This is a genomic window from Pasteurella testudinis DSM 23072 (genome assembly GCF_900176075.1).
GTDB lineage: Bacteria > Pseudomonadota > Gammaproteobacteria > Enterobacterales > Pasteurellaceae > Chelonobacter > Chelonobacter testudinis.
The window spans coordinates 1-44,304 of sequence record NZ_FWWV01000011.1 but is presented as its reverse complement, the minus strand read 5'-3'; the positions used below and the strand labels follow the sequence as shown (position 1 = coordinate 44,304).

38 protein-coding genes, 1 rRNA gene and 1 pseudogene are annotated in these 44,304 nt (G+C 47.1%); 21 read left to right on the top strand and 19 right to left on the bottom strand.

Translation table 11 applies throughout. The features are described 5' to 3' along the window. Positions 1-111 (bottom strand): annotated as a pseudogene (locus B8880_RS05830) (IS200/IS605 family transposase); the annotation flags it as partial. 298 nt (positions 112-409) lie between these two features. Here B8880_RS05830 and B8880_RS05825 point away from each other — a divergent pair. The 4 genes from B8880_RS05825 to B8880_RS05815 are packed head-to-tail and all read left to right on the top strand — an operon-like array spanning position 410 to position 4,018. After that, the gene (locus tag B8880_RS05825; RefSeq protein ID WP_159460726.1) at positions 410-1,831 is read left to right on the top strand and encodes a host cell division inhibitor Icd-like protein; all 1,422 of its coding nucleotides are present in this window, start codon (positions 410-412) and stop codon (positions 1,829-1,831) included. Next, on the top strand, positions 1,824-2,042 hold the full coding sequence (locus tag B8880_RS05820; RefSeq protein WP_084256686.1) for a hypothetical protein: 219 nt from the start codon (positions 1,824-1,826) through the stop codon (positions 2,040-2,042). The genes B8880_RS05825 and B8880_RS05820 overlap by 8 nt, the downstream gene beginning before the upstream one ends. Continuing rightward, positions 2,035-2,187, top strand: a complete 153-nt coding sequence (locus B8880_RS14385) for a hypothetical protein (protein WP_159460725.1) — start codon at positions 2,035-2,037, stop codon at positions 2,185-2,187. The genes B8880_RS05820 and B8880_RS14385 overlap by 8 nt, the downstream gene beginning before the upstream one ends. A 40-nt stretch (positions 2,188-2,227) precedes the next feature. Continuing rightward, positions 2,228-4,018, top strand: a complete 1,791-nt coding sequence (locus B8880_RS05815; RefSeq protein ID WP_159460724.1) for a DNA primase family protein — start codon at positions 2,228-2,230, stop codon at positions 4,016-4,018. A gap of 423 nt (positions 4,019-4,441) precedes the next feature. Here B8880_RS05815 and metF read toward each other — a convergent pair whose 3' ends face one another. The 4 genes from metF to ompA (B8880_RS05795) all read right to left on the bottom strand — a co-directional run bounded on the left by metF (position 4,442) and on the right by ompA (B8880_RS05795) (position 9,107). After that, positions 4,442-5,332, bottom strand: a complete 891-nt coding sequence (gene metF, locus B8880_RS05810) for a methylenetetrahydrofolate reductase (RefSeq protein ID WP_084256684.1) — start codon at positions 5,330-5,332, stop codon at positions 4,442-4,444. Positions 5,333-5,455: 123 nt separating this feature from the next. Then, on the bottom strand, positions 5,456-6,529 hold the full coding sequence (locus B8880_RS05805; RefSeq protein ID WP_084256683.1) for an AI-2E family transporter: 1,074 nt from the start codon (positions 6,527-6,529) through the stop codon (positions 5,456-5,458). Between the two features lie 140 nt (positions 6,530-6,669). Further along, positions 6,670-7,710, bottom strand: coding sequence for a porin OmpA (gene ompA, locus B8880_RS05800; RefSeq protein WP_084256682.1), 1,041 nt, complete (start codon positions 7,708-7,710; stop codon positions 6,670-6,672). A gap of 350 nt (positions 7,711-8,060) precedes the next feature. Further along, complete coding sequence (gene ompA, locus B8880_RS05795) at positions 8,061-9,107, bottom strand: porin OmpA (protein ID WP_084256681.1); 1,047 nt, start codon at positions 9,105-9,107, stop codon at positions 8,061-8,063. A gap of 385 nt (positions 9,108-9,492) precedes the next feature. Here ompA (B8880_RS05795) and ydiJ point away from each other — a divergent pair, with 385 nt between their 5' ends. Genes ydiJ through hemH form a run of 3 tightly spaced genes read left to right on the top strand, consistent with a single transcriptional unit; the run spans position 9,493 to position 14,011 of the window. Then, positions 9,493-12,564, top strand: a complete 3,072-nt coding sequence (gene ydiJ / locus B8880_RS05790) for a D-2-hydroxyglutarate dehydrogenase YdiJ (protein WP_084256680.1) — start codon at positions 9,493-9,495, stop codon at positions 12,562-12,564. Between the two features lie 24 nt (positions 12,565-12,588). Further along, positions 12,589-13,026 (top strand): PaaI family thioesterase, encoded by a 438-nt coding sequence (locus tag B8880_RS05785; RefSeq protein WP_084256679.1) that lies wholly within the window; start codon positions 12,589-12,591, stop codon positions 13,024-13,026. 22 nt (positions 13,027-13,048) lie between these two features. Then, a complete protein-coding gene (hemH, locus tag B8880_RS05780) occupies positions 13,049-14,011 on the top strand; it encodes a ferrochelatase (RefSeq protein ID WP_084256678.1) in 963 nt (320 codons plus the stop codon). A 154-nt stretch (positions 14,012-14,165) separates the two neighbouring features. On the opposite strand, the gene ftsH is transcribed toward hemH, so the two are convergent. Together ftsH and rlmE are read right to left on the bottom strand one after the other, a co-directional pair. After that, a complete protein-coding gene (gene ftsH, locus B8880_RS05775) occupies positions 14,166-16,121 on the bottom strand; it encodes an ATP-dependent zinc metalloprotease FtsH (protein ID WP_084256677.1) in 1,956 nt (651 codons plus the stop codon). Between the two features lie 60 nt (positions 16,122-16,181). Next, a complete protein-coding gene (gene rlmE, locus B8880_RS05770) occupies positions 16,182-16,811 on the bottom strand; it encodes a 23S rRNA (uridine(2552)-2'-O)-methyltransferase RlmE (RefSeq protein WP_084256676.1) in 630 nt (209 codons plus the stop codon). Positions 16,812-16,953: 142 nt separating this feature from the next. On the opposite strand from rlmE, the gene yhbY reads away from it, so the two are divergent. Continuing rightward, on the top strand, positions 16,954-17,253 hold the full coding sequence (yhbY, locus tag B8880_RS05765; protein WP_084256675.1) for a ribosome assembly RNA-binding protein YhbY: 300 nt from the start codon (positions 16,954-16,956) through the stop codon (positions 17,251-17,253). Positions 17,254-17,311: 58 nt separating this feature from the next. Here the strand turns inward: yhbY and greA are convergent, their stop codons facing one another. Then, on the bottom strand, positions 17,312-17,791 hold the full coding sequence (gene greA / locus B8880_RS05760) for a transcription elongation factor GreA (protein ID WP_084256674.1): 480 nt from the start codon (positions 17,789-17,791) through the stop codon (positions 17,312-17,314). Positions 17,792-18,021: 230 nt separating this feature from the next. Between greA and dacB the strand changes: the two genes are divergently transcribed. Next, entirely contained in the window at positions 18,022-19,479 is a 1,458-nt protein-coding gene (gene dacB / locus B8880_RS05755) for a serine-type D-Ala-D-Ala carboxypeptidase (protein WP_418889028.1), read from the top strand. Between the two features lie 27 nt (positions 19,480-19,506). After that, on the top strand, positions 19,507-20,004 hold the full coding sequence (gene tpx, locus B8880_RS05750) for a thiol peroxidase (RefSeq protein ID WP_084256672.1): 498 nt from the start codon (positions 19,507-19,509) through the stop codon (positions 20,002-20,004). Between the two features lie 52 nt (positions 20,005-20,056). On the opposite strand, the gene rnd is transcribed toward tpx, so the two are convergent. The 9 genes from rnd to B8880_RS05705 all read right to left on the bottom strand — a co-directional run bounded on the left by rnd (position 20,057) and on the right by B8880_RS05705 (position 29,430). Then, positions 20,057-21,187, bottom strand: coding sequence for a ribonuclease D (gene rnd, locus B8880_RS05745; protein ID WP_084256671.1), 1,131 nt, complete (start codon positions 21,185-21,187; stop codon positions 20,057-20,059). A 138-nt stretch (positions 21,188-21,325) separates the two neighbouring features. Further along, positions 21,326-21,601, bottom strand: coding sequence for a type II toxin-antitoxin system RelE/ParE family toxin (locus tag B8880_RS05740; protein ID WP_084256670.1), 276 nt, complete (start codon positions 21,599-21,601; stop codon positions 21,326-21,328). After that, positions 21,594-21,887: a type II toxin-antitoxin system RelB/DinJ family antitoxin gene (locus tag B8880_RS05735; protein ID WP_084256669.1), complete on the bottom strand. Its 294-nt coding sequence runs from the start codon at positions 21,885-21,887 to the stop codon at positions 21,594-21,596. The genes B8880_RS05740 and B8880_RS05735 overlap by 8 nt, the downstream gene beginning before the upstream one ends. 97 nt (positions 21,888-21,984) lie before the next feature. After that, a complete protein-coding gene (gene fadD / locus B8880_RS05730; protein ID WP_084256668.1) occupies positions 21,985-23,670 on the bottom strand; it encodes a long-chain-fatty-acid--CoA ligase FadD in 1,686 nt (561 codons plus the stop codon). 45 nt (positions 23,671-23,715) lie between these two features. Further along, positions 23,716-24,264, bottom strand: coding sequence for a Slp family lipoprotein (locus tag B8880_RS05725; protein ID WP_084256667.1), 549 nt, complete (start codon positions 24,262-24,264; stop codon positions 23,716-23,718). A gap of 38 nt (positions 24,265-24,302) precedes the next feature. Then, positions 24,303-25,025, bottom strand: coding sequence for a tRNA (adenosine(37)-N6)-threonylcarbamoyltransferase complex dimerization subunit type 1 TsaB (gene tsaB / locus B8880_RS05720; protein ID WP_084256666.1), 723 nt, complete (start codon positions 25,023-25,025; stop codon positions 24,303-24,305). 13 nt (positions 25,026-25,038) lie between these two features. Beyond that, positions 25,039-26,958, bottom strand: a complete 1,920-nt coding sequence (gene yoaA / locus B8880_RS05715) for a DNA repair helicase YoaA (RefSeq protein WP_084256665.1) — start codon at positions 26,956-26,958, stop codon at positions 25,039-25,041. Between the two features lie 9 nt (positions 26,959-26,967). Further along, positions 26,968-28,341 (bottom strand): DNA repair protein RadA, encoded by a 1,374-nt coding sequence (gene radA, locus B8880_RS05710; RefSeq protein WP_084256664.1) that lies wholly within the window; start codon positions 28,339-28,341, stop codon positions 26,968-26,970. A gap of 18 nt (positions 28,342-28,359) precedes the next feature. After that, positions 28,360-29,430 carry a CYTH domain-containing protein gene (locus tag B8880_RS05705; RefSeq protein WP_084256663.1) on the bottom strand — a complete coding sequence of 357 codons (1,071 nt, stop codon included), beginning with the start codon at positions 29,428-29,430 and terminating at the stop codon, positions 28,360-28,362. 276 nt (positions 29,431-29,706) lie between these two features. Between B8880_RS05705 and B8880_RS05700 the strand changes: the two genes are divergently transcribed. The 6 genes from B8880_RS05700 (at position 29,707) to B8880_RS05675 (ending at position 34,438) form a co-directional block, all read left to right on the top strand. Then, entirely contained in the window at positions 29,707-30,387 is a 681-nt protein-coding gene (locus B8880_RS05700; RefSeq protein ID WP_084256662.1) for a TIGR00153 family protein, read from the top strand. 36 nt (positions 30,388-30,423) lie between these two features. Beyond that, entirely contained in the window at positions 30,424-31,686 is a 1,263-nt protein-coding gene (locus tag B8880_RS05695) for an inorganic phosphate transporter (RefSeq protein WP_084256661.1), read from the top strand. 138 nt (positions 31,687-31,824) lie between these two features. Beyond that, positions 31,825-32,439: a TIGR04211 family SH3 domain-containing protein gene (locus tag B8880_RS05690; protein WP_084256660.1), complete on the top strand. Its 615-nt coding sequence runs from the start codon at positions 31,825-31,827 to the stop codon at positions 32,437-32,439. A 23-nt stretch (positions 32,440-32,462) separates the two neighbouring features. After that, entirely contained in the window at positions 32,463-33,740 is a 1,278-nt protein-coding gene (locus tag B8880_RS05685) for a multifunctional CCA addition/repair protein (protein ID WP_084256659.1), read from the top strand. 126 nt (positions 33,741-33,866) lie between these two features. Next, a complete protein-coding gene (locus B8880_RS05680; RefSeq protein ID WP_084256658.1) occupies positions 33,867-34,112 on the top strand; it encodes a hypothetical protein in 246 nt (81 codons plus the stop codon). Continuing rightward, complete coding sequence (locus tag B8880_RS05675; RefSeq protein ID WP_084256657.1) at positions 34,103-34,438, top strand: type II toxin-antitoxin system RelE/ParE family toxin; 336 nt, start codon at positions 34,103-34,105, stop codon at positions 34,436-34,438. Before B8880_RS05680 ends, B8880_RS05675 begins: the two co-directional genes overlap by 10 nt. Here B8880_RS05675 and B8880_RS05670 read toward each other — a convergent pair. After that, positions 34,435-35,328: an endonuclease/exonuclease/phosphatase family protein gene (locus B8880_RS05670; RefSeq protein ID WP_084256656.1), complete on the bottom strand. Its 894-nt coding sequence runs from the start codon at positions 35,326-35,328 to the stop codon at positions 34,435-34,437. The two genes, B8880_RS05675 and B8880_RS05670, sit on opposite strands and share 4 nt — an antisense overlap. Positions 35,329-35,458: 130 nt before the next feature. Between B8880_RS05670 and B8880_RS05665 the strand changes: the two genes are divergently transcribed. The 5 genes from B8880_RS05665 to tilS all read left to right on the top strand — a co-directional run bounded on the left by B8880_RS05665 (position 35,459) and on the right by tilS (position 43,716). Further along, complete coding sequence (locus tag B8880_RS05665) at positions 35,459-36,811, top strand: cation:proton antiporter (protein WP_084256655.1); 1,353 nt, start codon at positions 35,459-35,461, stop codon at positions 36,809-36,811. A gap of 30 nt (positions 36,812-36,841) precedes the next feature. Then, positions 36,842-40,339, top strand: coding sequence for a DNA polymerase III subunit alpha (gene dnaE / locus B8880_RS05660; protein WP_084256654.1), 3,498 nt, complete (start codon positions 36,842-36,844; stop codon positions 40,337-40,339). 94 nt (positions 40,340-40,433) lie between these two features. Continuing rightward, positions 40,434-41,387: an acetyl-CoA carboxylase carboxyl transferase subunit alpha gene (accA, locus tag B8880_RS05655; protein WP_084256653.1), complete on the top strand. Its 954-nt coding sequence runs from the start codon at positions 40,434-40,436 to the stop codon at positions 41,385-41,387. A gap of 88 nt (positions 41,388-41,475) precedes the next feature. Continuing rightward, a complete protein-coding gene (gene pdxY, locus B8880_RS05650) occupies positions 41,476-42,339 on the top strand; it encodes a pyridoxal kinase PdxY (RefSeq protein WP_084256652.1) in 864 nt (287 codons plus the stop codon). Between the two features lie 63 nt (positions 42,340-42,402). Next, positions 42,403-43,716, top strand: a complete 1,314-nt coding sequence (tilS, locus tag B8880_RS05645) for a tRNA lysidine(34) synthetase TilS (RefSeq protein ID WP_084256651.1) — start codon at positions 42,403-42,405, stop codon at positions 43,714-43,716. A gap of 370 nt (positions 43,717-44,086) precedes the next feature. On the opposite strand, the gene rrf is transcribed toward tilS, so the two are convergent. Beyond that, a 5S ribosomal RNA gene (gene rrf / locus B8880_RS05640) occupies positions 44,087-44,202 on the bottom strand. Between the last annotated feature and the right edge of the window lie 102 nt (positions 44,203-44,304).

Below are 44,304 nucleotides of genomic sequence, written 5' to 3'. Positions count from 1 at the left end.
TAATTTCCCATAAATCGCTTTTCGTCTGAATTTAGGGGTAAAGACTATGTGATACTTACAGTTCCATCTTGTGTGTGATAAACTCGAATCGTCATTGGATTTATTTGCCATTGGCATATCCTCCTATATTTTGAATTTTGGTTATCAGCCTTATTCATTATATCGGAGGATTTTTTCTTTTCATCGCTTAAGCTCTTTGATTCCATACGCATAGCGTATGGTTTTTATAGGCAGTCTTCGTCTGCCTATAATAAAAAAGGCTGGAATCATTCCAGCCTAATCTAGATGACTATAAGCATATGCCTAAACTTATAATCATATTCACAACTACGAGCAAGATCACAGTAACGCACTCAGTACCCTACTGATACTTAAACCCACATTTAGAAAAATTTAGAGAAAACCAAACATGAATTTAAGTCATAAATATTTTAATCAATATGAAAATTATTGCAATAGTTTTCTTTTGGTGGGGGTGTCCAAATTTGGGCATACTCCCTTGAGCCGTTGGAATCTCCTGAAATATCAGGAAATCACTGTACAGAGCCGAATTTTCGGCTTTGCTTTAAAATCAACCCCTTACCCTTTCGGCTCAATGCCGCGCGCGGAGAGTTCTTTGCGCAAAATTCGTTTAATCCACGTTGCTAAAGCGGTATCGCCATCACTTTTAGCTTGTTCTTCCAATTGCTGGCGAAATTCATCAGTAAGCCGTATTTGGTACTGTTGTGATTTATTTTCTTTTTTGGTTGACATTGTAATTACTCCGAATTATGATGATATTCAATGTAATTACAGTATAACGATAATTGCTAAAACAAACAAGGCTCCGATAGTGTTCTCAGCACTAAAAGAGCCTCTAACCAACCATCTTACCGAGGATAAGACTATGGCTAAGCCAAATTATACCCGAAAAACCATTAGCGCCCAAACGTTGGCGGCAGTATCAGCCAACGGCGGACACCCTACCAATATTCAAAAACGTGACCCAAATCACTTTACAACCCACCGCACTTTAGGGTATTTTGTTCCCGCAGTCGCAAAATCGGCTGCCGAGCCTGAGAACTCGAATAGATACAAGGCGCATGACACGCCTAATAATGCGTGTTTTTTTATGCGTGAAAGTCGCACACCCAAAATAGATCCGTCTTGTGATTTATTCTCTATGGTAGCGTGCGATGGGAAAGGTTTCGCCCTTTGCTGCTTTCCTTGTGTCGCAGTTTCTCAGCCCGTCGCACGTTACCGCCCAAGCCTGAGAACTTCAGCGGTAACTTCTAAATTTACACAAGGAGTTACAGCCATGATCTATTTATTTATCGGTATTAATCGCACCGACACCACAAATCAACTTCACCGTTTACGCCTATCCGCCACCAGTGAACAGCAGGCACGCGCCAAATTAGCCCGTGATTATGTCTTGTTCTTCGCCGGACAGATTAACCCAAACCGCACTTTAACCGCTGGTGGATTGACAGCCGCCAAGAATGCCGTTAGTATTTCCAGCACTACAACTACACACGGCGGAAACCGCAGCCGTAACTCATGCGGTATTTTTTTACCTCAAATTCATTTCAATGAGGCGTTAAGCCTATCTGAAAATACCGAATTTGCGGTAAGGGAGACACGTCGAAATAAGGCGGATTTTATCCGCACGAATAAGGCGGGCAACCTACCGTTAGTAGTTGTAGTTGATCCCTTATCGCACCCCACTAAGGGCGGTAAGTCTTTACTAAAAAAACTAACGGAAAAAACCATCATGAAAACCCAACCAAACACCGCCACACATGCGCCTATTGCCCTTTCTGCTGACGTTCAGGGGGTGGTTTATGCGTAATATCACATTTGACTGGAATGAATTTGACGATTTAACCATAGCGCTAAATCAAATTACCGCTTTGCTGAATTTAGCGGCTTTAGGATTATCAGTAGAATATCCATTTCAAGCCAACGCCATTTCAGCTATTGAAAATTCCCTGAATCGTGTTTGTGAAGAGTTATACCAAAAACAACAGGGCGCAATGCGTGTGGGGGTACAACATGGCTAATATCTCATTCGATAAACAAGACTGGATTAACCAGAACTTAACACAGGCAAAAGCGATCACCGTGTTACTTCAAGACTATCATCAACAATGCGGCGATTACGTTTGTCTTGCTGATCATTTGATTTGTGATGTGTTTGGACGGTAGAAACGCTAATCAGCAACGCACAAAAAGGAATGGAGGGGTGATGTCTAACTTAACTAAGGCGCGGTATTTCAATTCACAAGATCGAAATTACCGAGATGAATTAATTGTTATTGCCGGGGGGCTGGCTTATGCCAAGCCCTCACGGGAAAAGATTTCACAATGGCGGAAACTGTCTAAAGATGATATTCCCGTCCTTGTCGGTACTAGGGAATTAAAGAAACTGCCGAATGTGGCAATTGTACCGGAAGATCAAGAGATCGCCTCGATTCATCAAGCAGGCACATTAGAGGCTAGTGAGATTGAGGGGATCATTGCCAGTATTGCGAAGCATAGCAAAGTCAAAACCCTGAACTTTTATGATTCAGCACTCCAACGGCAAGATTTAAGCGAAAAACTGGCTAAAGTGCGAGCTGGTGAAGACGATGTAAATAAGCAGGTGGTTGAATCGCTTCTTGATACTGAAATTGATCTTCATCATGCCAGCGATGACGACAAAGTTAAAGCGTTCCTAGGGTGGCATGATTCCCCGCTAAGACGTGACATTACCCTAGGAAAAACTTACCAATACACGGGCGCAGTATGGGAAGAAGTTGCCCAAGAGCGGTTAGAGCGCAAAACCTTGTCTTTTTACCGTGAAAACAAATCAGACTATAAGATCAACACGCTACGAAAATTAGCGGAATTGATTACGTTAAGCATTGATGAAATGCCGATAGAAAGCATGGATTATATCGGCTTCACGAATGGCGCACTGAATAAAAAGACTGGTGAATTCATCGCGCACAATCCTGATTTGGGATTGCGTATGATTGATAATTTCCCTTGTAATATCACCAGCAAGGCAACACCGCACTTTAATGACTGGTTAAATTTTGCCACCAGCGGCAGCCAAGAAAAGAAATCCGCTATTTTAGCTGGCTTGTACATGATTCTAACCAATCAACACCACTGGGGGCTATTTCTTGAAGTAACCGGCGTTGGTGGTGCCGGGAAATCATTGCTAGGGGAAATTGCCGCCACGTTAAGCGGCCGCGGTAACAGCGTGATCATGGCAATCAAAGATTTTGACAAGCCTGAAACACGATCGTTATTTATCGGAAAGTCTTTTGCGTACTCACCCGATCAAAAAGACTATAGCGGCAGCGCAGACGGTTTAAAAGCGTTCACCGGCGGCGATGTGATGACGGTTAAATTGTTGTATAAAGATCCGTTTGATTATAAACCAACGGCTAACTATATGATGATCACCAATAACCCGATTTTATTCACTGACAGAAACGGCGGTATCGCACGCCGCCGAGTGATTATTTTCTTTGATAAGCCAATTCCCGAAAGTAAAAAAGATGTGAATTTTATAGATAAAATCAAAGGTGAAATTTATGGCATTGTTCACTTGCTACTAAACCGTTTTCAGGATAACCCGGAAGAAGCCCGCAAGATATTAGAAGCGTTTCGAAGCCATTCGGACGGACTTAATATCAAGCAGAAAGCTAATCATTTGATTGATTTTGCCTCAGCCTTTAAGGTGGTGCCGGTAAATGAAAATGATACACCAAGAGACAAGAACGCCAAAATCAGCGGACTTTATTGGGGCAGTGGCACCAGCAAACGCAACGCCGACACCGCACTTTATCAAGCTTATCTGAAATATTGCGATTGTCAGAATTATAGCCAGCGCTTAAGCCTGTTATCATTCAAGCAAGCACTGCCTGACGCATTGAAAGAAGCCGGGCAAAAAGCCACGCTAGAAGAGCGCAAAAAAGACAATGCGCAGCTCACTAATATTTACTGGAAAGACCGCCACGCCACGTTTGAGGAGTGGGAGGGATAACATAACCAACGATACAGAAAGGGCGTAACCGCCCTTTTTTGTTGCCGTAAAAAAGTAGTAGCTGTTTTCAAAACAAAAACGAGGTACTTTTCATCTAATCAGTCAACTACTGACAACAAAAACATTTAATATCAATAAGTTAAAATCATATCGATCTAAAATAGTAGATAAGTAGCTAACCCCCCACAAAAATTTTATTTTTTTATTTCGATTTTTTATTTTTCTGTGATTTTTATTTTTAGTAATACAGTTAGTAATACGATCAAAAACTGAATTGATGACCCCCCCAATATTGAAGCGGTTTGCAGCGATCAATTCAGATGTCGCCAGCAACAAAAAACCTCGATAATGGAATTTATTATCGAGGTTTTTTATTGCGGTTTTATTGCGGTGTAGTAATTTCCAATCTGTCGCAAAATGGCATTATTCGGCGATATTTGGCCGCACGCCTAATGTATGGCAGATCGCATAAGTCAATTCAGAACGGTTAAGAGTATAGAAATGGAAATCTTTTACCCCTTCTCTGGACAAAATTTTAACCATATCCATTGCTATGCTGGCGCCGACCAAATTTCGCGTAGTTTGATCATTTTCCAGACCGTCATACATTTTTACCATCCAGCTCGGAATTTTAACGTTGGTGATGGTCGCCATTTTTTGCAGCTGCTTGAAATTGGATACCGGTAAAATGCCCGGCACAATTTCCACATCAATCCCTACCGCCGCGCAGCGATCACGAAAACGCAAATAACTGTCGATATCAAAGAAAAATTGGGTGATTGCACGGCTGGCTCCAGCCTCAATTTTACGTTTCAAATGAAGCAAATCGGACTGGGCTGATTTGGCTTCCGGATGAACTTCAGGGTAGGCGGCAACAGAAATATCAAAATCCGCAACGCTGCGCAGCAATTCCACCAGATCAGAAGCATAAAACGGTTTTTTAACATAGCCCTGCGGTTCATCACCACGCAAGGCAACGATATTTCGAATACCGCTCTGCCAATAATCTTTCGCGATGACTTTCAACTCTTCCGGTGTCGCGTCAATTCCGGTCAAGTGCGGTGCGGCTTCTAAGCCGGTTTGTTGTTTAATCGCTTTGACAATACTGTGCGTGCGCTCACGTTCACCGGAGTTTGCGCCGTAAGTGACGGAAACAAATTTAGGTTTTAGATCTTTTAAGCGTTCGATGGAATCCCAAAGCAAGGTTTCCATTGTTTGATTTTTCGGTGGAAAAAACTCGAACGATACATTTAAATTTCCGCTTAAATCTGCCACACTTTGGTTTAGGGCATCAATCTCTTTTGCGTAACTCATACTGACCTCATTGTCAAACTGGATGTTTAGACGTCTAAATTAGTCAGTATTGCTACTATAGTCAAATCCGTTATTTTCACATTTAATATGAATTAAATTCATACCGCACTTTTATCCCTGCGGTTATTTTTCAGCACTCCCTAATAAGTATGCCAGCCGTTCGGTCGCCGGACTGGCTTCCAACGCGATCTTGGTCGCCATGGTCAAAGGAACGGAAAGAAACATGCCGACGGTTCCCAGTAACCAGCCCCAGAAAATAAGCGAAATAAATACGACCAAGGTTGATAGTCCCAAATGTTTCCCCATTACTCGCGGCTCTACAATATTACCGAATACCGTATTGACCAGAAAATAAGCCACAATAACGCCTACGCCTTCCGCAAAACCGTTTAAAAGAAACGCCTGTATAACTACCGGAACCGCGGCAATGATAGAACCGATATTCGGGATATAATTTAGCATGAAAGCCACGCTAGCCCATAAAACGGCATATTGAATATTTAATAATTTCAATACAATATAAATTGAAGCACCGGTAAAAATGCTCACCAATGTTTTGATTGACAAATAACGAATCACACTGTCGATAACCCGATAAATCTCGCTTTTTAGCTGAATTTGTTCGCCTTGAGGTTGCTCGCTGACTAAATAAGTCAATTTTTTTTTGGCTAATGGAATTTCAAGCAACATAAAAACCACGATCAAAAATAAAATAAAAATATTACTCAACATTCCCGACAGCTGGCCTAACATATTGCTCATAAAGTTCATTAACGTATTGGGATCCAAACTTTCCAAGATTTTCTTTTGCGGCAATAACAGCGAAATATTATATTGGTCAGCCAGTTTGGTTAACCAGACCACTTTTTCTGACAATAAAACTTTATATTGCGGCATAGAAGCGGTAAATTCACTGACTGAAGCTCCGACCAATGTCGCGAATACACTAAAAAGGGTAAAGATAAAACAGAGCAATAATGTGATCGCTAACCATTGCGGAATTCGATATTGCATCATCTTACCGACGAGAGGTGAGCAAACAATTGCAATAAACAACGCCAAGAGTAACGGCGTCAGTATCTCGCCTGCTGCTTTAACACCGGCTAAAATGATAATAAGGCAGGCACTGATCACCACCAGATCGCGCAGTATACTCTCTTTGAATGTCGCTTTTGGTAACGTCTTTTGGGGCTTCATCTCATCGTATCCTTGTCATTTCGGATTATCCACTAATCGAGAATTGTACAGTATTTTGTTGCCGACGCTCAATTTATTCGATTCAAGGCATTAAAAAACCCGCACTTGGCGGGTTTTAGAAAATCAGCTAATGCTTTAAATTACATAGCAACAGATTTAGCACCTTGAACCGCAACTTCTACGCGACGATCTGGGGCTAAACAAGCGATTAACGCTTTACGGCCGTTAACTGCATCACAGTTAGAACCGGTCACCGGATTTGCTTTACCGTAACCCACTGCAGTTACGTTAGCTTGATCAACGCCTTTAGAAACCAAGTAGTTTGCTACGGTTTCAGCACGTTTCTCAGATAATTTTTGGTTGTAAGCATCTGAACCGATACGGTCGGTGTAACCCGCTACGTTGTAGTTAGGGTTTGCCAAACCGGAGTTGCTCACTTCAGCAGTCATACCGTCTAACGCTTCAGAACCACCGGCTTTTAAGCTGGATTTGTTGAAGTCAAACAATACGTCTGAGCTGAATGCGAATTTTTTGGTTACGATTTCAGGTGCTGCAGCAACGCCTTGACCGAAACGGTAAGACAGACCGGCTGTTACAGAACCGATATCCGGACGATAGTCTGCACGAGAACCATCTGCATATTTCAATTTACCGACGTTATTTAACCATTGATATTCTACACGCAACGCCAAAGAAGGCAGAATTGCATACTCAACACCACCGGCAAAGACTGCTGATGTTTTTAAGCTATGCTCACGCCCTAAAGCAGACGCATCTCCGTAAGTTTTATAATCAGAACGCACTAATGCAGCACCTACTCGTGCATATACGTCTAAATCAGACAATACTGGGTAGCTTGCTTTTAAGCTTAAATGAGTACCGTGATTAGTGTGCTTAGCAATAGTTTTACCATTATTTCTTAATTTAGCACGGCCAAAATCATCGTAACCTAACTCAACTGCGAAGTTGTCAGTGATTTGGTAACCACCGAACACTCCGTAAGTTACAGAATTACGGTGTGTTCCTATAACACCTGGAACTTCAAATTGTTCTAATCCGTCATGAAAAGACGCCCAACCAGCTTTCGCACCGGCATAGAAAGTGTTAGCCTGTGGCGCTGCTTGTGCTACGGATGCTAATGCCAAGCCAGAGATAGCTAATGCAATTGCAGTTTTTTTCATTTTGATGATCCTCTATTTGTTTTCATCTATGATATAAACTTCGCTATAGCACGCATCACTCAGCTTCAATTGAAGTAAATAATGCGGCTATTGAAATCTATATATAAGTTTTGATTCGCACCTAAATAAGCTGAATCGTCCTATACTCTTTTATAATAATTCATCCACTAAGTGAATTGAGTATTTGCAAATTATCCTAGTAGTTTTAAATAAAATCAACACTTCTTACAAAAAATAGCTCACTTTTTAATCATTTAAGCCAAATTAACCGCTTTTTTAGCGGGGATACCCGATATTTCGCCATAAAAAACCCGAGAATCCTCGGGTTTTTATCAGGCTAAAACGGGTTATTACATAGTAACTGTTTTAGCACCTTGGACGGATACTTCTACACGACGATCTGGAGCCAAACATGCGATCAGTGCTTTACGGCCTTTAACTGTATCACAGTTAGAACCGGTCACCGGATTTGCTTTACCGTAACCCACTGCAGTTACGTTTGTTTGCTCAACGCCTTTAGAAACCAAGTAGTTTGCTACGGTTTCAGCACGTTTCTCAGACAATTTTTGGTTGTAAGCATCTGAACCGATACGGTCGGTGTAACCTGCTACATTGTAGTTAGGGTTTGCCAAACCGGATTGAGCCACATCAGATTGCATACCGTCTAACGCTTCAGAACCACCGGCTTTTAAGCTGGATTTGTTGAAGTCAAACAATACGTCTGAGCTGAATGCAAATTTTTTGGTTACGACTTCAGGTGCTGCAGCAACGCCTTGACCGAAACGGTAAGACAGACCGGCTGTTACAGAACCGATGTCCGGACGGTAGTCATCGCTAAAGGTATTCGATTTTTTACCCACGTTGTTCAGCCATTGGTATTCAACACGCAATGCCAATGAAGGAATGATTGCATATTCCAAACCACCGGCAAATACAGCGGAAGCACGCAAGTCGTGGCCACGAGTACCGTTAAGACCGAATGCACTTGGATAAGTTTTATAGTCAGAACGCACTAACGCAGTACCCACACGCGCATAAACATCTAAGTCTGCCAATACTGGATAGCTGGCTTTTAATGTTAAATGAGCACCATGCGCAGTGTGTTTAGCTGTTGTATCGCCTTTATATTTCAGTTTAGCTCGACCAAAATCATCATAACCTAACTCAATCGCTAAGTTATCCGTGATTTGGTAACCACCGAATACGCCATAAGTCACAAAGTTACGTTGGTAACCTGTACCAAAACCATCCAATTTCTCGAATTGAGTCAAACCGTCATGGAAAGATGCCCAACCAGCTTTCGCACCGGTATAGAAAGTATTCGCTTGTGGCGCAGCTTGGGCTACTGAAGCCAAAGCAAAACCGGTGATCGCTAACGCAATTGCAGTTTTTTTCATTTCAAAATTCCTCTTCATTTAGTTGAGTTTCGACCGATTGATATATTAATTAAAGTAATCGGTTAAATCCGAATAGACCGAGTAAAATAAAAATTCATCTATTCCTATACTCAAATACTACTCTGAGTATGCGCCTATTATTATAGTCAATTGTGTTAAAATCAACCTAATTAGACAAATAACACCCATTTTTGTGTGATTTTTAATCATTTTAACCAAAAAATAAACAATTCAATGACATTAACAACATCATTTCCAATGGTTCAATTGAGAAATTTTTTTAAATTTTAGTGTTTTCCATGCACTTTTTTCATGATTTAAATATGCTATATTAACATTCAAATATCGTCGTATTATTGATCACTCAAATTTCGGATACTCTATCATGCTACCGCGTTTGCACACCGTTCCCCAATTAAATAAAACCACCGTTGATTATCTGGCTGCTTTGCGACTGCAACATTTTGAAGGCGATATCGAATCTGCTTACGCTTCACGGCTAAGTTTGGCAACGGATAACAGCGTATACCAGCAATTGCCACAGGCGATTTTGTTTCCGAAAACCGTTGCCGATGTGGTACGGCTGACCAAATTGGCACAACAAGACGCCTTTGCCGCCCTCACGTTTACCCCGCGCGGCGGTGGTACCGGCACCAACGGGCAAGCCTTGAACAACAATATTATCGTTGATCTTTCACGCCATATGAATCAAATTTTGGAGATTAACGTGGAAGAACGCTGGGTTCGCGTACAATCCGGCGTGGTAAAAGATCAGTTGAACCGATACTTGAAACCATTCGGCTTGTTTTTTGCACCGGAGCTTTCCACCAGCAACCGCGCCACTATCGGCGGCATGATCAACACCGACGCCTCAGGACAAGGATCACTGCAATACGGCAAAACCTCCGATCATGTTCTGGCGTTAAAATCGGTATTAGTGAACGGCCAAATACTGGAAACCGACTCGATTTCAAGCGCCGAACTTGAACAAGGCGAGATAACAAGCTCTCCTCAAACTTACCATTTACAACAGGAAATTTATCAACGCTGCAAACAGAATCGCGATACCATTTTATCGCAACTGCCGCAGCTCAACCGTTTTTTAACCGGTTATGATTTAAAGAATGTGTTTAACGAAGATCTGAGCCGATTTAATCTGAGTCGCATCTTAACCGGTTCGGAGGGATCGTTGGCATTTATTTGCGAGGCCAAACTTAATCTGCTGCCGATTCCCAAATACCGCACTTTGATCAACATTAAATATAACTCGTTCGATTCCGCTCTGCGCAATGCGCCGCTGATGCTGCAAGCCAATGCGCTATCGGTCGAAACCATTGATTCGAATGTGCTGAATTTGGCCAAGCAGGATATTATCTGGCATTCGGTCAGTGACTTGCTAGCGGAAGACGAGAACGCCCCGATTCTGGGTTTGAACATCGTCGAATTTGCCGGCAATCAAGAACGTGGGATTGAGAAACGCCTGACCGCACTTTGCCAATTATTGGATCAGCGTATCGCAAACCGGCAAGACGGCATTATCGGTTATCAAATCTGTCACGACCTGCCGTCTATCCTGAAAATTTACGCCATGCGCAAAAAATCCGTCGGCTTGCTCGGCAATGCCAAAGGAGCTGCCAAACCGATTCCGTTTGTCGAAGATACCTGCGTGCCGCCGCAACATTTGGCGGATTACATCGCTGAATTCAGGGCATTGCTCGATCAACACGGCTTGCAATACGGCATGTTCGGACACGTCGACGCCGGCGTGTTGCACGTTCGTCCGGCACTGGATTTATGCGATCCCGAACAAGTCAAGCTGTTCAAGACCCTTTCCGATCAGGTGGTTGAGCTCACTGCGAAATACGGCGGTTTGATCTGGGGCGAACACGGCAAAGGTATGCGGTCTGCCTACGGCGAGCGTTTTTTCGGCGAAAAATTGTGGCGGGAACTGCGCTATATCAAACGGTTATTTGACCCGCACAATCGGCTGAATCCGGGCAAAATCTGTACGCCGTTGGATTCCAACGCCGAGCTGTATCCGATTACCGCCACCATGCGTGCCGATTTTGACCGCCAAATTCCCGTACGTTTACGCGAGGACTATAAGGGGGCGATGACCTGCAACGGCAACGGCTTATGCTTTAATTTTGATGTGCACAGCACCATGTGTCCGTCGATGAAAGTCAGCGCCGACCGCACTTTTTCCCCGAAAGGCCGCGCGGCGTTGGTACGCGAATGGCTGCGTTTGCTCAGCGAACAAAATGTCACGCCCGAACAGTTGGATTTCCGCCAATCGCACACCGTGAAACTCACCGATTTGGTTGAAAAAGTGCGCAACAGCTGGCGCAAAAAACACGGCGAATACGATTTTTCCCATGAAGTCAAACGCGCGATGGACACCTGCCTTGCCTGCAAAGCCTGCGCCAGCCAGTGCCCGATTAAAATTGACGTGCCGACGTTCCGCGCGCAATTCAACCATTTTTATCACAGCCGCTATTTGCGCCCGCTGAAAGATTATGTGGTTTCAAACGTAGAATATGCTGCGCCGCTGATGGCAAAAGCGCCGCGTTTTTTCAATTTTTTCACCGAAGCCAAAATCAGTGGTTATCTAGCGGAGAAAATCATCGGTATGGTCGATCTGCCGAGTTTAAGCAGCCCGTCATTACAGCGGCAACTGGTCGAAATCGGCTATCAGGGCTACTCCTTAGAGCAGCTGGAAACGCTGTCGGCGGCGGATAAAAACAAGATGTTGCTGATTGTGCAAGATCCGTTCACCTCGTTTTATGATGCCAAAGTGGTGGCGGACTTTGTCGCACTGGCGCAAAAACTGGCGTTTAAACCGGTTGTGTTACCATTTAAACCGAACGGCAAAGCGCAGCATATCAAAGGATTTTTAGGCCGTTTTGCCAAAACCGCACGCACTCAGGCGGAATTTTTGAGCCGCTTGGCACGACTGAATCTACCGCTGGTCGGGGTTGATCCGGCGATTGTGTTATCCTATCGGGAAGAGTATCCCGACATTTTACAACAGCAAAATGCGTTTCATGTGCTGACGGCGCACGAATGGCTGTTGCAGCAACTGGAGCAGATCCAAATTGAAAGTGCGGTCAAAGCGCAACAGCCAAACCGCACTTGGTATCTGTTTCCGCACTGCACCGAAGCGAGCGCAATGCCGAACAGTCCGAAACAGTGGCAAAGCATTTTTGCCCATTTCGGCCAAGAGCTAGTCAGCGAAAACGTCGGTTGCTGTGGTATGGCGGGCACGTTCGGACATGAAAGCCAACATCTCGCAATGTCGAAAGCGATTTATCAACTCTCTTGGCAGCAAAAACTGAAAAAATATGATCCTCGCTTTTGTTTGGCAAGCGGTTACTCTTGCCGCAGCCAAGTCAAACGCATGGAACATTGGCAGCCGAAACACCCTGTGCAGGCGTTGCTGTCGCTATTAAATCAATAGACCATAACACGGGCAGGAAAGAATATAATGTGGAAAAAAGCGTTATCATTGCAGCAACTCAATCAATTTTGCCGGCAAAGTGCGGTCAGTCACCTCGGCATTCATTTCAGTGCGCAAGGCGAAAACTGGCTGGAGGCGCAATTGACCGTAGATCAACGCAGCTGCCAACCGATGGGCTATTTGCACGGCGGTATTTCAGCCACCCTTGCCGAAACGGTCGGTTCGTTAGCCGGATTTTGTTGTGTCGATGACGATTTTTTTGTGGTCGGCACCGAAATCAATGCCAGCCATCTGCGTCCGGTCAAAAAAGGCACGACCGTTACCGCCCGCGCAACGCCGGCACGGTTAGGGCGCAGTACGCAAGTCTGGCAAATCGAGTTGCGTGATGAACAGCAACAGCTGTGTTGTGCCGCCCGTCTGACCCTGGCGGTGGTGCATAAACCCGTGATCAATCAAAAATAGACGATAAACAAAAAGGATAACAATGAATAATCAAACCGGTGTATTACTGGTCAATCTCGGCACGCCGTCTGCGCCCACCGCAAATGCGGTGAAACGCTATTTAAAACAGTTTCTGTCTGATCCGCGCGTAATCGACTTGCCGCGTTTACAATGGTCGTTTATTTTAAACTGCCTTATTTTACCGAAACGTTCGCCGCGCGTCGCCAAACTGTATCAATCGATTTGGACCGAACAAGGTTCGCCGCTGCTGGCGATCGGGCGTGAGCAGGCGGAAAAACTGCAAGCCTATTTTGCCGCGCAAAACACCGAGTTACATATTGAGCTGGCAATGACCTATGGCGAGCCGTCAATGCAAAGTGCGGTGGATAAATTAATCGCGCGAAAAGTAAAAAAAATCATTGTGTTGCCACTCTATCCGCAATACAGCAGCACCACCACCGCCAGCGTTTTCGATGCGTTTGCCGCGGCGCTGAAAGCGCATCGGGCAATGCCGGAGATCGAGTTTATACACCACTATCACCAACATCCGCTCTACATCAGTGCGCTGGCAAACAGTATTCGCCCGACCTTAACTGCGGACGAGCGGCTGATTTTCTCTTTTCACGGCATTCCCGAACGTTATCAGCAGGAAGGCGACTACTACGCCGAACACTGCCGCCAAACCGCACTTTTAGTGGCGCAAACGCTGGGGTTAAGCGAGAACCAGTGGCAAGTGACCTTTCAATCCCGTTTCGGCAAAGAGCCTTGGCTGCAACCCTATACCGATGAAACGCTGGAAAAATTAGCCCAAAACGGACAGCATGCGGTGGCAATCGCCTGCCCGGGATTTGCGGTCGATTGTTTGGAAACATTGGAGGAGATCGCCGAAGAGAACCGTGAAATCTTCCTGCACAACGGTGGAAAATCCTACCGCTATATCCCTGCGCTGAACGCTTCCGACGATCATATCCGGTTGTTGGCAGATTTGATTGAAGTGCGGTTGTAAACTGGTAATAGCCGCGGTTAAGCGCGAATAAACGTTAAACCAATAACGTTAAAAAATAGCGTTAAAAAATAAAAAGTCCGTTGGAGCGTTTCCGGCGGACTTTTTTATCACTGACTTTTTATTGTCTAATGTTTGTTAGGTAAAAATCGCAAAATTAGGCTTTATCGTTATTTTCCGGCTCACCCTTTTCGTGATCCTCACGATCAGAAATGACTTCTTCCTCTAACTCGTTCGGCGCAGGCGGTTGTTTCGCTTGCTGATCCGCACTTTGACTAGCGGAAGCCGGTTTTTCGTCACCGTCCCAGCCCGGAGGCGGAGTAACATCACGGCGTTCCATCAACTGCTTGATTTGCTCTTCTTCGATGGTTTCATATTTCATCAACGCGTCTTTCATTGCATGCAAGATATCCATATTCTCTAGCAGCAATTGTCTGGCACGCTTATAGTTGCGTTCGACAATCTCGCGCACCTCTTCATCAATCAGATGTGCGGTGTCATCAGACATGTGTTTGGCTTTCGCCATTGAGCGCCCCAAAAAGACTTCACCGTCGTCTTCGGCGTATAAAATCGGCCCCAACTTGTCGGAGAAGCCCCATTCGGTCACCATTTTACGCGCAATATTGGTGGCGACTTTAATATCGTTCGAAGCACCGGTCGAAATATTCTCTTCGCCGTAAATCAAGTCTTCCGCCAAACGTCCGGCATATAATGTGGACAATTTACTTTCCAGCTGTTTGTGGCTGATGCTGACCTGATCCCCTTCCGGCAAGAAGAACGTCACCCCCAGCGCACGGCCCCGCGGAATAATCGTCACTTTATGCACCGGATCATGTTCCGGCACCAAATAACCCACAATCGCATGACCTGCTTCATGATATGCCGTCGATTCTTTCTGTTTCTCGGTCATAATCATAGTACGGCGCTCCGGTCCCATATTAATTTTGTCTTTGGCTTTTTCAAACTCCACCATCGTCACAATGCGTTTGTTGGTACGCGCGGCGAAAAGTGCGGCCTCATTGACCAAGTTTGCCAAATCCGCACCGGAATAACCCGGAGTACCGCGTGCAATCACCATCGGATCAACATCCGGCGAAATCGGCACTTTGCGCATATGGACTTTCAAAATATGTTCGCGGCCACGCACGTCAGGCAAGCCGACAGTCACTTGACGGTCAAAACGTCCCGGACGGGTCAATGCCGGATCCAGCACATCCGGACGGTTGGTTGCCGCAATCACGATCACGCCGGAATTGCCCTCGAAACCGTCCATTTCTACCAGCATTTGGTTTAAGGTTTGTTCGCGTTCATCATGTCCGCCGCCTAATCCCGCACCACGTTGGCGACCAACCGCATCAATTTCATCGATAAAAATCAAACAAGGTGCGGCTTTTTTGGCTTGGTCGAACATATCACGCACCCGCGACGCCCCGACCCCGACAAACATTTCTACGAAATCAGAACCAGAAATCGTAAAAAACGGCACTTTGGCTTCGCCGGCAATCGCTTTTGCCAACAAGGTTTTACCGGTTCCCGGCGGCCCGACCATCAAAATCCCTTTCGGAATTTTACCGCCCAATTTTTGGAAGCGGCTCGGATCACGCAAAAAGTCAACCACTTCGCCCACTTCCTCCTTGGCCTCATCACAACCGGCCACATCGGAAAAACGGGTGGTATTCTGTTCTTCGGTCATCATGCGGGCTTTGCTTTTGCCAAAGCTCATCGCTTTGCCGCCACCGCCCTGCATCTGGCGCATGAAGAAGATCCAGACACCGATTAATAACAGCATCGGAAACCATGAAATCAGGATTTGTGAGAATAATCCGCGTTTTTCAGGCGGAGTACCGGAAACCTTGATATTTTTCTTAATCAAATCGTCCAAAATTTTGGCGTCATAAATCGGCATTACCGTTTGATAGCGATCGCCGTTATTTTTGGTCACGGTGATTTGACTCTCATCAAACCGCACTTCGGTCACCTGACTATTACCGACATCGTTTACAAACGTGGTGTAATCCACTCCGCTTCGCGCATCAGGATCGGAATTAAAACTTTGAAACACGGACATCAGGATTACCCCGATCACCGTCCACAAAATTAGGTTTTTTATCATGTCGTTCTTCAAGGCTCGACCTCGTTATTTCCTTGTTTAACAAATCAGTAGCATAGATTACTATAATTTGTAACCCGTTGCCACAATATATACCTCCCGCGAGCGACCACGGGAAGCCTCCGGCTTACGCACTTTTACCACACTGAACAGAGAACGGATCTCTTTCAGGTATTCGTCAAATCCTTCGCCCTGAAAGACTTTGACCACAAAACTGCCTTTGTTGGCCAGCACTTGACGGCACATATCCAACGCCAATTCGACCAAATACATCGCGCGCGGAATATCCACCGACGGCATCCCGCTGAAATTCGGCGCCATATCGGATAATACCACGTCGACCTTACCGTCACCTACCCGTTCCAAGAGCGCGCTTAACACACTTTCTTCACGGAAATCCCCTTGCAGGAAATCCACGCCGGCAATCGGATCCATATCCAAAATATCGCACGCAATCACCCGCCCTTTACTGCCGATCTGCTTGACCACATACTGTGACCAACCGCCCGGCGCTGCGCCCAAATCCACTACCGTCATATTCGGTTTGAACAGACGATCGCTCTGTTGCAGTTCGTCCAGTTTGAAATAGGCACGCGAACGTAATTTTTGTTTATGTGCCTTTTGCACAAAGTGATCTTTAAAATGTTCATTTAACCAGCGGGTTGAGCTGGCAGAACGTTTTTTCTTTCCCATTTTCTCTATCTCTTGAGATAATTACCTAACTCAAGCGGTAATTATGTTAATATGGCACTTAAATTAATAGATTCAAGTCTAAATAATCAATTATTTAAACTTTCTATTGGTTAGATTATACCTACATTTAAAAGGATTTTTTATGGCAATCAGCTTAACCACCAAACAAAAACAATTTTTAAAAGGCCTGGCACACAATTTGAAACCGGTTGTCATGCTTGGCGCGAACGGCTTGACGGAAGGTGTCGTTGCTGAAATCGACAATGCGTTAAACCATCACGAACTGATTAAAGTGAAAATTGCCGGTGCGGAACGCGAAACCAAGCAATTAATCATTGATGCGATTGTACGCGAAACCGCAGCGGCGGCAGTACAATTAATCGGTCACACCTTGGTACTTTACCGTCCAAGCAAAGAACCGAGCATTCGCCTGCCAAAGTAACGAAACATGACCAAAAGTCACGAGATGTGACAAAAAGTGCGGTTTTCACCGCACTTTTTTATTCCTGATACAGCACATCGACAATATCAAACTCCACTCTACCGCCGGGCGTGGTAATCGCAACATTATCATCCACTTCTTTACCGATCAAACCGCGTGCAATCGGTGAGTTGACCGAAATTAAACCGCTCTTGATATCAGCCTCGTCGTCGCCGACGATTTTATAGCTGACCTCGTCTTCCGTGTCGATATTCATCAGCACCACCGTCGCTCCGAAAATCACCTTGCCGTTATTTTTCATCTTGGTGATGTCGATAACCTGACAGTTGGACAGCTTGGCTTCGATATCCTGAATGCGCCCCTCGCAAAAGCCTTGTTGCTCACGCGCCGCATGGTACTCGGCATTCTCTTTCAAATCGCCGTGTTCACGCGCTTCGGCAATCGCCTTGATAATTTCCGGACGACGCACGTTTTTCAAAAAATCCAGCTCTTCTTTTAATTTTTCCGCACCGCGTACGGTCATAGGAATTTGTTTCATAGCTTTCTCACTTTTACAATAAGCATTTTCTACAGACAAAACAAAACCACGGCATAATGCGTTATGCCGTAGTCAAAAAATAATCGGGATTTCGCCGAAAAGCACGATTTACACAGGATGACAATTTGCCCGGAAATAATCGTTTACCTCTTTGGCTGATGGCTCTATTATGGAGATCTTATAAAAAAAGGCAACCTTAAAAATAGCGGTTAAAATCCACACGCATTCGAATTATGAAACTATCCCGACCTTCTTTATTGAGAATATTTGCGTTTTCATTGCTTAACATCACTTTTTTCAGCGGCGGCCCTGCCCAAGCCGCAGTGAATCTCGCAGACTATGTTTCCTACCTGCCGAGCGGCGCCAGTGTCGGCTTTGTCGCGGAAAATTTAAACCGCCAGCAAACGATTGCCGATTACAACCGGCAAACCCTGATGTTGCCTGCCAGCACGCAAAAAGTCTTTACCGCACTTGCCGCCAAATTGGCCTTGGGGGATCAATTCCTGTTTACTACGGATTTGGTCAGCAGTGCAAAAATCGCCGGCAAAACCCTGCAAGGGGATTTGAGCATTCGTTTCAGCGGCGATCCGACATTGCGCAGCGGCCAGCTTTACCAACTGCTGGCCAAACTGAAACAGCAAGGCGTGGATACTATCAAGGGCAATATCATATTGGACACCAGCATTTTTAACAGTCATGACCGCGGTTTGGGCTGGATTTGGAATGATTTGACCATGTGTTTTAACGCACCGCCGTCTGCCGCCAGTATCGACGGCAACTGTTTCTCGGTCGAGCTTAACGCCAGCGGCGCAAACGGTGATTTGGTGCAAGCAACCGTGCCGTCACATTTTCCGGTACAAGTGTTCAGCCAAGTGCGGATCGTATCGGTACAAGAAGCGGGCAATTGTGCCTTCGATGTGGTGGTTAATGATAATAACCGCTACACCCTGAAAGGTTGCATGGCTCGTCAGGCCAAACCGTTCGGCTTAAGCTTTGCCGTGCAAGATACCGATGCCTATGCCATTGCGATTGTCATGAGCCAATTAAAAAAATTGGGAATTAACGTCAACGGTAGCATTCTGTTGGCAATCAAACCGGTTGACGGAAGTGTACTGGCAAGCCATGTTTCCAAGCCGCTGCCGGATTTGCTCAAACAGATGATGAAGAAATCGGACAATCAGATTGCAGACAGCCTGTTCCGCCGTATCGGCTATCAATATTACCGAAAACCGGTTTCATTCCAGCAAAGTGCCACCGCAATGCGGCAAATTTTAAGCAAACGGGCGGGAATTGATTTCGGCAACAGCCAGATCGCCGACGGTTCCGGACTGTCACGACAAAATTTAATCAGTCCGACCGCACTTTTGCAGGCATTGGATTATATCAATGCGCATGAAAGTTCGCTCAATTTATTAGACACCTTCCCCATCGCCGGACACGACGGAACCTTGAGCGGACGCGGTTCGATGGGCGAAGCGCCGCTGGCGAAAAACCTGATCGCCAAAACCGGCGCATTAAAAGGAGTTTATAATCTGGCCGGATTCATGCACAATGCTAAAGGCGAACGTATCGCTTTTGTGCAATTTGTCAACGGCTACTCGACCGGCGATTTAGAGAGCCGCACCAAACGCAGTCCGTTGGTTAATTTTGAAAAAGGCGTGTTTACCGCACTTTATCAAGAACCTTAAATTGAAAATTCAAAAAGGAGAAGTACAATGACAACAGTAACCCTAGGCGGCAATCCAATCGAGGTGAAAGGCGCATTTCCGACGGCCGCAAGCTATGTTGCGGATTTCACGCTGACTGCCACTGATTTGAGTGAAGTCGCATTAAGCAGCTATGCCGGCAAGCGTAAAATCCTCAATATTTTCCCAAGTATCGACACCGGCGTATGCGCCACTTCGGTACGCAAATTCAACCAACAGGCGGCGGATTTGGATAACACGGTTGTGTTGTGTATTTCTGCGGACTTGCCTTTTGCCCAAGCCCGTTTTTGCGGTGCGGAAGGGTTGGAAAATGTCGTCACCTTATCCAGCTTTAGAAACCGCACTTTTGCCGAGGATCTGGGGGTTGCCATTGCCAGCGGACCGTTGAGCGGCTTAACCGCCAGAGCGGTGATCGTGTTAGACCAAGAAAACAAGGTGCTGCACAGCGAATTAGTGCCTGAAATCAAACAAGAACCGGATTATGATGCGGCGTTAAGCGTGCTTTAGTCTGTCAAACGTCGGGTGCAATCTTCTTGCTGCCCGACGATAACATCGCTTATCAAACCACTGACTGCAATAATTGCAGCAACACCTCGCCATACGGCTTGCGCCAGCCTTGTAATATTCGTGGCAATTTCTCTGGCGCCGATTGTTCCAGCCACACCCATTTAATCAATTGATGTAAGACTTTGCGACTGGCCAGATTTTCTTTGGCGATCTCCGGCGGACAAATTTCGCTCAGTTTGTGTTGCAATGCTTTCAAGGTGGTTTTATAGCGTGGTAAAATCGCAATCTGTTCAATGGCTTGCGGATACTGTTCACTTTCGGCTTTTTGCGCCTGCGCGATCAGTTGCAACACCTTTTTGCCATGCCGCCGCACTTCATTCGGGTGAAAGCCTAAATCCAGCAGTTCCGACGTATGCTTAGCCTGCGTTTCGGCGGCTTGATACAGCGCCTGTTCTTTGATCACAAAATTCAGCGCCAAATCCCGCTCCATCGCCACGTTCATGCGCCACTTTGCCAACAGTTTCAGACTGAGTAAACGCTCGTTCTGCAAGCGCCATGCGTTCCCGATTTTTAAATAGGCATTTTCCGGATTGTCCGGCTCGGCGGCGCGTGTTAACAGAAAATCGCACTCCTCCGCAACCGCACTTTGCCACTCCGTTTGCGCCAATAACGGTTGCATTTTGTGGTAAAGCGGCAATAGATACCACACATCGGCAGCGGCATATTGCAGCTGTTGTTCGGATAACGGACGGGCAAGCCAATCGGTACGCGAAGCGCCTTTATCCAATTCCAAACCAAAATAGTGCGCCACCAGCTTGGCAAAACCGGTGGAATTCTGGAAACCGAGAAAATCCGCCATAATCTGGGTGTCAATCATCGGTTTCGGCTGTTGTTGGAAATAGGTCTGAAAGACTTCCAGATCTTCACTGCAAGCGTGCAGGATCTTCAAGACATGATGATCGGCTAAAAGCGCGGTAAAGGGGCTCAAATCGTCGATTGAGAGCGGATCAATCAAACTCAACCGTTCGCCGTCATACAGCTGAATCAATCCCAACTTGGGATAAAAAGTGCGGGTACGGATAAATTCGGTGTCCAGCGCTACCGCACTTTTTTGGCGAGCCTGTTGGCAGACGGTTTGCAGTTGTTTGTTACTATTGATCCAGAGGTAGTCAAGTGGTTGCATTTTGTGATCTCGGTTAATTATCGGGCGTTAATTTCACATAGGAAAAAACATATCAATGAACTGTTTGGGTGGTATACTAACCTCTCGAATCAAAGCAGTACTCAATGCGCCGCCATATAATTTTTATTGGGGTTAAAACTAAGGCCATTGTTGTGCCGAATTCAGCACGCGTAATATTCTGATAGCGGATTCAGTTTCTTGATACACAAGGATATAATTCCTCCAAGCCACTAACTCACGCGTTCCCTCGACTCGTCCAAGTCGTCCCATTTTGGGAAAATCCAACAATTTTTCGGCTTTCATTTCAAGATTATCTTTTACTCGTTGCGCAACTTCTACGCTATCATCAGATATATAATCGACTATTGCCAACAAATCTTCACGCGCCGGTTCTAGCCACACCAAATCAGGCACGATAACGTTTCCTATCAATTAAAGCTTGCACCTCGCCCATCACTTTTTTATGCGGAACGGCGGCACGGGTATCCTCCAGCGCTTCTTTTACTTTATTGCGAAACCAAAGATCATACGCCTCCGGATCCATCGTCAGACCAGCCGGCAAACCGCCCTCTTTGGTAATGCGAGTCAACAAAATACGAACCGCATCCGATATTGTCAAACCAACGGCAGCAAGTTTTTCTGCTGCTTCCACTTTCAATTCATCATCGATCCGCACATGTAACATTGATGTTTGGGCCATCGTTTATTCTCCTATTGCTAAACGGGATCTTATTATGTATCTCAAATGAGATACAATCAAGGGGAAAGTGCGCACGATGTGCTGCATTACACACATCTTATACGTTAGCCCGCTTTGCCAATTCTTCATCTCTAACCGCGCGGCGTAAAATTTTGCCGACATTGCTTTTCGGCAATTCCTCCCTAAACTCAATTTCACGCGGCATTTTATAACCGGTCAAATGTGTGCGGCAATGTTTGCGAAGCTCTTCGGCGGTCAGGGTGTCATCACGTTTCACTACAAAGATTTTCACCGCTTCGCCGGCATTGGCGTCCGGCACGCCGATTGCCACCACTTCCAGTACTTTGTAATTCAACATCACCACGTCTTCGATTTCATTCGGATACACATTAAAGCCGGAAACAATAATCATGTCTTTCTTGCGGTCAACGATTTTCAGGTTTTTATCTTCGCCCATCACCACAATATCACCGGTTGCCAGCCAGCCGTCTTTCAGCACTTCGGCAGTGGCTTCAGGACGCTGCCAATACCCTTGCATCACCTGATCGCCTTTCACCCACAATTCGCCGCGTTCGCCTAGCGCGGCTTCGCTGCCGTCGTCTTTGATAATTTTAATGTCGGTATTCGGAATCGGTACGCCGATATTACCGTTATGCTCGGTTGAATGCGGCGGACAAGCGGCAATCAACGGCGAGCATTCGGTCATGCCGTACCCTTCGATAATATTGGTACCGGTCAGTTTATGCCAGCGATCCGCCACCGCCTGATTAACCGACATTCCGCCGGCAACCGACAATTTTAACTTGGAAAAATCCAGCTCGCGGAAATTTTCATTATTCAGCAAGGCATTAAATAGGGTGTTTACGCCGGTAATCGCCACATAGGGGTGACGGCGCAGCTCTTTGACAAAACCGTTAATATCGCGCGGATTGGTGATCAACACGCCGGTCAAGCCTAATTCAATAAACAACAAGCAATTGATAATCAAGGCAAACGCATGATACAGCGGCAGCGCGATAATGGCTTCACGCACGAGAGAATCTTGCACGAACGGATTGGCAACCCACTTTGCCTGAAAAATATTGGTCAAAATGTTTTTATGGCTTAACATCGCCCCTTTTGCCACGCCGGTCGTGCCGCCGGTATATTGCAGAAAGGCCAAATCTTCAGCAACGACTTGTGGTTTAACGTATTGGCGCATTTTGCCGATACTCAACACTTCGCGAAACGTCACCGCCCCCGGCAATTTATATTTCGGCACCAGCTTTTTGATGTATTTCACCACAAAATTGACCAAATTCCGTTTGCCGAACGACAACTGATCGCCCATACGGGTTAAAATAACGTGTTTCACATCGGTTTCCGCCACGACGCTTTCCAGCGTGGCGGCAAAGTTGGACACCACCACGATCGCCACCGCGCCGCTGTCTTGCAGCTGGTGTTCCAGCTCGCGCGGCGTATAGAGCGGATTGACATTCACCACCACCATGCCGGCACGCAATACGCCGAACAGCGCAATCGGATACTGCAACAAATTCGGCATCATCAACGCCACCCGATCGCCTTTTTTCAGTTTTAACACGTTTTGCAAATAAGCGGCAAAAGCCCGACTGCGCTCCTCCAGTTTGCGGAAAGTCAGCACTTTTCCCATATTGATATAAGCGGCTTGATCAGGTCGTTCACGCACGGTATTTTCAAACATTTCCAACAAAGAGCGGTATTTGTCCGTTTTAATCACGCGCTCGGCACCTTCCGGGTAGTTGTCAAACCAAATTTTTTCCATATTTATTCCTGTTATTATTTATTGTTTTTCTTTATCAGTCTGTTGTTAACGTAATGCGGCACGCGGTTTCCACATCGGAAAGCCGCCCCAAGACCGTCCGTAACGGTATGAATCCCAATAGTCAAACCACTCTTCTTCATCATAATAGTATTCAACCACCTGCTGCCAAATACGATAGTTGTCGGCTTTAATCAGCGGATAAATATAATCCGCCTGATCAATTTTACCGTCGCGTTTGCCGCTCAAAGCCCCTTTTACCGTAATATATTGGTTTTCCAGACTGAGCGGATCGACAAAGCCGTTTAAGATGGCAATAAAACGGCCGTCGCTATGGCTGCCCAGCACCGGCTTGGCGGTAAAACGATCAATGGTCATACTCAATATTTCAACTTCCGTCGTATTATTTTTCAGCACCGCCGCTTTAATCACTTTTCCGCCCAAGCGCACTTGCTGGCATTGACAGTCAAAATCCGCCGTTGCCAATTGCGAATAGCTAATCAGGGCGTTATCGCCGCGATCCAAGCCCTGTGGTGCCAGTTGGCAACCGCTTAACATCGCACTGAGTACCAGCACAATCCAGATAAACTTTTTCATCTCATGCTCCTTAATAGATAGCCGACCATCTCACCCGATTACTCCCGCCCGGGGAGTTTTTTCCAGGTCACTTGATTGCGCAGATACACCGGCTCAATCTCCAGTGCCGTGGAATAATCCTGTTGTTGCCAAGCCAAGCGTGCCAATGGCAACATATACTTCGCCGATGGCAACAGAATATCACATTTATTTAACAACACGGTAGTCTGTTCAAACTGCGGATAAGCCGCCCAGCCGGTACCGACACAGACCGCACTTGGCAAGGACTGTGTCTGCAATTGCCGTAATACCGAATCCGGTGACAAAACCTGTTCGTCAAGCACCGCTTGCCAAGCCGCGTATTCCTGTTGCCCGACAAAGTGCGGTTGGTAGCGTAACCCTGCAAAATAGACTTCGTCCATGCGCGCATCGATCGCCGCCAACACCTGTGTGTGCCCTGCTTGTTGATAGGCGGCTTGTGCCATGGCAGTTAAATTGGAAACCGGAATCACCGGCAAATCCGCCCCTAATGCCAGCCCTTGCGCAATACCACTGCCGATGCGCACGCCGGTAAAACTACCGGGGCCGCGTCCGAATACCAACGCATCAACTTGCTTCAACCCAATGCCCGCCTCCGCCAAAATTTCATCAATCATCGGCAAAATTCGGCGCGTATGCGCTTTCGGACTGAGTTCGTCCTGCGCCAATATTTCACCGTGATGCCACAACGCCACCGAACAGGCTTCGGTTGCCGTATCCAAGGCTAATAAAGTTGTTTTCATAAATAGTGTTGCCTTATTTTTTCTGTAAAAATTCAATTACCCTGTTTAAATCGCGGGTTCGGCCGGCATTCGGCAAACTCTTTAAAAAGGTTTCGCCGTAGGGACGCATCACCAAACGGGAATCGCAGATAATAATCACGCCGCGATCGGTCACGTCACGAATCAGCCGCCCAACGCCTTGCTTCAAACTGATAACCGCACTTGGCAATTGTACCTGATTAAACGGATCACCGCCTTTCAAACGGCAATCCTCAATCCGCGCTTTCAATAGCGGTTCGTCCGGTGCGGTAAACGGCAGCTTATCAATAATCACCAGCGACAGCGCCTCGCCGCGCACATCAACCCCTTCCCAGAAGCTGGAAGTCGCCACCAGTACCGAATGGCTTTCCTGCACGAATTTCTCCAACAACCGCCCTTTCGCCATTTCACCTTGTAACAACACGGACAATTCGCTGTGTTCGCGCAGGTATTCCGCCAAGCCGCGCATCATCATGTAAGAGGTACACAGCACAAAACAGCGCCCCTGGTTGGCTTCGATCACCGGCAATAACATTTCCCCCAAGCGGCTCAATGTCTGTTTTTGATTGCTGGCGGGCAAAAAACGCGGTACGCATAATAATGATTGTTTGGGATAATCAAACGGCGAATGCAACACTTTGCGCTCCCCCCGTTCAATCCCCATGCGCTCGCAGAAAAAATCAAAACTGCCGCCGACTTCCAGCGTCGCCGAGGTGAAAATCCAACCGGCTTTTTGTTGTTTTAGCTGTTCGCCGAATTTATCCGCCACCGTCAACGGGGTCAAATGCAGCCCGAACTGGCGGTTAAAGGTTTCGTACCAATAACAATAACCGGTGATCGCGGTATCTAAAATCCGCTTGAATTGTGTTTGAATGCTCTGGATCCGTTCGAAAATACTGTCCAGTGTTTGCGAACGCCCCAACGCCAGTTTGACCACATCATGCACGAATTCCAGATTTTCCTGCAGGTGTTGCACCGCTCTTTGCACACTGTCGTTGGTCAGCAATTCACGCAAATTCCCTCTTAGGTTGCCGTCTCCCATCATCAGACGAAAATCCTGCACTACCTTTTGCAGGTGATCCGCTGCCGTGCCCAGTTGCTTCAAATCTTTCACTTCGGTGCGGTAACAAAGGTTAATATCGCGGCAGAGATCGAACAGTTGACGCGACGTAATGGATTGGCCGAAATATTGGCTGGCAATATCCGGCAATTGGTGGGCTTCATCAAAAATGATGATTTTGGCATCAGGAATCAGTTCGCCGAAGCCGTTCTCTTTGACCGCCATATCGGCACAAAACAGGTGATGGTTGACCACCACCAAATCTGCGTCCAGCGCTTTTTTGCGTGCTTTCGACACATAGCAGTCGGCATAATTGGGGCAATCGCTGCCCAGACAGCTTTCGGCGGTGCTGGTCAGCTGCGGTAAAATCGGGCTGTCTTCCGCCAAATCGGCACACTCGCTTAAATCGCCGTCGACCGTTGCAGTTTGCCATTTGCGCACCACCGATAATTGCGCCAGCACCGATTTATCGCCGAGCACGCCGTCGGCAATCAGTTTGTCCAAGCGCTCCAAGCACAAATAGTTTGAGCGTCCTTTCAGCAATGCCAACTTGCCGCTGTAGCCCAAGGCGTTTTGAATAGTCGGCAGATCGCGTTTAAACAGTTGATCTTGCAGATTTTTTGAACCGGTGGAAATAATGGTTTTTTGCCCCGACAACATTGCCGGCACCAAATAAGCAAAGGTTTTACCGGTTCCCGTGCTGGCTTCGATCACCAGTTGATCCTGCCGTTCAATCGCTTGCTCCACCGCCTGCGCCATTTCCACTTGTTCGCGACGCGGGCGGAATTGGCGGATGTGACGGCTCAACATTCCGTCATCGGCAAAAGCCGCCGTGACCGTGTGCTCCCGGCTCATCGTTTATCCTTAGAAATCATCTAACACCGCCAGTGCGTCCGCCAATTTTTTCACGGTGAAAACCTGCATCTGCTCAATATTGTATTTCGGTTTGTTGGCAAACGGCACAATCGCACGGCGAAATCCGTGTTTTGCCGCTTCGCTGATCCGCTCTTGCCCGCTGGTGACCGGACGGATTTCGCCGGACAATCCCACTTCGCCGAATACCACCAAATCTTGCGGTAAAGGGCGGTTACGGAAGCTGGAGATCAACGCCAACAATAAGGCTAAATCCGCGCCGGTTTCCGCTACTTTGACACCGCCGACCACATTGACAAACACGTCCTGATCGGACATTTGTACGTTGCCGTGGCGGTGCAACACCGCCAACAGCAACGCCAAGCGGTTCTGCTCCAAACCGACCGCCACCCGCCGCGGATTCGCCAACATCGAATGATCGACCAACGCCTGAATTTCCACCAATAACGGACGGGTTCCTTCCCACAACACCATCACCGAGCTGCCCGAACTTTGTTCTTCGCCACGACTTAAAAAGATTGCCGACGGATTTTTCACTTCGCGCAACCCTTGTTCGGTCATGGCAAACACGCCCAGTTCGTTCACTGCGCCGAAGCGGTTTTTATGGCTGCGCAAAGTGCGGTAGCGCGAATCGGCTTCGCCTTCGAGCAGAATCGAGCAGTCGATACAGTGTTCCAACACTTTCGGCCCTGCCAGCGTGCCGTCTTTGGTGACGTGTCCGACCATAATAATCGCCACCTGTTTGGTTTTGGCATAACGGGTTAAAAACGAAGCGCACTCGCGCACCTGCGCCACACTGCCAGGCGAGGACTGAATATCCGCCAAGTGCATGACTTGAATCGAGTCGATCACAATCACTTTCGGCTTTTCTTGATCGGCAATATTACAAATCTGTTCCACCGAAGTTTCCGACAGCATTCTGAGCTTGTCCGTCGGCAAACCCAAACGGTTGGCACGCATCGCCACCTGTTGCAGCGACTCTTCGCCGGTTACATACAGGGTCGGCATTTGCGCCGCCAAGCTGCACATCACTTGCAATAACAGGGTGCTTTTGCCTGCGCCGGGGTGTCCGCCGATCAGGATCGCACTGCCCGGCACGATCCCGCCGCCCAACACCCGATCCAGCTCGCTGAAACGGCTGCTGAAACGCGGCGTTTCCTGCAAGCTGATTTCCGACAGGGTTTGTACTTTCGCATTGGTTTCACCGGCATAACCGCTGAAACGATCGCCTTTGGCAACGCTGCTGACCAAACGCACTTCGCTGATGGTATTCCACGCTTTGCAGGCGCTGCACTGCCCTTGCCAGCGCACATAATCGGCGCCGCAATCGTTGCAGACATAGGCTTTTTTCGGGGCTTTCGCCATAATGTATGTTATCCTTGCTTAACGCAGCGTCAGTTTGATTAAGGTTAATTGACGTTTCACCAAACTGCCGCGGTGCAATAATTCCAGCAAACGTTGCGCATTCAATGTCGCATCGGTCGCGGTTTGTAAGTCAGTGATCTTTTGCAGTATCCGTTGGTTCAGCTCGATAAATTCCTGTATTGAGTCCTCATCCAGACATATTTTGTGCTGTTTGGCGCTGAGCTGTTGTTGATAAGCCTGCCATATGAGCGATTCCTGCTGTTGATAATAGCGGTATAATACGGAAAATGCCTCTAGTCCGTGCTGTAACTGTTGCTCGCTCAACGCGGCATGTGTCAACAACTCGATATAAGATTCGCTTAAGGTTTGTTCATAGCTCAGTAACTCGCTCAAAACCGCACTTGGATTATCGGCTTGCTGCGCTAACCGCTGTGACAAGGATTGCCATACGCTTTGCCAATCAAAAGCAAGCGGCGGCAAGACACCGGCAAGCTGATAACCGCGCTTAGCCTTACTCACCGCCCCCAAGCGAATACCGTCCGTCAAACTCAAATATTCGACGAAAGTCAACAAGTCGTCAACACTGCCGTGTTTTAATTCGAACTCGGCTTCGCAAATCGGTTCAACTCGATCGCCGGCTTCAATTTCGCCTTGATCAAGCGCTACTTCAATATTGGCGCCGTTACCCAATTCGATCACCCACGCCTGACGTAAAAAATCCGTGCTGAAAATCGGTTTTAATCCGGCTTGTAACTCGTCCAGCGGGCGCTCAAGCTGTAAATCGCCATAGCGGTTTAAACCGTGCAGCTGCGGCACCGCACTTTCCAATTCGACATCATATTCCGGTCGCATATGCAGTCCGCCGATCACTTTACCGTCGGTTTTCAGAGTCAAGATAAACTGTTCGTTTATCGTTCTGACCCGCAATCCCATACGCTGTGACGAAAAAAAATAATCGGGGGTATCATAGTAGCAATTCCCCAACACCTGCTGGGTGTGAGATAAAACCTTAAAACTCGCCATTTCTTTACTTAAAAAAGCTGCAAATGTTTGGTTAACCAAAAGTTTTAATTCTATTTCTGCGCTCATACATCAGTCCTGCTGGTTTTATCGGTGTCTATTCAATATGACAATTTGATTACAATTTAGCAAAAAAGGCTTATTTCTCAAATTAAAATCGTGAGTTATGCGGTACTTTCGGTTATTATGCGACATTATTTCCGTAGGATTCGCTTTCATTCCTGACAAGGCGCATAAGCCCAGACAGTATAAACTGTGCGATAAGCGCCATGCCGTATCGAATGAGAGGGGTTTCCGCCCTATAACTTCAGTTTTATTATTTTATCGTATATTGGAGCTAATGCTATGCCAATCAACAATATCTTGGGACTATTTGCTCAATCCCCGCTCAAACCTTTGCAAAAACACTCAAATAAAGTCAGCGAATGCTGCGATATTTTAGTGCCGTTTTTTGAAGCCACCTTTAATAATGACTGGCAACTGGCGGAAGAACTCCGCAAAAAAATCTCTGAAGCGGAAAAAGAAGCGGATACCCTAAAACGTGAAATCCGTCTGAAACTGCCGCGCGGTCTGTTTATGCCGGTGGAACGCACCGATTTATTGGAATTGGTTACTCAACAAGATAAATTGGCAAACTATGCCAAAGATATCGCCGGACGTGTTATCGGACGCAACCTGTGCATTCCGTCATCATTGCAAATCGAATTTCTGGAGTATTTAAAACGCAGTCTGGATGCAACTCACCAAGCCTCTTTGGTTATCGAAGAAATGGATGAATTGCTGGAAACCGGCTTTAAAGGACGCGAATTGAATTTTGTCAATAAAATGATTAACGAGCTGGATTCCATCGAAGATGATACCGACCACCAGCAAATTTTATTACGCCGCCAACTGTTGGAAATTGAAGATCAATACAAACCGGTTGATGTGATTTTCTTATATAAAATTTTGGAGTGGATCGGCGTCTTGGCGGATCAGGCTCAGCGTGTCGGTTCGCGTATCGAATTAATGTTGGCCCGTTCTTAATCCCATACCCAAAACAACAATAACAAAGGATCTTGTATGGAATTTATTGCACAATACGGTAATACCGTTGTAATTATCACTGCGATTGCCGGTTTGTTGATGGCTTTCGGTATCGGTGCCAATGACGTCTCCAATGCGATGGGAACCTCGGTCGGTTCCGGCACCATCACCGCTAAACAAGCTATTTTAATCGCTATGATTTTTGAATTTGCCGGCGCTTATCTGGCCGGTGGCGAAGTGACGGAAACCATTAAGAGCGGTATTATCGATCCCAGCTTGTTTGCCGATGTTCCCGAAGTTTTGATTCTGGGTATGATGTCGGCGCTGTTTTCCGCCGGCGCTTGGTTGCTAATCGCTTCTTACATGGGCTGGCCGGTTTCGACCACTCATTCGATTATCGGCGCCATTATCGGTTTCGCCTGCGTCACCATCGGGCCGCACACTGTCGACTGGGGATCGGTCAAGGGCATTGTCGGCAGCTGGTTTATCACTCCGATTATTTCCGGCATCGTAGCCTATACCATTTTTATCAGCACCCAACGCCTGATTTTCGATACCGACAATCCGATGGATAATGCCAAAAAATGGGGGCCTTTTTATATGGGGCTGACCAGCTTTATCCTGAGTATCGTCACCATGACCAAAGGCTTAAAACACGTCGGCTTACATCTCAGCGGCATGGAAACTTTTTTAATTTCACTGGCGATAAGTGCGGTTTCGATTATTTTCTGCTATTTCTACTTCCGCAGCGAAGCCTTTAAAAACCGCGTTCAAGGCGGTGCATTCGGCGGCGTGGAAAAAGTCTTCAGTATTCTTATGCTGCTCACCGCCTGTTCCATGGCATTCGCCCACGGTTCAAACGATGTCGCCAATGCGATCGGGCCATTGTCGGCAGTGGTTTCAATCGTTGATCACGGCGGCGTAATCAGCAGCAAAACCGCACTTGCCTGGTGGATTTTACCATTGGGAGCGCTGGGTATCGTCATCGGTTTAGCCGTTATGGGCTATCGGGTTATGGGAACGATCGGCGGCGGGATCACCGATTTGACGCCGAGCCGCGGCTTCTCAGCCGAATTTGCCTGTGCGATTACCGTAGTGATTGCGTCCGGTACCGGCCTGCCGATTTCAACCACCCAGACATTGGTCGGCGCCGTGCTCGGTGTCGGTTTTGCACGCGGTATCGCCGCCCTTAACTTGAATGTAATCCGTAATATTTTTGCCTCTTGGGTGGTCACTTTGCCAGCCGGAGCAATCTTTGCTATTATCTTCTACTACATTTTAGACGCTATTTTTATTTGACCTTTTTTCTCAAACATCAGGGCAAATAACAGCCAACAAAGCAAGGCGGGGCACTATCTCCCCGCCTGCCATTCAAAAGCAATATGCAAAAAAATAGCGCTCAAAACAGATATCCGCTGTCAATTAATTGGTATAAGCATGAAAAAACTACTTAAAGCCGTTTTGCTCGGCACCTTCCTGACCGTTGCCGCACAAAGCGCCAGCGCCGAAGAAATCCGCTATGTCACCGAAGATCTCAGTACCTATCTGCGTCGTGGTGCCGGTGACGATTACCGTATCTCCGGTTCTATCAAATCCGGAGAAAAAGTGACGGTGTTAAGCCAAAAAGACAAATATAGCCAAATTCGCGATAGCCGCAACCGTGAAGCCTGGATTTTGACCAGTGAGCTGAGTAGGGAAGCCGGCAGTAAAGAGCAGATTCCCGCACTGAAAAACCAAATCCAAGAATTAAGCCTGAAACTTAACCGCATTGATGAAGAATGGCAGCAACGGGTTGCCGAAACGCAACGCCGCTCCCGTCAGGCAGAGGTGCAAAGCAGCCAGTTACTGGAACAAAACACCCAGCTGAAACGCCAACTGGAAATCAGTACCAATAAAAATAAAGAGTATGAAGCCCTGCTGAGCGCCGAAAAACAGGAGATTATCATCCGCTGGTTTATTTATGGCGGCTCGGTGATGCTGGTCGGGTTGCTGCTCGGCTTGATTCTGCCGAACATTCTTCCGCGCCGCCGTCGCCGTGACGGTTGGTCTTAAATTTTTGCTTTAACGGTGTTTCGATGATCACAAACCAACCGCACTTTGACGTTTACCTCGTCGGTGGCGCTGTGCGCGATCAACTGCTCGGCTTAACGGTTAAAGATCGCGATTGGGTTGTGGTCGGCGCAACGCCGCAACAACTATTAGCACAAGGTTATCAGCAAGTCGGACAAGACTTTCCGGTCTTCCTGCATCCGCAAAGCCACGAAGAATACGCCCTCGCCCGCACTGAACGCAAGCGCGGTCACGGCTACCAAGGTTTTGCGGTCGATTTCACTCCCGATATCAGTTTGGAACAGGATCTACTGCGACGGGATTTAACCATCAACGCCATTGCCCAACGCCAAGACGGGGAATTGATCGATCCTTACCACGGCATTCAGGATCTGCAAAACCGCACTTTGCGTCATGTCTCCCCTGCTTTTGCCGAAGATCCGTTGCGCGTGTTACGCGTTGCCCGTTTTCATGCCCGTTTTGCCCATCTGGGTTTTAAGGTTGCCGCCGAAACCCTGCAACTGATGCGGCAGCTCACCGCAAGCGGCGAATTGGCACATCTCACGCCGGAACGGGTCTGGCTGGAAACGGAAAAGGCGTTAACCACCGATTCGCCTCAGGTTTATTTCCAAACTTTACGCAACTGCGGAGCGCTAGCCGTGCTGTTTCCTGAAATTGAGGCACTGTTCGGCGTGCCGAATCCGCCGCAACATCACCCTGAAATCGACAGCGGAATCCATACCTTAATGGTGCTGCAACAAGCGGCTAAACTGACTGACAAACAAGCAAACGCAGCCATGATCCGCTTTGCCGCACTATGCCACGATTTAGGCAAAGCCCGCACCTCGCCGGCTAACTGGCCTCATCATTACGGCCACGAAGCACTCGGCGTGCAGCCGACAACGGCGTTATGCCACCGCTTAAAAGTCCCAAATTCCTATCAGCAATTGGCATTGTTGAGCTGCCGTTATCATAGCCATATTCACCGCATTCAAGAGCTGAAAGCCAGTACCGTGGTGCGCCTGTTTGACAGTTTGGACGTATGGCGCAAACCCGAACATCTGCAAGCGCTGATCACCGTATGTATCGCCGATACGCGCGGCCGTTTGGGCTTTGAACACAGCGACTATCCGCAAGCGGATTGGGCAATGGCGTTTTATCAAAGTGCGGTTTCCGTCGATGTGCAGCAAATCATCGCCGCCGGTTATCAAAAACAGCAAATTCGCGAGCAATTGACCTTGCAGCGGATTGCAGCGGTTAAACAGAAAAAAATGGCGTTGCATACCCTGCTTCCATCGGCTTAATTAAGCTGAAGAATGCACACTATTCCACGATCAATTGTAGCGAATGCCCACCGCACTTAATATATAGCGATTTTTAGTAACTTTTGTTATATTGGCTTCTGTCATGAGTTATTATCGAGGTCAACCATGGATATCCAAAGCAGAAAAATAGCGTTTGTGCAAGAATTCCTAAAATTACAAAATGAGGAGCTTATTTCTCAATTTGAAGCTTTGCTCGTACATGAAAAATCCGCCGCCGACACAGCAAGCGATCTCCAACCGATGAGCCTAGACGTATTTAATCATAGAATTAATAAATCCATGGCAGAAGCTAAAAACGGACAATTAACCTCAAACGCAGATTTAGTGGTAGAAATTGAAAAATGGCTTTAAAAGTATATTGGACCGATTTCGCGAAAAACGAATTAAAACAGATCATTCTCTATTATAAAAGCCATGCCGACACGCAAATCGCTAAAAATATCGCGAGAAAAATCACGGATTCCGCCAAAAAGCTGGGGGATTTCCCTCAACTTGGCAGTCTTGAACCGCTGTTAAGTCGGCACAGCGACGGCAAAGAAAAAAATTTTCGTTATATTATCAGCACAAACTATAAGATTATTTATTTCATCAATTCTAGTAAAAATCAAATTGAAATCATTGATATATTTGCCACCAAACAAAACCCTGAAAAATTAGCCCGTTATACATTCACCTAATTCTGTACATTCAACTCAAATTCCACCACCAACGGATTATGATCCGAAGCGGTTGTTTGTTCGCTATAGGCACTTAACACTTGAATATCGCGCACAAAAATATGATCGAGCGGATTGCCCATAAAATTCATGCGCACATCGGGTGTGAACCGCACTTCGCTCAGTGCGTATTGCTGCGCCAGCTCTTGAATCAAGCTTAGGCGTTTACTGTTCCAACTGTTGAAATCGCCGGCTAAAATAATCGGGCCTTGATGTTGGCTGACCAAACGGAACATCTCCCTTAACTGGTTGCGGTAGTTTTGCGGATTCCACTCAAAATTCACCAAATGCAGGTTGATGATCAGCAAAGTGCGGTCTGCCGCCAGCGGATAAACCGCCGCTTGTGCGATTTTCGGAATGCGGATCCAAGGTTCGTTTTCACTGCCGACGCAATAGCGCTGCGGCAGATAATTCGCCAGCAACATCACGCCCGACATATCGCCGTGATAGGCAAAAGTGCCGGCTTGTATGCCGTACCACGTTTTGTCGTCGGCTAAAAAGTGCGGTATTTGGTTTTGCACCGTCGCTTCTTGCAGCAACAAAAAATCCGCTTGCTGCGAATATTGCTCGATTTTTTGTTGCCAACCGGCATCTTGCCCTTTATGCAGATTCCAAACCACCAGCTGAAACCGCGCTTTTAGCGCAACTTCCGCGCGAAGCGGCGCTTGATGGTTAAAACAAACCGTGTTGGCGGAAAGTGCGGTCTGTTGATAAGCCGACGGCGGCAAATTGAACGTTTCGATTTTCGCTTGGGCAAAAATCTCTAAAAAACTGAGGCGGTAAAGCGCAACGCTCAACAGCAATGCTAAAAACACGCTGCCGTATAAGCAAAAACGCGATAATTTTTTCATTCTATCCCCTAACGTCGGAAAAATCTTGATGAAGCACAATATAACACTTTACATCTAATCCTCGAATTGTTTTAATTTGCACTACTTTTTCCGCTTATAAGCCGTTTCATTTTGCTTGAGGTTTTCTGCTATGGGTATTTATACCTACATCTGTTTTCTGTCTGCGCTCTCTATTTTAATTGGTTTTATCACCAGCAAAATCAGCGCGCGGATTCAATCTACCATTGCGATCAGTGCTGCGGCCATGGTCGGTTCCCTGTTTTTATTGATTAGCGGAACATTCGGTTGGTTCAGTATCGAAAACATTGCCACCGGCATTATGCAGCAGATTGATTTTAAAAGTTTTTTACTAAACGGGATTTTGGGATTCCTACTGTTTGCCGGCGCGCTGGGCATCAAATTACCGATTCTGAAAGATCAAAAATGGGAAATCACGGTGTTCGCGCTGTTTTCCACGCTGGCTTCGACCTTTATTATCGGCGGCTTAATCTATTTAGCCGCACAGTTGATCGGGCTGCCGATTCATTTTATTTACTGCGTGCTGTTCGGTTCGTTAATCTCGCCGACCGACCCGATTGCAGTCTTGGCGATAATTAAAAACCTGCGTGCGCCGAAACGCTTATCCATGCAAGTGGAAGGCGAATCCTTGTTTAACGATGGGGTCGGCTTGGTGGTTTTCGTCACGATTTTTACCGTCGCTTTCGGCGGGGTAGAGCCGACTGTCGGCGGAATTTTCGAGCTGTTTATACATGAAGCCGTCGGCGGTATTATTTTCGGATTTATCTTGGGACTAGCCGCCCACCTGCTGATTTCCGCCACCGATGACGGCAGCATGGAAATTCTGCTCACTCTGACCATTCCGACCGCCGGCTTTATTTTGGCCAATACCTTGGGCGTTTCCGGTGCTTTGGCAATGGTCATTTCCGGCATTATGGTCGGCAACTGGACCCGCACCAAAGGCTTCTCGGAGCAAAGCCAACGCTATTTGGATCACTTCTGGGAGATGATCGATCACTTCTTAAACTCACTGCTATTCCTGTTAATCGGTTTGGCATTGCTGCTAATCAACGTTTCTTGGCAGAGTTTTATCCTGATGTTGTTGGCGATTCCTGTCTGCCTGTTTGCGCGCTACGCCAGCCTGTGGATTCCCTATACCCTCTTTACCCGTTTCCGCACCTACAACCCTTACACCTTAAAAATCATGACCTGGGGCGGACTACGCGGCGGTTTGGCACTGGCAATGGCACTGTCGATTCCTGCACAAACCGCTATGATCGGCGATACCAATCTGGACGTGCGCGATGTCATTTTGGTTATGACTTATGCCGTGGTGATGTTCTCTATTTTGGTACAGGGGTTGACGATTGAGAAAATGATTCAACAAGCCAAAAAAGTCGATCCGAACAAAGAGGATTATCTCCGTCCGACGGCTGAAACCAAAGCGCGCAAAAATGATGACTTAAACGCTTATCTGTCGAAATAGCGCGCTATGTCAGGAAATATCTCAGAGAATATGTCAGAAAACAGTATCCCGACGCCAACCGCGCCGCGTTTCGTGCATTTGCAGGTGCACAGCGATTTTTCGATGATCGACGGGCTGGCAAAAGTCAAACCGTTAATCAAAACCTGCGCCGCGCAACAAATGGTGGCGATGGCGCTGACCGATTTCAGCAACTTCTGCGGCTTGGTCAAATTTTACGGCGAAGCCCTGTCCAACGGGATTAAACCGATTATCGGCGTCGATGTGTTGGTACAGAATGAAAGCGGCGGCGAGCCGTTCTCATTGACGCTACTGGCAAAAAACAATACCGGTTATCAAAACATTACCCTGTTGATCTCCCAAGCCTATCAACGCGGTTACATGGATAAGCCGATTGTTGATCAGCAATGGTTGATCGCACGCCGCGACGGCATTATTATTTTATCCGGCGGTCGCAACGGTGACGTGGGTAAATATCTGCTGAAACAACAACTTGATAACGCCAAAACCGCACTTTCGTTTTACCGGCAGTATTTTGCCGATCACTACTACCTGAGTTTAACCCGCACCGGCCGCAGCGACGAAGAAAACTATATCCAAGCGGCACTCGGCTTGGCGCAAGAGTACAATCTGCCGGTGGTGGCGACCAATGAGGTCTGCTTCCTCACTCCCGAAGATTTTGACGCGCATGAAATTCGGGTGGCGATTCACGACAGTTTTACCCTCGACGATCCGAAGCGGCCGCAACACTACAGTGCGCAACAATATTTCCGTTCCGAACAGGAAATGTGCGAGCTGTTCAGCGATATTCCCGCAGCGATTGAAAACACCCTGCTGATTGCACAACGCTGTAATGTCACCATTAATTTGGGCGAATATTTCCTACCGCAATTCCCGACCGGCGATCTCAGCACCGAAGATTATTTGGTCAAACGCTCCGAAGAGGGGCTGGAAGAGCGGTTGTTAACACTGTTTCCCGATCCGGAAGTACGCAAACAACGCCGCCCCGAATATGACGAACGCTTGAAAATCGAGTTAGACGTGATCAATCAAATGGGCTTTCCCGGCTACTTTTTGATCGTAATGGAATTTATCCAGTGGTCGAAAGACAACGATATTCCGGTCGGACCGGGGCGTGGTTCCGGCGCCGGCTCGCTGGTGGCTTACGCCTTAAAAATCACCGATCTGGATCCGCTCGAGTTTGATCTGCTGTTCGAACGTTTTCTGAATCCGGAACGGGTTTCCATGCCCGATTTTGACGTGGACTTCTGCATGGACGGGCGCGATCGCGTGATCGAACACGTCGCCGAAATGTATGGACGCGGTGCCGTTTCGCAAATCATCACCTTTGGTACGATGGCCGCCAAAGCGGTGATCCGTGATGTGGGACGCGCACTCAGCCACCCTTACGGTTTTGTTGATCGGATAGCAAAATTGATTCCGCCGACACCGGGCATGACCTTGGCGAAAGCTTTTGAAGAAGAGCCGATGTTGGATCAAATTTACAACAACGACGAAGAAGTCAAAGCGTTGATCGACATGGCTCGCAAACTGGAAGGCGTAACCCGTAATGCCGGCAAACACGCCGGCGGCGTGGTGATCTCACCGACCTCGATCACCGATTTTTCACCGCTCTATTGCGATCCGGAAGGTTTGCACCCTGTCACCCATTTCGATAAAAACGATGTGGAATACGCCGGCTTGGTCAAATTCGACTTCTTGGGATTGCGCACCCTGACCATCATCAAATGGGCGGTCGATATGATTAACGCGCGCTTGCAAAAAGAGGGCAAGCCGCCGATTAATATCGATCGTATTCCGTTGGACGATCAAAAAGCCTTTGAGGTATTGCTGAAAGCCGAAACGACCGCGGTGTTCCAGTTGGAATCGCGCGGTATGAAAGATTTGATCAAACGGCTGAAACCGGACTGTTTCGAAGATATTATCGCGTTGGTGGCGCTGTTCCGCCCGGGTCCGCTGCAATCCGGCATGGTGGATAACTTTATCCGGCGCAAACACGGCGAAGAGGAGATCTCCTATCCTGATGCAGAGTACCAACACGAATCGCTCAAACCGATTTTAGAACCGACCTACGGCATTATTTTGTATCAGGAACAGGTGATGCAAATCGCCCAAGTATTGGCCGGTTATACCCTAGGCGGCGCCGATCTCTTGCGCCGCGCCATGGGGAAAAAGAAACCGGAGGAGATGGCGAAACAGCGCTCGGTATTTAAAGAGGGTTCAATCAACAATAATGTTGACGGCGAACTGTCGATGAAAATTTTCGACTTGGTAGAAAAATTCGCCGGTTACGGTTTCAACAAATCCCACTCCGCCGCCTATGCGTTGGTGTCTTACCAAACGCTATGGCTGAAAGCGCACTATCCGGCGGAATTTATGGCAGCGGTGATGACCTCCGAGATGGACAACACCGATAAAATCGTCGGTTTTTACGATGAGTGCCTGCGCATGGGCTTGACCGTCACCCCGCCGGATATCAACAACGGTCACCACCGTTTTAGTGTCAACGAAAAGGGCGAAATCGTTTATGGTATCGGCGCTATCAAAGGCGTGGGCGAAGGTCCGATCAACGCCATTATCGAAGCCCGCGATCAAGGCGGGCGTTTTAAAGATCTGTTCGATCTCTGCGCGCGGGTCGATCTGAAAAAAATCAACCGCCGTACGTTCGACAGCCTGATTATGTCCGGCGCTTTTGATAAATTAGGGCCGCACCGCGCCGCACTGGCGAAAAATTTACAAGATGCGCTCAAAGCCTCCGATCAGCACGCCAAAGACGAAGAAAACGGGCAAGTGGATATGTTCGGCGTGTTAACCGAAGCGCCCGAAGCGGTGGAAATCGCCTACGCCAATACGCCGAAATGGTCAGAAAAAACCATTTTGGACGGCGAACGGGAAACGCTCGGGCTCTATTTAAGCAGCCACCCGATCAGCCGCTATTTAAAAGAGCTGTCACACTACAGTTCACACCGTATCAACGAACTACAACCCAACTATCGCGGACAAATCAGCACCGCCTGTGGTTTAATCGTCAATTCGCGGATTGCCGTAACCAAAAAAGGCAACCGTTTGGGGATTATTACCCTCGACGATCGCTCCGGACGTTTAGATGCGACGCTGTTCAGCGATGCGCTGCAAAATTACGGCGAATATCTGGAAAAAGATCAGATCGTGATTATCAGCGGTCAAGTCAGCCATGATGACTTCACCCAAGGCCTGAAAATGAACGTGCGCGAACTGCTGCCGCTCGATCAGGCACGCAGCCGTTATGCTAAAAGTTTAGCGATCTGCCTGACCCAAGAGCAAATCACACCGCACTTTCTACGCCAATTTAAACACATTCTCAATCCCTATAGCGGCGGTGTCATGCCGGTGCATATCTACTACCAAAGCCCGCAAGGGCGGGCTTTACTCAGATTAGGTACGCAGTGGCGGATTCAACCGCACGACAATTTGCTTGATCAATTAACCGATATGCTCGGTGAAAATCAGGTAGAATTAGAGTTTGAATGATTTTTTAAAGAAAAAAATGCCACAAGCTGAGAAATAGCTTAAAATGAGCGAATTATTTTACAGCCCTTAACTTATTGACCAAGCAGGAACCAGCATGAGCCAAGAATTTTTAGATTTTGAATTACCGATTGCCGAACTGGAAGCGAAGATTGAATCATTACGCTCTGTTACTCAACAGGATGACAAAATCAATCTTGACGATGAGATTAAACGCTTGCGCAAAAAAAGCGCCGAATTAACCAAAAAAACGTTTGCTAACCTTGATGCCTGGCAAGTTTCCAAAATGGCACGCCATCCGCAGCGCCCTTATACGCTGGATTATATCGAACATATTTTCACCGATTTTGAAGAATTGGCAGGTGATCGCGCCTTTGCCGACGACAAAGCCATCGTCGGCGGCATTGCCCGTTTGGACGGTAAACCGGTGATGATTATCGGCCATCAGAAAGGCCGTACCGTGAAAGAGAAAGTGAAACGCAACTTCGGAATGCCGGCGCCGGAAGGCTATCGCAAAGCCTTGCGCCTAATGCAGCTGGCAGAACGTTTTGGCATGCCGATTATCACCTTTATCGACACACCGGGTGCTTATCCGGGCGTCGGTGCGGAAGAGCGCGGTCAATCGGAAGCAATCGCCCGCAATCTGCGCGAAATGTCGAGCTTAAAAGTGCCGGTGATTTGCACCGTCATCGGTGAAGGCGGTTCCGGTGGCGCGTTGGCGATCGGTGTCGGCGATAAAGTCAACATGCTGCAATACAGCACCTATTCGGTGATTTCGCCGGAAGGTTGCGCTTCTATTTTATGGAAAAGTGCGGATAAAGCCCCACTTGCCGCCGAAGCGATGGGGATCACCGCCAAACGCTTGCAAGAACTGAAATTGATCGACAATATTATCGCCGAACCGTTAGGCGGGGCGCACCGTGATGTGCCGTTAATGGCAAACAACCTGAAGCAACGGCTGCTGAACGATCTGCAAGACCTTGAATCGCTTGATCAAGCATCTCTGCTGGATCGCCGTTACCAACGCTTAATGGGCTACGGCTACTGCTGATTTATCCCTAACCGCACTTTGCCTAAAAAATCAAACCATAAGTGCGGTTTCTTTTTCACGCTTTTCCGAGTTATCAAGGTTTATAAAAATGAAAAATGTTCTCTCCATTCAATCCCATGTTGTATACGGCTATGCTGGCAATAAAGCGGCGGTTTTGCCGATGCAATTATTGGGCGTTGATGTTTGGCCGTTAAATACCGTGCAGTTTTCCAATCACACCCAATATCAAAAATGGAAAGGCATGGTCATTCCAAAAGAGCAAATTGCTGAAATCACACAAGGGATTGCGGATATTGACGCACTGCATGAATGTGATGCGGTGCTTTCCGGCTATATCGGCGCTGCCGAACAAGGACAAGAGATTTTAAATACCGTCAAACGGATTAAAAGTTTAAATCTGAATGCGATCTATTTTTGCGATCCGGTGATGGGTCATCCCGACAAAGGGTGTATCGTCGCCCCTGGTGTCGCCGAATTTTTGGTTGAGCACGCTCTGCCTGCCGCCGATTTGCTCGCGCCTAACTTAGTCGAATTACGCGAATTAACCGGCTTGCCTGTTGAAAATTTTAACCAAGCCCTTGATGCAATAAAATTTTTATTGGCAAAAGGTGTGAAAAAAGTGCTGGTCAAACATTTAAGTAAAGTCGGCAAAGAAGCAGATAAATTTGAAATGGTGTTGGCAACGCAAGCAGGAATTTGGCATATCAGCCGTCCGTTACACGAATTTGTCGGGCGTGATCCGGTCGGCGTCGGCGATTTAACCAGCGGTGTGTTTTTGGCAAATCTGTTAAACGGCAAATCCGATCTAGAGGCGTTTGAACACACAGCGAATGCCGTGAATGATGTAATGAGCGCAACCCAACAAAGCGGCAAATACGAACTGCAAATCGTTGCCGCCCGTCATTTGATTATGCAACCGCAAAGTCAATATAAAGCCGTAAAAATTGCTTGATTAAGCTATATAAGGGCGGAGATACCGCCCGCTAAACACTTAGATCTTTAACAGGTGGGGCTAATGTTCGATTTTCTCGCTCAATTACACCGCACTTTGCTGCAACAGCAAATCAGCCAAGCCTCATTTCTGCTGGCTTACAGCGGCGGCTTGGATTCCAGCGCACTACTATCCCTTTTCGCACGTCTCAAACAACAGCTGCCGCAGCTCAAATTACGCGCTATTCATGTTCATCACGGCTTAAGCCCCCACGCTGACCACTGGGCGCAACATTGCCGCCGGCAATGTCAGCGATACGATATTCCTTTAATCGTCGAAAAAGTGCGGTTAAGCAATCAAAAAGGTATCGAAGATGCCGCCAGATCGGCCCGTTACTATGCCTTTAAACAACATCTGAAACCACATGAAATTTTAGTAACCGCCCATCATCTGAACGATCAAAGCGAAACCCTGCTGCTGGCACTAAAGCGCGGCAGTGGGATTAAAGGTCTCGCGGCTATGCAAGTGCGCTCAGAGCTATGGCAGATTCCGATTTTTCGTCCGTTGTTGGATTATTCTCGTGATCAGCTGCTGGATTATGCGCAAACTGAGGGGCTAAGTTGGATTGAAGATGAAAGCAATCAAGATAACCGCTACGATCGCAATTTCCTACGCAATCACATTTTGCCGCCGCTACGCGAACGCTGGCCACAAATTGACCGCACTTTGCAGCGCTCGGCACAGCACTGTTTTGAACAATACCAATTATTGCAAGAGCTGCTGCTGCCGGTGTTTGAACAGCACTATTGTGCCACTGACCGCACTTTAAATATCAGTGGCTTTACCAAGTATTCCCGACATAAACAGGCTTTTTTACTGCGCCTGTGGTTAGAAAAGAATGCTCTTGCCATGCCTTCGCAAAGACAATTGTCACAATTAATCGAACAAGTTATTTCTGCCGCACAGGGCAAACAACCGCAATTACGCTTGGAAAACAGCATTATCCGCCGTTATCAGCAGCGTCTTTATCTCACGCCAAACTACGCTGATATTTCCCGGCAGATCATCAAGGTGGTTTTTGAACAGGAAATTCCACTGCCCGATAATCTAGGCAACCTCTTTTTTCAATTAAAAACAACGCATATAGTCGTTATTTGGCAAAAAACAAGCGGTACTGTAAAACACACTCTCCCGCTTCCAAACAGGGATCAATCCATTCAAATCCGTTTTCACTATTCCGGCAAAGTACGGCTAGCCCGCAATCGAGCCAACACTGACATTAAAAAAGTTTGGCAACATTTTGCTATTCCACCTTGGCAACGCTCGCGTATTCCGCTCGTGTTTTACGCAGAAAATCTTATCTGTGCATTAGGTGCTTTCGTTGCAGCCGGAAAATAAAATGCAGTATAACTTTTTTATACTATTCTAAATTTTGATGATGTTGATTCGTAAAAACTCGGATTATCCTCTCCGCGCAAAACTTTTATTAACAATGTTTCTAAAAAGTAAGCCGTACCTGCCTTTTTATTTTCCCTTTCCACCTCTCTTCGAGGTGGTTTTTTATGCCTGTAAAAAAGAATAAGGAACATACTTTTCTTCAAAGGACTGTCAACCGCGCTTTGAAAATAATTTTCGATCTAAAGTGCGGTATGCCTGCAATTTAAAAGTTCAGTCAACCGCACTTTCTCTGACATGTTCTTAATCCGCACCCGCCAAATGCAAAAAACCCTTAGCATCACTACTAAGGGCTCTTGTTCTATTCAATAATATCCGGCGGTGTCCTACTCTCACATGGGGAGACCCCACACTACCATCGGCGTTACGGCATTTCACTTCTGAGTTCGGCATGGAATCAGGTGGGNCTACCGCACTATCGCCGCCGGAATAATTCGGCTTGATTGTCTTTGTTTCTTCTGTTCTTTATTTTTTATTCTTTCAGCTTTTCTTTTGCTGTTAGTCATATTCGGTCACAAGCTAATCTGATTC

Coding starts and splice junctions, on each gene's coding strand:
- B8880_RS05825 (WP_159460726.1), top strand. CDS start 410: ATGAATTTAAGTCATAAATATTTTAATCAATATGAAAATTATTGCAAT.
- B8880_RS05820 (WP_084256686.1), top strand. CDS start 1,824: ATGCGTAATATCACATTTGACTGGAATGAATTTGACGATTTAACCATA.
- B8880_RS14385 (WP_159460725.1), top strand. CDS start 2,035: ATGGCTAATATCTCATTCGATAAACAAGACTGGATTAACCAGAACTTA.
- B8880_RS05815 (WP_159460724.1), top strand. CDS start 2,228: ATGTCTAACTTAACTAAGGCGCGGTATTTCAATTCACAAGATCGAAAT.
- metF (WP_084256684.1), bottom strand. CDS start 5,332: ATGAGTTACGCAAAAGAGATTGATGCCCTAAACCAAAGTGTGGCAGAT.
- B8880_RS05805 (WP_084256683.1), bottom strand. CDS start 6,529: ATGAAGCCCCAAAAGACGTTACCAAAAGCGACATTCAAAGAGAGTATA.
- ompA (WP_084256682.1), bottom strand. CDS start 7,710: ATGAAAAAAACTGCAATTGCATTAGCTATCTCTGGCTTGGCATTAGCA.
- ompA (WP_084256681.1), bottom strand. CDS start 9,107: ATGAAAAAAACTGCAATTGCGTTAGCGATCACCGGTTTTGCTTTGGCT.
- ydiJ (WP_084256680.1), top strand. CDS start 9,493: ATGCTACCGCGTTTGCACACCGTTCCCCAATTAAATAAAACCACCGTT.
- hemH (WP_084256678.1), top strand. CDS start 13,049: ATGAATAATCAAACCGGTGTATTACTGGTCAATCTCGGCACGCCGTCT.
- ftsH (WP_084256677.1), bottom strand. CDS start 16,121: ATGATAAAAAACCTAATTTTGTGGACGGTGATCGGGGTAATCCTGATG.
- rlmE (WP_084256676.1), bottom strand. CDS start 16,811: ATGGGAAAGAAAAAACGTTCTGCCAGCTCAACCCGCTGGTTAAATGAA.
- yhbY (WP_084256675.1), top strand. CDS start 16,954: ATGGCAATCAGCTTAACCACCAAACAAAAACAATTTTTAAAAGGCCTG.
- greA (WP_084256674.1), bottom strand. CDS start 17,791: ATGAAACAAATTCCTATGACCGTACGCGGTGCGGAAAAATTAAAAGAA.
- tpx (WP_084256672.1), top strand. CDS start 19,507: ATGACAACAGTAACCCTAGGCGGCAATCCAATCGAGGTGAAAGGCGCA.
- rnd (WP_084256671.1), bottom strand. CDS start 21,187: ATGCAACCACTTGACTACCTCTGGATCAATAGTAACAAACAACTGCAA.
- B8880_RS05735 (WP_084256669.1), bottom strand. CDS start 21,887: ATGGCCCAAACATCAATGTTACATGTGCGGATCGATGATGAATTGAAA.
- fadD (WP_084256668.1), bottom strand. CDS start 23,670: ATGGAAAAAATTTGGTTTGACAACTACCCGGAAGGTGCCGAGCGCGTG.
- B8880_RS05725 (WP_084256667.1), bottom strand. CDS start 24,264: ATGAAAAAGTTTATCTGGATTGTGCTGGTACTCAGTGCGATGTTAAGC.
- tsaB (WP_084256666.1), bottom strand. CDS start 25,025: ATGAAAACAACTTTATTAGCCTTGGATACGGCAACCGAAGCCTGTTCG.
- yoaA (WP_084256665.1), bottom strand. CDS start 26,958: ATGAGCCGGGAGCACACGGTCACGGCGGCTTTTGCCGATGACGGAATG.
- radA (WP_084256664.1), bottom strand. CDS start 28,341: ATGGCGAAAGCCCCGAAAAAAGCCTATGTCTGCAACGATTGCGGCGCC.
- B8880_RS05705 (WP_084256663.1), bottom strand. CDS start 29,430: ATGAGCGCAGAAATAGAATTAAAACTTTTGGTTAACCAAACATTTGCA.
- B8880_RS05700 (WP_084256662.1), top strand. CDS start 29,707: ATGCCAATCAACAATATCTTGGGACTATTTGCTCAATCCCCGCTCAAA.
- B8880_RS05695 (WP_084256661.1), top strand. CDS start 30,424: ATGGAATTTATTGCACAATACGGTAATACCGTTGTAATTATCACTGCG.
- B8880_RS05690 (WP_084256660.1), top strand. CDS start 31,825: ATGAAAAAACTACTTAAAGCCGTTTTGCTCGGCACCTTCCTGACCGTT.
- B8880_RS05685 (WP_084256659.1), top strand. CDS start 32,463: ATGATCACAAACCAACCGCACTTTGACGTTTACCTCGTCGGTGGCGCT.
- B8880_RS05680 (WP_084256658.1), top strand. CDS start 33,867: ATGGATATCCAAAGCAGAAAAATAGCGTTTGTGCAAGAATTCCTAAAA.
- B8880_RS05675 (WP_084256657.1), top strand. CDS start 34,103: ATGGCTTTAAAAGTATATTGGACCGATTTCGCGAAAAACGAATTAAAA.
- B8880_RS05670 (WP_084256656.1), bottom strand. CDS start 35,328: ATGAAAAAATTATCGCGTTTTTGCTTATACGGCAGCGTGTTTTTAGCA.
- B8880_RS05665 (WP_084256655.1), top strand. CDS start 35,459: ATGGGTATTTATACCTACATCTGTTTTCTGTCTGCGCTCTCTATTTTA.
- dnaE (WP_084256654.1), top strand. CDS start 36,842: ATGTCAGAAAACAGTATCCCGACGCCAACCGCGCCGCGTTTCGTGCAT.
- accA (WP_084256653.1), top strand. CDS start 40,434: ATGAGCCAAGAATTTTTAGATTTTGAATTACCGATTGCCGAACTGGAA.
- pdxY (WP_084256652.1), top strand. CDS start 41,476: ATGAAAAATGTTCTCTCCATTCAATCCCATGTTGTATACGGCTATGCT.
- tilS (WP_084256651.1), top strand. CDS start 42,403: ATGTTCGATTTTCTCGCTCAATTACACCGCACTTTGCTGCAACAGCAA.